Genomic DNA, 57,671 nt, shown 5'->3' on the forward strand with positions numbered 1-57,671 from the left:
TTTAATAAATAAAAATAAATGAGGCTTCATAACTAAACATTATGAAGCTTTTTTATATTTACAGCATGCTACAACTGAATATAAAAAACGAAACCTCTAGGTTAAGAGCTGTTATTTTAGGAACGGCAGAAAGTAACGGGCCAACACCAAGCGTGGAAAACTGTTACGACCCAAAAAGTATCGAGCATGTTTTGGCAGGAACATACCCTACTGAAGCTGACATGACAAAAGAACTGGATGCCGTAGCAGCTGTTTTTAAAAAATACAATGTTGAAGTTTTTAGACCAAAAGTTATTAAAAACTGCAATCAGATATTTTCTCGCGATATTGCTTTTGTGATTGAAGATAAAATAATTAGAGCCAATATTTTACCAAATAGAGAAGCCGAAATTGAAGCCATTCGTTATGTTTGGAACCAAGTGGATAAAAAAAATCGTATTGTTTTGCCTCCCGAATGCCATGTGGAAGGTGGCGATGTGATACCTTGGGGCGATTATATTTTTATTGGCACCTATTCAGGTGAAGATTATCCAGAATTAATTACAGCCCGTACTAACATGGATGCTGTTATTGCCATACAAGAATTATTTCCAGATAAAACCGTAAAGTCGTTTGAACTTAGAAAGTCGAATACCAATGCCAAAGAAAACGCATTGCATTTAGATTGCTGTTTTCAGCCTTTAGGAAGAGGAAAAGCCATTATCCATAAAAATGGATTTTTAATTGAACGTGAATATGATTGGTTGGTTAATTTCTTTGGAAAAGAGAATGTTTTTGAAATTACTAAAGACGAAATGTACAATATGAACAGTAATATTTTTTCAATTTCAGAAGATGTTATTGTATCTGAAAAAAACTTTAATCGATTAAATACCTGGTTGCGCCAACAAGGTTTTACGGTAGAAGAAGTGCCTTATGCTGAAATTTCCAAACAAGAAGGGTTGTTGCGTTGTAGTACGATGCCTTTGGTGCGGGATTAAATTACTGCGAAAGCAGGAATCTTTTAAATTATGTTTTGTGTAAAGTTATTTGTGTTTAGATAGCTAATTATAAAATATTTAAAGACCAATAAAATCCTTGTGTATTTTCGTAAGAATATTAAAATCAAGCAATTATTTTGAGATACTGTTTGATATTTGTAATTTATTGTAATTTATGCTTTTTTTTATTTCCTTAGCGATAACACTAGCTCCAATTGGAGACCAGTGTGTACTGCTATAGTAATAAACGTCTTTATTTTTTTCTATTTCCCTTGTTAAAATTTCTAAGGCGTTTATATGGATATAATCTTTTGACAAACTATTGTAGAATTTAAAAAATTTAGGCTCTTTAAAAATGTTCTTATACTTGATATGCGGGTAATATAAATCATATTTGTCAGGACTAATTAAGACAATAAGTTGAATGTTTTTTTTAGTTAGTAAAGAATTTATTTTGTTAAGATTATTGGTACATTCTATAATTTTTAACGAATCATTTTTAAATGCCATATAATCAATATCATCCTTAAAAAACAATAAGTGTTTTGGGTTACCAGTAAAAAGATTATCCCTACTTATGTCAACTTTGTAGGTTTGAGAGTAATTTGGTTTGTTATTAAATAAGTACTGAATATTAGTTAGCGGTATTTTTAGTGTAGCCTTAGAAAAGAAAGCTAAATTTTGTTTAGGAACTTTTTCTTCATAGTTGTTTATTTGACTTTTCATACTACTCAGTGTGAGTGATTTGGAAAAGTCAATTTTTTGAAATCTTTGAACAAATTCTCTTTCAACTGATTGTAAAACAACATATTTTATGCTTACAAAATCAAAAAAATCACTATTAATAAGTTCAATTAATTTTTGGATTGGATTCTCTGACAAGAACCGATCTATATGTAAAACAGAAATATCTTCTTTTGCTAGAAAATTTTTGTAACCAAGGCTGTCCTGCTCTGAAAATGAATCACCAATTGTTAACACATCAAAATTTGTTTTTGTATTAAGGTTTAATTCGGAAGTAAGAGTGTATTGTTTAGATAGAGAGAATTGCATTGATACTTTACTCATAGGAGAGGGGTTGTTATAGAAATAACCTATTCTGTTTAAATCACCTTCATTATTTAAATAAAAAAAAATATTTATAAAGTGCAAAAAAAGAAATGGGATAATAAAAAAACTGGTTTTTAGTATAATTTTTTTCATTTTTAAAATTGAAAATAAATAAATTGTTGTTCTTTTCCTCCAAACCAAAATAATGAAAAAATAATTGAAGCGTACATGAAGTATCTCAATAATGGTTTCCATTTTAAGCCTAAATTAGCAATTGCATATTGTTGAAATCTTCCTAACCACTCGATAATTATAAAAATGAATAATAGAATGAATATTGGTTTCACAAAAGCATCGTTTTCAAAATTTGGAGATGTAAATAGTGAGTTTGAAAAGATTTTAGAAATGTAGTTTAACGCATGTTCAACGTTATTGGCTCTAAAAAATATCCAAGCAAAAACAGTTAGACTAAAAGTGAATACTATTGAAAAAAAATCTTTTACATTAGGAAAGTGTTTTCTACTGGAAACTATACTTAGATTATTTCGATTATTATTAGTTAAAAATACAGGTAAAAAGTATAAGGCATTTAGAGCACCCCAAATAATAAATGTCCAATTAGCACCATGCCAAAAACCACTAACAATAAAAATAATAAAAACATTTCTAATTTTGTTCCAAGTACTTCCTCTACTACCTCCTAAAGGGATATAAAGATAATCTCTAAACCAGGTAGAAAGAGATATGTGCCAACGCCTCCAAAATTCCGCAATATCTCTTGAAAAGTATGGAAAATTAAAATTTTGTTTTAAGTTAAAGCCAAATAGGCGAGAAGTTCCAATAGCGATATCCGAATACCCTGAAAAATCGCCATAAATTTGGAACGTAAAGAATATTGCTCCCAGAACTAAAGTACTACCCGAGTATTCAGATGAATTATTAAAAATGATATTGGCATATTGAGCGCAATTATCAGCTATCACTATTTTCTTAAATAAACCCCAAAGTATTTGTCTCATTCCATCTACAGCTTTTTTGTAGTCAAAATTTCGTTTTTTATAGAATTGAGGAAGTAAATTTGTTGCTCGTTCAATTGGCCCAGCGACTAATTGAGGAAAGAAACTAACAAATGCAGAAAAACCAATAAAGTCTTTGGTTGGTTTTAATTTTCGTGTATATACATCTATTGTATAACTTAAGGTTTGGAACGTATAAAAACTAATTCCAACAGGTAAAATGATGTTTAGAGAATTTGCTTTTATTTCAGTTCCAAAAAATGAAAAAGCTAATACAAAGTTGTCGAGAAAGAAGTTATAATATTTAAAAAAAGAAAGTAATCCGAGATTTACTAAAATACTTATCCAAAGTAGAATTTTTCTTTTGTTTAAATTTTCTTGCTTTGATAGGCCAATTCCAATAGAGTAATCTACTATAGTACTAAATAGGATTAGAGATAAGAATCGCCAATCCCACCAACCGTAAAATATATAACTTGCTATTACTATTAAAAAGTTTTGAAGCTTTAAATTTTTGTTTGTAACAAACCAATATAGAATAAAAATGATTGGTAAAAAAAGAGCAAAGTCAATGGAGTTAAATAGCATTATTTTATTCTAAATATTTAATATTGATAAGTTTTTTGTCATGAATAACAAAGAATCAATTTTTTGATATAGTACTATTAAACGAATTTAGTTCAAATCTTTTATAAAGCCAAGATGTATACTCTAATTTAATAATATAAATAAAATTATATTTGTAATATAATACGGTACACCATGCAACAAACCACCAATACTATTTTAATGATTCGTCCTATAAATTTTAGAATGAACGAGCAAACCGCTGTAAACAATTACTACCAAAAAATACTGAATAATGTGTTACCACAAACAGTAAATGCCAAAGCACAAAAAGAGTTTGATGCTTATGTAGAAAAATTAAAAAGTGTTGGGGTTAACGTAATTGTGGTAAACGATACTAATGAATTTGATACACCAGATGCTGTTTTTCCAAATAACTGGGTGTCGTTTCATGAAAATGGTGATGTGGGTTTATACCCCATGTTTGCAGAAAACAGACGTTTAGAGCGTAGTGAAGATGTTCTGGAAGCGGTTGAACAAGCTGGTTTTGTAATTAATAATATAGTTGATTACACAGATGCTGAGGAAGAAGGTGTTTTTCTTGAAGGTACTGGAAGTGTTTTGTTGGACCGCGCTAACCGAAAAGCTTATTGTGCCTTATCACCCAGAGCGGATGAAGATTTGTTTATTGAGTTTTGTGAAGATTTTGAATATATGCCCGTTCTTTTTATAGCGAACCAAACTGTAAATGGTGAACGAAAAGCCATTTACCATACCAATGTTATGATGTGTTTGGGTGAAACTTTTGCGGTAATTTGCCTAAGTAGCATTGACGATAAAAAAGAACGCAAAAACGTCATGGACCATTTAAGAGAAAATGGCAAGGAAATTATAGATATTACCGAAGCACAGGTGAATAATTTTGCAGGTAATATGCTGCAAGTTAGAGGTGCTAATAACGAAACGTATTTAGTGATGAGTACATCGGCTTATAATTCCTTAACAAAAAATCAAATTGAGAAACTTGAAAAACACACTAAAATACTTTCAAGTTCTTTAGATACTATTGAGACTTGTGGTGGAGGTAGTGCCCGTTGTATGATGGCAGAAGTGTTTTTACCTAAAGCTTAAAGGAGTTTATAATTTTTGATTACAGCTAATGCCACTAATCTGTTCTGGATTTTGGCAATTGCACATAGAAAGTGCTACCAACATTTACAGTGCTTTCAACCCAAATTTTACCGTTATTTAACTCTACTAATTCTTTACAAATAGACAAGCCTAAGCCAGTACCTTTTTCGTTATTAGTGCCCACGGTGGTGAATGAGCTGTTTTTGAATAGTTTTTCGATGTTTTGTTTTGAAATGCCAATGCCAGTATCGGCTATACTAACAATGCAGCTACCGTTACTTATATGGTTTGAAATGGTAATGGTGTCGCCGTTTTTACAGAATTTTAAAGCGTTTGCAAGTAGGTTTTGTACAACAATTTCGAACATGCTTTTATCGGCATAGGCGAAATCGCGTAAGGAATGGTCAACCAATTCAATACCCTTGTTTTCCATGCGTTGTTCAATAAGTTTTATTTTATCTTCAAAAACTTCCTGAACATCAAACAAGCTTGGTTTGGGTTCTAAAGATTGCATTTGGGATTTAGACCAATTAAGTAAGTTGAATAAAAGCAATGATGCGTTGTTGGCGTTTTCGCTTAATTCTGGAATTAAATTATCGAACTCTTCCCTGCTTAACGAACCATCTTTTAATAAATCAATAAACCCATTAATTGATGATAGTGAATCTTTTAAGTCATGAGAAACAATTGAAAACAGTTTGTCTTTTACATTATTAACATTTTCAAGGTGCTTTGTTTGTTCTAAAAAGGCTTCGTTTTGCAATTCAATTTTTAGGTTTTTCTCCTCTAATTCTTGTGTGTATTTTATGTTGCTATTTCTTTTTAAATAAATTAATATTAAAAAGGTTGAAACAATGGCGAGTGCTGCTAGAAGACCATAAAAAATAAGTTGAGATTTATCTAAATCTGTATTTAAAATAGAGAGTGAACTTTTTGTAGGGGTTTCAACAAAGTTATTGTTGATTGTTACATCTTTTTCAAAATTAGGGTTAAAATCCAATGGAACAGAATCGGAATTCTTTAAGTTATTGTCATTAAGACTTCTTTGTAAATTGTAGTATTGGCGTTGCCATGTAAACGCACTATCAAATTTATTTTTGGTAGAGTCTAAAGCCATCATTAACTTATAATATTTAAGCAATTCTGGTTTGTTATTAATGTTTTTGGCAATTGTTCCCGCTTCGTAAAGTTGCTGTTCAGCCAAAACTAATTGATTATTTTGTAAATTTAATTCACCCAAACTGTTCAAGGCCAATAAAATGCCATCTTGGTTGTTGGATTTTCTATTGATACTTAAACCCTGAATTAAATATTTCGAGGCATTTTCAAAATCATTGAATTTTAAATATTCTGCTCCCAATTTCGGATAAATTAGACCTTGTAAAGAATCTAACTTAATATTACTTGCACTTAAAACTTTCTGGTAATACTCAATGGCTTTTCTGTTTTCGTTTTTGGATGAGTATAGCTCAGCTAATTGGCTGTAAGATTGAGTAAGTGATGTAGTATCATTTAACTTTTTTTGCACTTCCAGAGCTTTTAAATTGAACTGAATGGCTCTGTCTACAGCATTAATTTTTTGGTATGCTTTGGCCAAATTACTGTAAGCTAAACTAAGGTCTCTTTTAAGGTTTTGTTTTTCTAATTCTTTAATGGCTGCTAGCGAATATTGTAAACCTTTTGAGTAATTGCCACGTTTAATTTCAATTAAGCCAATACTGTTATTAACTTTTGCAATTCCTAGTGTGTCCTTTAAATTTTTAAATAATTCTTTAGATTTTTCATAACCACTTACGGCATTAATATAGTCGCCTTTTTGTGCATAAATAAGCGATTTAAAATAAGTTGTTTCTGCAATGCCTTTTGTGTATTTTAAGTTGGTTGAGAGTTTTTCACTTTCAATAATATATTTTAAAGCTCTATCATAATCATTAATTTCATAAAGCGATTTAATAAGTTTTAAAGAGGTCTTTATTTTTAGAGAATCTTGAGTTTCGAAAGCAAGTTGTATGGAAAGACTATCCAGTTCTTTGGTTTGAGAGAAACCTAAGAATGCAGACAAAAGAATAATTAAAATAATTACTTTCCTCATACTGTCATAATATTACAACAAGTAATAAAACTATAATAAGTATGACTTATTTGAGGGAAATAAGTATTACTTTTTAAGTTGTAATATTTTTGTTGGTTAAAAAAAATTCATCCCAATGGATGATAATAGCTTTACAAAACAAAAGTTATAAAAAGCATCATTAAAATCTAATTTCTGCGTTTTTCTACCAATAAATTAGTTGAAAGGAATATGCTTAAAACATCAAAAATCCGACGAATAGATTAACGGTAAAAATCACGGAAAAAAAGCATTTTTGAAGATAAAACTTACTAGTTATTACAATACTTTGAAAATAAATAGTTTAAGCTTTTTTCTTCAATAAATGAGTTAAAAACATTCCAACAATTAGGTACTGTTTTTATTAAAATAAGTTTTGCAATATTCCTTTAATAAAAGTTTTATCTTTGCACACTTAAAAATAGCACGATTAATGAGCCTTCAAGAGACTTTATCCACCCAAGTAAAACAAGCCGTTTCGACAGCTTTTAAAATTCAATTAGATTCTGTAGAGTTTCAAGCCACCAGAAAAGAGTTTGCTGGCGATATTACCGTAGTAATATTTCCAATGCTACGCTTTATTAAAGGCAACCCTGTTCAAATAGGAGAAACCATAGGTAATTATTTAGTTGAAAACGTAGAGGAAGTTAAAGCGTATAATGTTGTAAAAGGTTTTTTAAACGTTGAAATAAGCGACGCCTATTATTTAAACTTTTTTAATAACATTAAAGATGAAGATTCTTTTGGATTTGTACCTCCAAAGGCTGATGAAAAAGCTATTATGGTTGAATATTCTTCACCAAACACCAATAAACCACTTCATTTAGGGCATGTTAGAAATAACCTTTTGGGTTATAGTGTTGCTGAAATTTTAAAAGCATCTGGTAAAAAAGTTTACAAAACACAGATTATAAATGATAGAGGCATTCATATTTGTAAAAGTATGTTGGCTTGGAAACGTTTTGGCAACAATGAAACTCCAGAAAGTACAGGTTTAAAAGGCGATAAGCTCGTTGGTAATTATTATGTGAAGTTCGACCAAGAATATAAAAAAGAGATTGAAACACTTATAGCTTCTGGTAAAACTGAAGATGAGGCCAAAAAAGACGCGCCACTTTTATTGGAAGCACAAACCATGCTCCAAAAATGGGAAGCTGGTGACGAAGAAGTTGTATCTCTGTGGAAAACGATGAATAGTTGGGTTTATGAAGGTTTTAACGAAACCTATATAAACCTAGGTGTTGATTTTGATACTTTATATTATGAAAGTAACACCTATTTATTGGGAAAAGAATTTGTAGCCGAAGGTTTAAAATCAGGAGTTTTCGTTAAAGAGGCAGATGGTTCTGTTTGGTGCGATTTAACCGAAGATGGCTTAGATAAAAAAATAGTACAACGCTCCGATGGTACTGCGGTTTACATGACTCAAGATATTGGTACCGCCATTCAACGCATCAAAGATTTTCCAGATGTTGGCGGTATGGTTTACACCGTTGGAAACGAACAAGATTATCATTTTCAAGTTCTATTTTTAATTTTGAAAAAATTAGGATTTGTATGGGCTAAAAACTTATTCCATTTAAGTTATGGAATGGTCGATTTACCTAGCGGAAAAATGAAAAGTAGAGAAGGAACTGTGGTTGATGCCGATGATTTAATTGATGAAATGGCTTCTACTGCTGGTGAAATTTCAGAAGAATTAGGAAAACTTGATGGTTATTCCGAAGAAGAAAAACAATCGCTTTATAAAACCATAGGTTTAGGAGCTTTAAAATATTATATCTTAAAGGTAGATCCTAAAAAACGTATTTTATTCGATCCCAAAGAATCTATCGATTTTCAAGGAAACACAGGGCCATTTATTCAATATACTTACGCCAGAATTCAAGCTATTTTAAGAAAAGCAAATTTCAAACATAATGTCACCTTGAGCGCAGTCGAAAGGTCTTTACACGAAAAAGAAAAAGAATTAATAAAACAATTAGAGCTATTTCCAGAAGTTATTCAAAACGCCGCTTTACAACATAGTCCGGCTTTAGTAGCGAATTATACTTACGATTTGGTAAAGGAATTTAATTCATTCTATCAGAACGTCTCTATTTTAGGGGCTGAAACTGAAAATGAAAAGATTTTTAGAGTACAGCTGTCCGGTAAAGTTGCTCAAACTATCAAGAATGCGTTTCATGTTTTAGGCATTCAAGTTCCTGAGAGAATGTAATTTAAAGAGGGAAACTATTTTTATTTTCCGTATAAAAAGTATTTATTAACCAAATCAATGTACAAGCGTTTTGCTTCATTTGGAGTAATATCTTTCACTTGAAATAAAGCATTGGTTTTAAAAGCATTTATAATGGCTTTTTTACTGCTTGGGCGACTGTAATTATTGGTAGCTTTTTTGTAGTAAGCGTACAGGTTTAAAAGCACATCGGCAGGAAAAGGTTCCGTATAAGCGCTTACGCGCTCAACGGCATCTTGAAATTCTATTTCTAATGCTTCATCAGTCATTTGCTTCTGCAATAATACTTTCGCCTCCACGAACTTTTTGGTTCAATGTCACTTTTATTTTTGTGTCCAGTGGTAAAAATAAATCAACTCTAGAGCCAAATTTTATAAACCCAGACTCGCCACCTTGTACGGCTTTGTCGTTTATTTTAGCATAATTTACTATGCGTTTTGCTAAAGCGCCCGCTATTTGTCTATGTAAAACTTTACCATAAGTTTCATTTTCTACAACAACAGTAGTGCGTTCGTTTTCTTCGCTTGCTTTAGGGTGCCATGCAACTAAAAATTTACCTGGGTGGTATTTGCTAAAAATAACGTTCCCACTAATAGGGTAACGTGTAACATGAACATTTATTGGAGACATAAAGACGCTTACCTGCAAACGTTTTTCGTTAAAATATTCTTTTTCAAATACTTCCTCTATTACAACTACTTTTCCATCAACTGGAGATACAACTTGTTTATTGTTTAAAACCGTGTTACGTTTTGGGTTTCTAAAAAATTGAAGAATAAGTATTAAAAAAGCTAATAATACAATTAAAACAATGGTTCTTAGCCAAGTTATTGGTATAAAACTGTCGGCTAATAAAGAACAGCCTACAACAAATACAAATGTTAGAAATATAATTTTATGTCCTTCTTTATGAAACATAGTGTAAAATTCTTAAAAATAAATAAATAAAAGGTGCCGCAAAAATAATACTATCCAATCGATCCAACAAACCACCATGACCAGGCATAATAGCACCACTATCTTTTACGTTTGCCTGTCTTTTAAATTTAGATTCTATTAAGTCGCCTAAAGTTCCAAATACGGTTATTACAATACTTAAAATAAGCCAACTTGTAAAATCTAAAGTTTGTGTAAAGGTAGCAATAAAATAGCTTGCGATACAGGAAAAAAACAAGCCACCAAGAAATCCTTCTACTGTTTTTTTTGGTGAAATTTTTTCAAAAAGTTTTTGTTTACCAAAATTTTTGCCAATTAAATAAGCAAAAGAATCATTAACCCATACTAAAATAAACGATCCTAGCAAGATGTTAGAATTGTAAACGTCATGATGGTCTGCTATTAAAACTAAAAAAATAAAGGCACTTGATATATAGAATGTGGTTAATATAAATCGTTTTGAACTAAATAATGGGATTGTTTTTTCTGAAAACAAATCTTTAATTAAGAACAATTCAACAAATATAGTAACGACCATAAGTATTTGAATAGCTTCGTCAATTCCTTTATTTGTGTTTAAAATAAGATGCCAGTACACAAAAAAGGCATAAAGAAAAGCAAATATAAAATATGGAATTAAGCTTTTAAGCTGAATGAGTTTGTTAAATTCGATTAAGCAAATGATGCCAAACACAAAAAACAATGCAATTAATGATTGTGGGTGAGTGAAACACAAAATTAATAGCAAAACATAGAGTAACCCAGAAAGTGATCGAATAAGAGTTTCTTTCATGTGATATATTTAGTGCTTTTTTATGAACACACGCTGTTCGCTATTAATCTTTCTTTTGGATGATAAACTTTTAAACATGCTCGTTTTAACTTATAAGTCTTCTAAAAGAAGTAGGTATAAGTTTTTTGCACTACTACCATAACTTAAAAAATCTTTTTCATCATTAGATTTAAAATGCTTTATGGTTGTAATGTTAGTTGGTATTTTTTGTCTGTTTTTAGATTTGATACCCCTTAAACCTTCACCAATATTTTCAACAATTTGACTTGTAGTTGCAAAAACAATAAAGTTTGATGGTAATTCGGGTAATTTTTTTTCGAAAATTTGTTTTGAAGAAATAAGCAAAGAACCGTCGTTAGCTATTAAATTTTCGCAAGTTGTTAGGAAAATAGTGGAATCACTAATTTTGGTGGTCGTGTTTAAGTTGGAATTTTTAAACTTATCTTTAATGTTTGGGTCTAATATTAGTGTTTCTTTATCGTCCCAGTTATTTTCTTCAATAATGTTTTGTAAGTTGTGATAGACTTCATTTAAGTTTTCACAATACAAAAATTTTCCACCATTGCCTTTAAAGTTTATGGTGAATTTTTCGTCAATAGGCAGTTTTATTTCAGGCATGTACCTGCCTCTTTCAGTAGACTTTACTTCTTCATCTGATTGGTCTGGTTTCAAACCAAAAATTTTTCTAAAAAGGCTCATTCAGTAAGCTGCTATTAATGTAATTCTCTTAGAGGTTATCAAATATAAAAAATCTTAAATTAAACACGTGTTTAATTTAAGATTTTTACTGTTTATCTAATCAATATCATAGATAATGTGTTTTTTGTTAATTTTCAATGTCTTCTTTCTCAAAAGCACGTTTACCAAAAATTTTCTCTAAGTTATCTTTAAAAATCACTTCTTTTTCAAGAAGAACTTCTGCAAGTTCCGTCAATTTATCTCTATTGTCTTCAAGTAATTTGATGGCACGTAAATATTGTTTTTCAATGATGTCTGAAATTTCGCTATCAATTAATTCAGCCGTTTGTTCGCTATATGGTTTTGAAAAACCATATTCATTTTGTCCTGAAGAATCGTAATAGGTTAGGTTTCCAATTTTATCACTAAGTCCATAAACAGTAACCATGGCTCTAGCTTGTTTGGTCACTTTTTCCAAATCACTTAACGCTCCTGTAGATATTTTATTAAAAATAACTTTCTCTGCAGCACGACCACCTAAGGCAGCACACATTTCGTCAAGCATTTGTTCTGGGTGAACAATTAAACGCTCTTCCGGTAAATACCATGCAGCACCTAATGAACGGCCACGAGGTACAATAGTTACTTTTACCAATGGCGCAGCATGTTCTAACATCCAACTTACCACGGCATGACCAGCTTCATGAAATGCAACTGCGCGTTTTTCACTTGGGGTAATGATTTTATTTTTCTTTTCTAAACCACCAATAATTCTATCAACGGCATCAAGGAAATCTTGCTTATCTACCGATTTTTTACCATTTCTAGCAGCGATTAAAGCCGCTTCGTTACAAACATTGGCAATGTCAGCACCAGAAAATCCTGGAGTTTGTTTCGATAAGAAATCAAGATCTAAGTTTTCAGCCTTTTTAAGCGGTCTTAAATGCACTTCAAAAATTTCTTTACGCTCACGAACGTCTGGTAAATCAACATAAATTTGTCTATCAAAACGTCCAGCACGCATTAAGGCTGTATCCAAAATATCGGCTCTATTGGTTGCGGCAAGTACAATAACATTCGTGTTTGTGCCGAAACCATCCATTTCTGTAAGTAATTGATTTAAGGTGTTTTCACGTTCATCATTACTGCCAGACATGGCGTTTTTTCCTCTAGCACGTCCAATCGCATCAATTTCATCAATAAAAATAATTGAAGGTGATTTTTCTTTGGCTTGTTTGAATAAATCCCGAACACGAGACGCTCCAACACCCACAAACATTTCAACGAAATCTGAACCAGATAACGAGAAGAAAGGTACTTTAGCTTCACCTGCAACGGCTCTTGCCAATAATGTTTTCCCTGTTCCCGGAGGCCCTACAAGAAGTGCTCCTTTTGGTATTTTCCCTCCTAATGAAGTGTATTTTTCAGGGAATTTTAAGAAATCAACAATTTCTTGTACTTCTTCTTTTGCTCCTTCTAAACCGGCAACATCTTTAAAAGTGGTTTTTACTTCTGTATTTTGGTCAAAAAGTTTTGCTTTGGATTTTCCTATGTTGAAAATTTGCCCACCAGCACCTCCGCCAGCACCACCAGACATACGTCTCATAATGAAAATCCATACACCTATTAATAATATAAAAGGTAGAATACTCATTAAAAGGTTGCCCCAATTATCAGTTTCTGTGTCAAATTTGATAACAGGTTTGTTAGGTAATTCTTTGGCTACTTCATTTAATTGATTTTCAAAATTTTGAAGATCACCAAATTCGAATTTATAATTCGGCATTTTTGTTGCCGATGGAAGAAATGATGTAGGTTTTGATTTTTTATGAACTTCCTTGGCTTCTGCTTCAGTAGTTAAGTAAACCTTTGCAACACGTGTATTTTTAATAATATCAACTTTTGCAATATCGCCATCCTCCAAATATTTAAAAAATTGAGAAGGTGTCGTGTCAGTTCCATCTTGAGTGGTACTGCTGCTAAATATTTGAAACCCTAAAAACAGGGCAATTAAAATACCATAAATCCAGTACGGACTGAATTTTGGCTTGTTTTCATTTATGTTTTTTTTATCGTTTGCCATCCTAAATTTTTAGTAACTTGTTTGTATTACTGTTGTTTTTGCATCACCCCAAAGACTTTCAATATCGTAATATTGTCTTATTTGTTTTTGGAACACATGTACTACTACATTCACATAGTCTATAAGCACCCATTCAGCATTATCCATGCCTTCTGTGTGCCAAGGGTGATCTTTAAGTTCTTTGCTTACTTTTTTCTGAACAGAATTAACTATAGCGTTAACTTGCGTGTTTGAAGTTCCTTCGCAAATTATAAAATAATCGCAAACTGTATTTTCAATTTCTCTTAAATCAAGAATATTTATTTCTTTTCCTTTAACGTCTTCAATGCCACTAACTATAACCGATATTAATTGGTCTGCACTTATATTTTCTTTCGTCATTAAAATTTTTTAAATTTTTGCAAAGTTATTATTTTTTTAGTTCTTTATGGTTTAAAATTATCATAAGATTTCAGAGACTAATAATAACTATTTCATGAATATAATCAAACTTGATGCCACCGATTCTACAAATAGTTATTTAAGGAGACTTTCTGTAAATGAACCTATTGCCGATTATACCGTTGTTGTAACTAAGTTGCAAACTAGTGGTAGGGGGCAAATGGGAACTGTTTGGGATTCGGAAGCGTCTAAAAACCTTACGTTCAGTGTGTATAAGGATCTTTCGGAATATCATTTAGAAAGTCCTTTTTATATTAGTATGGCCATTGCTTTAGCTTTGTACAAGACGTTAAGTTCTTTATCAATACCTAAATTAAGTGTAAAATGGCCTAACGACATTTTGTCAGAAAACAAGAAGATTTGTGGCATTTTAATTGAAAACGTGTTTAAACAGCACAAATTTTCAAGTACTATTATAGGAATTGGTCTAAATGTAAATCAAGTTGAATTTGATAATTTACCCAAAGCATCTTCATTAAAACTTGTTTCGGGAAGTACTTTTGATTTAGATGACATAACAAAAGAGATCATTATCAATTTAAAATATTATTTCAATATTTTAAAAGAAAGGCGTTTAGTATCGCTTAAAGAAACCTATGAAGCTTCACTTTTTAGAAAAAATAAACCTTCAACATTTCAAGATGCTGAAGGTGTGTTGTTTTTTGGTATTATAAAAGGTGTTTCTGAATATGGAAACCTCCAAGTACTGCTTGAAGATGAAATGATAAAAGAATTCGATTTAAAAACAATTACGCTTTTATATTAAATAGCTTTAGGAATACTTGTAGCAAGGGTTTCAATAAATTTACTAATTGGGCCTTTAATCATCATAGCCATCATCGGGTTGAAGTCGCCCGAAAATTGTAATTGTACTTCGCTAGTAGCTTCATCTATTTTAGTAATATTTCCAACAAGAGAAAAATCTATTTTTCCTCCGGCTGCACCTAAAACTATTTTATTAGGTGGTATTACTTCTTTCTTTTTTAATATAATTTCAGGCATGCCTTTTAATGCAAATACAAAGGTATCCTCACTTAAAACTTCAAATTTGCTAATATTTTCAGGCATTAATGATTTGAAATTTTTAACATCAGCTAAAAAATCAAATACATCTTCAGGTGATTTGCTAACGTTTATTTTTGGAGATTCTAAATTCATTTTTATTGTTTGTTGCAAGTCGTTTAGGAGTTAGCCAATTAAAGGACTTAACAGTTAAACGCTTATATTTATATCAAATAGCGTTCCATTCACTAGGATTGGTATTCCATTCCTGTAATGTTATTAATTCTTTTTCAGAAATATAATTGGTTTTAAGCGCTTGTTCCAATAAGCTATTGTAATCACTTAGTGTTTGAAGCTTAATATTTTCATTTTCGAAATTTTTAATTGAAACATCAAAACCATAAGTAAAAATAGCAATCATGCCTTTTACATTTATGTGCGCTTCTTTTAAAGCTTTCACAGCATTTAAGCTACTACCACCTGTGCTTATTAAGTCTTCAACCACCACAACGTTTTGTCCAGATTCGATAAAACCTTCAATTTGGTTTTTTCTCCCATGGCCTTTAGCATCGGGTCTTACATAAATAAAAGGCAACCCCATATATTCGGCAACCAACATGCCAATACCTATTGCACCAGTGGCAACACCAGCAATAACATCGGGTTTGCCATATTGCTTTTCAATTTGTTTAGCCATGGTTTCACGAATGTAATTTCGAATAGGAGGGAATGACAATACAATGCGGTTATCGCAATAAATAGGCGATTTCCATCCAGAAGCCCAAGTAAAAGGCTCCTTAGGGCTAAGTTTTATGGCATTCACTTGCAATAAAACTTCAGCAGTTTTTCTAGCGGTGTCTTTGTTAAAAATCATAGGAACAAAAATAAACATAAATTTAGTTTTTCGTTATGGAGAGGCATTTATTAAAAATATTTTTTTCAACAATGCCAAGTTTGTGCGCAAAAATGATATTTTTACCAAAGTGTAATTATTAAAGTAAAGCATGTACAAAGTTTTTGTTGGCGATAAACCGATAGTTTTAACAACAGTTGTTGAGCAAGAAACAAATTTCAAGAATTATTTACTAGATACCGTAAATATTGGAAAAGTTATAAAAGAGCTTAATACAACGAAATTAGAAGAAGTGCGTCTTATCCATAAAAATGCCGAAAAGCTTCTTAAAAAGTTTTTAAAAAAGCTGCCAAATGTGGTTGCTGGTGGAGGTAAAGTGTATAATGATAAAAATGAAATTTTATTCATTTACCGAAATGATAAATGGGATTTGCCTAAAGGAAAAATAGAGGGTACTGAAAGTATTGAAAGAACCGCTTTAAGAGAAGTTACCGAGGAAACAGGCGTTGCCGGATTAGAAATAACAAAGCCTTTAGAAACTACTTACCATATTTTTAAACGTAACGGAAACCATAGAATTAAAGTGACCTATTGGTTTGAAATGAAAACAAGCTTTACAGGCGTTCTGTACGCCCAAGAGGAAGAAGGCATTACCAAGGTTGAATGGTTAAACCAAGAACAAATGTCTGAAGCCCTTGAAAACTCTTATGCAAATATTAGAATTCTTATTTAAAATATTAATATTTAAAGCTTTAAACCAGTAATTGAAACTCAAACGTTTTAGTGGCCATATAAAGTTAAATGCGCTTTTCTTTGGTGATACTTATTTATTAACCGTAAATTCGCACCCTCAAAAAAACAATTCATGACAGATTTTGTAAGGAAGATTATACCTAATGCTAAAGATGATGTTTTGGCAGGCATTACAACATCGTTAGCGATGATTCCTGAAGTAGTTGCTTTTGCTTTTGTGGCTCAAATTGATCCTCTAGTGGCGCTTTCAGGCGCTTTTATAATCGGTTTAATTACAGCCATTTTTGGTGGTAGACCAGGTTTGATTTCTGGCGCAGCTGGAGCCGTTGCTGTTATTTTTGTGCATTTAATATCTGAAGGACATGCTAAAGGTATGTTGTTCGATACTCCTATTGAAAATATGGGATATTTCTATTTGTTGGCAGCTGTAGTGTTAATGGGTGTATTTCAAATTGGAGCAGGTTTATTTAAATTAGGGCGTTTCGTAAGGCTCATTCCTCATTCAGTCATGCTTGGGTTTGTTAACGGTTTAGCTATCGTTATCTTTCTAGCGCAAGTGCGTATGTTTTCTCATAAAAAGTTAGAAATATCGGCGGAAGGTGTTAAAGAATATATTAGCATCCCCATGCAAGGATCCGAATTATACATCATGCTAGGGTTAGTGTTATTAACGATGGGAATTATGTGGGTTTTACCAAAAATAACCACTAAAATTCCAGCAGCTTTAACTGCCATTCTTATTACAACAGCTATTGTTGTATTCGGAAGTATGGATGTTAGCACGGTTGGTTCTTATATTATTGAAGGTGGTGGAACTGGATTAAAAGGCGAATTTCCAACTCCAAATTTAGAGTTATGGCAAAATTTACCGTTTAATTTAGATACGCTTAAGTTTATATTGCCTTATGCGTTTTTGGCCGCTTCGGTTGGGTTAATTGAATCGTTAATGACTATGAATTTAGTGGACGAATTAACTGAAACACGTGGTAACGGTAACAGGGAATGTGTTGCTCAAGGCGCAGGAAATATTGTAAGTGGTTTGTTTGGAGGCACTGGAGGTTGTGGTATGATTGGACAAACGGTTATCAATATTAATGCAGGTGGGCGAGGTAGGTTATCTGGAATTATGATGGCAGTCACTTTATTAACCTTTATTTTATTTACAGATAAATATATTGAACAAGTACCCATCGCTGCTTTAATAGGCGTGATGTTTATGATGGTAATTGAAACTTTTGCATGGTCTAGTTTTAGGATTCTTAAAAAAATACCAAAATCGGATGCGTTTGTTCTTGTAATTGTGTCTGCGGTAACGGTTATTTACGATTTAGCCATTGCGGTATTTGTTGGGGTTATTATTTCAGCGTTGGTTTTCGCTTGGGAAAATGCCAAAAAAATTAGAGCAAGAAAACGTTTTTCTGAAGATGGTAAAACAAAAACCTATGAAATTTGGGGTCCTTTATTTTTTGGTTCTATCCTCGCTTTTAACGACAAGTTCGATGTAAAAAATGATCCTCAAAACGTCATAATCGATTTTGTAGAATCGCGTATTAGCGACCATTCCGCACTTGAAGCTATTTTTAATTTAGTGAATAAATACGAAGCTGAGGGGAAAACAATAAAATTAAAACATTTAAGTGAAGACTGTAAAATTTTATTATACAAAGCTAATCCTAAATTTAGAGAAGTTATTGTGGAGGCTATAAACGATCCCCGCTATTATTTAGCCGAAAATCCAGAACAATTTCCAAAATCGTTATCGGAATATAAGTTTTAGATTCAGTTGAAAAGTTGAAAAGTTGAAAGTTAAAAAAAAAACTTTTACCAAATACCAAATACCAAATACCAAAAACCTATTTCACCCGCACACTATCTGGTACAAACTTGGTGTAGTCACCATCGTTTTTAATAACATCGCGCACTATGGAAGATGATATAAAGGATGTTCTCGATGATGTTAATAAAAATACAGTTTCAATGGTTGATAGACGCCTATTGGCATGTGCTATGGCTTTTTCGAACTCAAAATCGGCAGGATTACGCAAACCACGCAAAATAAATTCAACATTAATTTTATTACAAAAATCAACGGTTAGTCCTTCATAGGTAATCACTTTTACTTTCGGTTCATCTTCAAAAGCTTTTTCTATAAAAGCGGTTCGTTCTTCAAGTGAGAACATATATTTTTTATCAGAATTCACACCAATGGCCACAATGACTTCATCAAAAAGTGTGACACCACGTTTTATAATATCGTAGTGTCCTAAAGTTAAGGGGTCAAAAGACCCTGGGAATAGTGCTTTTTTCATTCCAATCTCTAACCCTTTCCAAATGAAAGGGATTTTTATTTAGATAAAATTAATCAATAAGTAAATATACAATTCTATTAGCAATCACAATAGCTGTTTCTCTCTTTTGGAGGGATTAAAGGAGGCTTGATTCAATGGCATTATCAAACAATTCACTCAAAGTAATACCTGCGGCGGCTGCTTGTTGAGGTAAAATACTCGCTAAAGTTAAACCCGGAACCGTATTTACTTCCAATAAATGAGGCTCACCATTTTTAAAAATATATTCGCTTCGGCTAAAACCTTTCATTTTTAATACTTCATACACTCTCTTTGCAACGGCAGTTACTTTATCTTCTTCATCTTTAGATAATCGCGCAGGAGTTATTTCTTGGGATTTTCCTAAATATTTAGCTTCATAATCAAAAAAATCATTCTCACTTACAATTTCGGTAATAGGTAAAACTTTGGTTTCCCCCTTAAAGTTTATAACACCTACCGATACTTCTTTGCCGTCTAAAAACGACTCAATAATAATTTCATCATCTTCTTTAAAAGCGACTTCAATAGCACTTTTTATATCTTCTTTTTTATGTACTTTGGTAATGCCAAAACTACTTCCGGCTTTATTCGCTTTAACAAAACAAGGCAACCCTACTTTGTTAACAATGCTTTCTTCATCAATAACGTCTCCTAAATTTATATAAAAAGATTCTGCGGTTTTAATGCCATATGGTTTTAAAGTGCTTAAACAATCACGTTTATTGTACGTTAATGCAGCTTGGTACATGTCGCAACTGGTTTGTGGAATGTTTAATAATTTGAAATAAGCTTGCATAAAACCATCTTCTCCAGGCGATCCATGGATGGCGTTAAAAACACAGTCAAAAGTGATTTTAGAGTTGTTTATGGTGACCGAAAAGTCGTTTTTATCAATAGTTAATTCGTTGTTGTCGCTATCAACATACACCCATTTTTCTTTGAAAATATGAATTCTGTAAGCGTTATATTTTGAAGCATCTAAGGTTTCATAAACTACTTGTCCGCTTTTTAATGAGATTTGATATTCACTTGAATAACCTCCCATAATGATAGCAATGTTTTTTTTCATCTGTAATGTGTCTATTTTTTTTATTAGTCAGATGTAATTCGCCATAAATCATCTTGTTTGGTATCAAGAATTATTGTTTGGCTCATTTCATATGTGTTGAAATAATTAAGGTGTCAATCTAAAAACTACAATAAAACGTACCTATTATTAGTTTAGCTAAAATATCATTTAAATTGCAAAAGAAAAAACAGTTCTGTTTTTATATATTTGCCTAATCGAAAATTTTATACATGAGCGTTGTTAAATTTCTAACTAGTAAAGTATTTTTTAAACAAGTATTATTAGCAATAGGTGCCATAGTGGTATTAAGTTTTATAATGTTAAGGTGGTTGAATTTTACAACAAACCATGGTGAATTTGAAACCGTGCCCGATTTAAAAGGTAAATCGTTAAGCGTTGCAACGATAGAGTTAGACGAGAATAATTTAGAAATGCAGGTTCAAGATTCTGCAAATTATAATCCAGATTACCCAAAGTTTTCGGTAATAGACCAAGCACCTGCCGCTGGTGCGAAAGTAAAGGAAGATCGCAAAATATACATTACTGTAAATCCTTCTGGATACCGAAAAATTACAGTACCCGATTTAAAAGAACGTACCTTTAGGCAAGCAAAGCCTACATTAGAGGCTTTAGGGTTTAAAGTTGGTAAAATTACGTATGTAGATAATATTGCTAAAGATTTAGTTTTGGAAGTGCAATATAAAGGTGCAGATATTAAAAAGGGAGAAAAGTTACCTAAAACAACTGCTATTGATTTGGTGCTTGGAAATGGAAACAGACCCGGAGGTGAATCAAATGATGAGGGTGATAGTTTGCCTGAAAACGAATCTGAAGATAGCAGTCCTGCTTCCGATTTAAACTTTTAATTAAAAAAATTACTGTAATTTACTACAGATAATGAATGTCCATGGAAGATTATACCCCAGAGTTTTTAGATGATGAAAGTGATTTGTATGAACATCATGCGTTTACGGTAGATAAAGGTCAGAACCCACTTCGAATTGATAAATATTTAATGAATTTTGTTGAAAACGCAACGCGTAACAAAATTCAAGCTGCAGCTAAAAACGGGAGTATTTTTGTTAATGGAACGCCTGTAAAATCGAATTACAAAGTAAAACCTCACGACAAAATTCGTGTCCTTTTCACACATCCGCCTCATGAGAATTTATTGGTTGGTGAAGATATTCCGCTCGATATTGTTTATGAAGATGATGAACTTTTGGTTGTAAACAAACCAGCAGGTATGGTAGTGCATCCCGGTCATGGAAATTATTCGGGTACTCTTATAAATGCATTAATTTATAGGTTTGAAAACTTGCCTAATAACTCTAGTGAACGTCCAGGATTGGTTCATAGAATAGATAAAGATACTAGCGGACTTCTAGTTATTGCTAAAACTGAACAAGCTATGACGCATTTATCTTTGCAATTTGCTGAAAAAACCAGTGAACGTGAATATGTAGCCATAGTTTGGGGAAATATTGAAGAGGAAGAAGGTACTGTGGAAGGTAATATTGGTCGCCACCCAAAAAATCGTTTACAAAACACGGTATTTCTAGATGATGATGCCGATAAAGGCAAGCCAGCAGTAACACATTACAAGGTCATAGAACGTTTGGGTTATGTAACATTGGTGTCTTGCAAACTTGAAACAGGACGTACACACCAAATACGTGTGCATATGAAACACATTGGGCATACCTTATTTAACGACGAGCGTTATGGTGGCGAAAAAGTTTTAAAGGGAACCACCTTTACTAAATACAAACAGTTTGTAGATAATTGCTTTAAAGTATTACCAAGGCAAGCATTACACGCCAAAACATTAGGGTTTGTACATCCTAAAACTGGAAAATTCATGAGTTTTAACACGCCAATTCCAGATGATATGGTTCAGTGTATTGAAAAATGGCGTACATATTCAAAACACCAAGGCGCTGAAGAATAGGTTTTTTCAAAATTAAAAATCAGTAAATTAAATGGGTTTTACGTCATAGCAAAAGCTTCACTTTCATTTGAAATACCTAACTTATTTTTGTATTTTGGAAAGAGTTTGCGTTTTGTTGCGAGACGTAGCGGCAGTTAATTTAATTCCATAAAGATACTTTATGTTTTAAAAAGTAGTTATAAAAAAACATAAAGAGTCTTTCTAAAAAGTGTTTTTGTATTTGCTTTGTCAGGTTGAGCTTGTCGAAACTGATATTGATTATCAATAACTTAAAATATTTCGACGATCCCGATAGTTATTGGGACAATATGACACAGAATTCCACTTTTTAGACAGCCTCTTTCATTATAGTTCTTTGGTTCAATGTTTATTCAATAATACCACCACAGCTTACGCGTCCACCAGCATCACCAGTTGGTTGGGTTGTAAAATCATCAACACCTGCATGTACAATGATGCCTTTGCCAATAATATCTTTAGTGTCATCGCCACAACCAATGCACCATTCATCTGTTGAAATAGAAATGCTTGCATCACCGTTTTCATCAGCAGTTAAGTTTCCAATATCTCCCTTGTGGTAACCTGTTTCAGCACCCCATTTTCCATGTGGTTCCTTTGTAGGATTCCAATGTCCGCCAGCAGATTTTCCATCAGGTGAAGAACAATCAGACGATTCATGGATGTGTATAGCATGAACACCTGGCTCTAATCCGCTTAAGGTTGCAACCATGTTTACAGTGCCATTTTCTTCGGTAAAAACAACCTTGCCAGTTACATTACTGTCACTTTTAGGTGTGAGTTCTACGGTAAGACCTTTGGTAGCTGCAACTTCTTTTTCAATAACTTCGGCATTTGTAGTTTCGGTATCTTTTTTTACATTTTTACATGAGCTTAGCCCCATTAATAAAATCATTGCTAGAAAGCTTATTTTTTTCATATTATTTGTATTTTTATTTTATCTAAAATTAATGTTTTAAAGAAACAATAGCAAATTTCATTATGACTTATATCATATTATTTTGAACTCATTTGCGTTAATTTTGATTTTAAATGTTAGGTATGCATAATTCATTAGTCAATAAATATAATATTGCGGGTCCACGGTACACCAGTTACCCAACGGTTCCGTATTGGGATGATGCTTCATTTTCACTAGAAGCATGGAAGTCATCATTGAAAAAATCTTTTGATGAAAGCAATTCAAAAGAAGGTATCAGTTTGTATATTCATTTGCCGTTTTGCGAGAGTTTATGCACTTTTTGTGGGTGCAATAAACGTATAACTAAACAGCATAGTGTAGAATCACCTTATATAAATGCGGTTTTAAAAGAGTGGGGTTTGTATTTAAATTTGCTAAATGATAAGCCTTTTATAAAAGAATTACATTTAGGAGGTGGTACCCCAACTTTCTTTAGTCCTGATAACTTGAAAAAACTTATTAATGGTATTTTAAATACCTCAGAACTTGCTGATAATTATGAGTTTAGCTTTGAGGGTCACCCAAATAATACCACGAGAGAACATTTACAAGCATTGTACGATGTAGGTTTTAGGCGTGTAAGCTACGGTGTGCAAGATTATAACGAAACCGTGCAGAAAGCTATTCATAGGATTCAACCTTTTGAAAACGTAAAACGTGCTACTGAATTGGCGCGCGAAATAGGATACACCTCTGTTGGGCATGATATTATTTTCGGCTTGCCGTTTCAAACACTGGAACATGTAGAGCAAACCATTTTAAACACAAAGGAATTATTGCCCGATAGATTGGCATTTTATAGTTATGCCCATGTACCTTGGATAAAAGGTAGTGGACAACGCGGGTTTAGTGATGCCGATTTGCCTTCACCTGAATTAAAAAGAAAACAATACGAGTTAGGTAAAAAACGACTTGCTGAAGTGGGTTATCATGAAATAGGTATGGACCATTTTGCATTACAAACCGATTCACTTTACAAATCGATGCAGAACGGTAATTTACATAGAAATTTTATGGGTTATACCGCATCAAAAACCCAGGCTATGATTGGGTTGGGCGTCTCTTCAATTAGCGATAGTTGGTATGGTTTCTCTCAAAATGTAAAAGGAATAGAGGAGTATTATAACTTGTTAAAAGACAATATTATACCTGTCTATAGAGGGCATATTTTGAATGAAGAAGATTTAATTATTAGGAAACATATTCTTAATTTAATGTGTCAGTTTAAAACAACTTGGTCTAGTACTTTAAATTATTTTGAAGAATTGCCAGAAGTCCTTGTTAAATTAGAGGAAATGGAAAGCGATAAATTACTCATTATTGAGGCAAATAAAATTGAGGTTACAAAAAAAGGACAGCCATTTGTTAGAAACATCTGTATGGCCTTCGATTTATTATTACAACGAAAACAACCCGACACACAGTTGTTTTCTATGACTGTTTAATTAAAAAATAGCATTCCGTATTATCGGGATTTAAAAATATCATATTATGAAGAAAATTATAGTTCCAGTAGATTTTTCAGAACATTCTGAATATGCACTTAAAACAGCTGCTAAATTTGCAACAAAATTTAATGCTGAAATTTTAGCTTTACACATGTTGGAGATGACCGATGTCATGTTAACAGCTTCTGATGGATTTCAAAACGAACAAGCTATATTCTTTTATAAATTGGCTGAGCAAAAGTTTGAAAAATTTCTTCAAAAAGAGTATTTGAAAAACGTGAAAGTAACACCAATTATCAAACATTTTAAAGTGTTTAGTGAAGTGAATGATGTTGCAGAAAAGCATGATGCCGATTTAATAATTATGGGTTCTCAGGGCGCTAGTGGTGTTAAGGAGTTTTTTATAGGCTCTAATACAGAACGTGTAGTTAGAAATGCCGAAATCCCTGTGTTGGTTGTAAAAAACCAATTAAAGGACATTAATTTTGAAACCGTAGTTTTTGCTTGCGATTTTAAAGAAGAGTCTATACAATCGTACAAGAATGCGGTTAAAATGTTCGATAAAATCAATTCTAAAATGTATATGGTTTACGTGAATTTACCTAGCGAACGCTTTAAAAGTTCTGTAGAAATTGAAAAAAACGTTGTTAACTTTTTCACAAAAGCAGAAAGCAATCTTGATAAAATGGATACTGTTCATTATGTGTCTGATTATACCGTTGAAACAGGTGTCGTAAATTTCGCTTTAAAAGTGGGTGCCGATATTATTGCTATGCCAACACATGGTAAAAAAGGGTTGGCACACTTTTTTGAAGGTAGCATAGGTGAAGACGTTGCAAACCACGCTAACTTACCTGTAATGACCTTTAAAATTAATTAGTATTAATATTTGAAATTACTAGCACATTAAACAAACTGGCCTTAGTATTGAAAAAGCTATTTTCCAATGCTATGGCTTTTAGTTTGGCGTCTATTAATTTGGATTCTCTAGAGTTTACCAAAAAAAGAGAGCTTTCGCCCAAAAAGAATTTACGTTCTTCAGCGGTTAGCATCTGTTCATAATCTCCAACAATAACAGTGGTGTAATTATTTTGTAATGTATAAGATTCTAGTTCTTGATTTATAGAAATTATTTTGTTTTTCAGACTTATTCTTGCTGTTTGTATTTCAAATTTGGTATCCTGAATTTTTAATTGGGCTAATTTTAAATCGGCACGTTCTTTTCTTAAAAAAAGAGGAATGCTAACATTTAATCCGCTTTTGTAAGCTGAAGTACTAAAAGACCTTGAAACTTCTGGTGTTTGCGATAAAAAATTATATTGCAAATCTACTTTTGGAAGCAAATTGTTGAGTGATAAACGTTTTTCAATAGTTAAGCCTTGAAGCTTGTAATCTAAAGATTGCATCTTCGGATGGTCGTTTATGTTGAGATTTTCAATTTCTAATCCAGAGGTGTTAAGAATGGTGTCAACACTTTCAAAAGTATTAATATCCGGGATTATATCGTCATTAATTTCAACAGGTGTATTCTCATCAAGCCATAAATAATTAGATAATTCCAATGACGATTTCATGAATTTCACTCGAGCTTTTTCAAGATTTAACCTTCTGTCATTTAATGTAATACGGGCTTCTAAGGTGTCGATGGCAGGCATTTCGCCTACCTCAAAACTCTTTTTCACACCATCAAAACGCATGATTGCATTATTTAAAAAATCTTCATAAACACGTTTTTCATTATATGTTTTTAACCAATTAAAATAAGTGGTTGTAGCATTGTATAAAATAGTGTTAACTAGTATTTGCCTATCTGCTTTAGCTTGTTTTATATACATTTTAGCTTGTTTAAGCATGGCCATGCGCTTGTTAATTAATAAACCTTGTGCTAATGAAACCGATACGCCTGCACTATACAATCCATCATCAGGAACAGTTGCTTCAGGGTTTAGATAATCGCCGGTATTTTCCTCAAAATTACCTTTAAGTTCAATGCCATACCAAGTAGGTATTTTAAAGGTGGCGTTTAATTTATTGTAATATTCGGTGTTTTTAAAGGTTTTCTGGTTGTAGTCTATTTCAAATTTCGGGTCGAAGGCACCACGTGCTTTCATAAGTTTAGCTTCACTCTCATTGATTAATAGGTTGGCTTGTTTTACTATGGGATGAAATGTTTTTACATAACCCAAATATTCAGATAAACTGATAATAGAAGTGCCCTCTTGGGCTGGAAGAATAGCGCTTAAGAGTAGTGAAATATATAATATTAAATACCTCATTTTTTTGAATCTTTATTTGATGCCTCTTTACTTGTTTCTGGTTGATAATAGTTAGGAGGGAAGCTATTAATTTGTCTCCAGAGTTCAAACCATATAGGAACGTCTTGTAAAAGCGCAATGGTGCTAGCACCAGAGCCAACTCTTATAGCTTCAGGCCAAGTGTTGTCTGTTTCATCAGGAGCTAAAAGAATTCTGTATTTTCCATTGTTACTAATAAAATTTTCAATAGCTACTACTTTTGCACCGTAAGTACCGTAGGATACATTGGGCCAGCCGCTAAAAACAATGGCGGGCCAGCCATCGAATTGAACACGTACTTGGTCTCCTATATGCATTAAAGGTAAATCGATGGGTCTAATAAAGGTTTCAACTGCCAAATCGTAATCAGCAGGCATGATGCCCACTAATTCTTCTCCTTCTTTAAAATTAACGCCTATGCCACCTCGTAGAGCTTTGTTTATATAGCCATTTATTGGTGCTGTTACATATAAAAGGCTATTACGTATTTTGTAATTGGTATACTGGTTTTCTAGTTTTGTTACCTGAGCCTCGGTATCAAATTGACCAGATTGTGCTGTAAACTTGTCACTTTCCGATTTTGATATTTTATCAGCATACTCTGCATTTATTCTCGATAATTCTATTTGGGTATTTATAAGTTCGTTTTGGGTCGCTAAGTATTTGTTTTCTTGCGAAATAAGTTTTGCTTGTGTTTCTTGTAACTTTAAACGTTTTTCTTCTACATCTTTCGTGGCTTTAAGTCCTTCGTTTTGTAATGTTTGTATTCGGTTAAATTGAGTTTCTGCAATACGGATATTGGTTTTTGCAGCTTCAAAATCGATACTATCGCTTTTAACTTTTAAACGGGCTTGTAATAGTTTGTTTTTGGTTTGCTCTAATTTTAATTTTTGTTCGTTTCTTAATGCGGAAGCTTGCCTATTTAGGGCTTCTACTTTTTCTTGATAGGCATTTACAGATGAAGATTTAGCTTGAATTTGTTGATTGGTTCTTTCTGATAGTTGACCATCAAAGTATTCGCTTTTTACTTCAGAAATTCTTAAAATAGTATCTCCTTTTTTCACAAAGTCTCCTTCTTGTACAAACCATTCCTCAATACGTCCTGGTATTTGGGATTGAATATTTTGTGGACGTTGATTGGGTTTTAACGTAGTTACAACTCCTTGCCCTGAAATATTTTGTGTCCATGGTAAAAAAAGAACAATTAATAATATAGCAGCAGCTACCACAAGAAACTTATTGAATTGTTTATAATATTCTTTGTTGAAAATTTCTTTTCCAGATTTATAATTGGTTAGTGATACTTTTTTATTTAACTGATTATGTGATATGTTGAGCATGTTTTTTAATTTTTAATATGTCCTTTTTCCAGTTGAATAATTTTATTGCATTTTGTTTTCCAGCTATCGCTTCCGCTCACCACTATTAAAGCCCAAGTTCTATCTTTATGGGTTAAATAATTAATTATTGAATTCGTTTCTACAGGGTTAAATCTATCCAAGGCATCTTCAAGTATCAATAATTTTGGTTTCTTTAATATCGCTCTAGCCAAAACCAGTTTTTTTGACACGGTATGAGACATTTGTTTTCCGTCTGGATACAATATGGTTTTTAACCCTTTATTCTGTTCTTTAATAAAACTTGTTAATCCTACTTTTTCGAATACTTCATAAATCTCATCATCTGTAATGTTTGGATTTCCAAAGGTAAGGTTGTCTCTTATCGAGCCTTCAAATGGTGTTTCTTCAGTTAGGGATAATCCTAATTGTGCTCTATAATGATTAAGGTTTAAACTATTGATTGATAAATTATTTATATAAATGTGTCCTGAGGTTGGTTCATTTATTCCTGAAATTAATTGAAGCAAAGTTGATTTTCCAGCACCACTTTCACCCAAAATAAGCACTCTGCTTTTTATATTTATTTTAAACGAAACAGAATCTATCATAGGTAGTTCTCTGTTAGGAACTACGTAAGATACTTGGTCAAACTCAATATCAAGATTGTCTTTAAAAAATGGTTTTTCGCCTTCTTGATCTTCTAATTCTTTATCAACTATCTGACCTATTTTTTCGATAGAAGTCAAAACATCATAAAATGATTCTAAACCAAGAATTAATTTTTCAACCGAAGCTATAACAAGAAGAATAATAATTTCTGCGGCTACAAATTGACCTATGTTCATTTCTTGATTTAAAACCAAGGCGCCTCCAATTAAAAGTAAACTTGCCGTAACAATTACCTTGAAGCCAATCATTTGTATAAATTGAACGATTAATACTTTAAAGTGTTTTTCTCTTGAAATTAAATAATCGCTTACTAAGGTGTCATTTTTTTCTAATGCTAAACTGGTGTTTCCCGATAGTTTAAAACTTACCATCGTTCGGGCAATTTCCTGTATCCAGTGTGCCACTCGGTATTTGTTTTTAGATTCGATTAAACTAGTTCGTAGTCCTTTTTTTGCAGTGAATTTAAAAACCACGAATATTAATACAAGTAACAAAATACCAAAAATTATAAAAAATGGATGGTAAAATGATAGTAGTAAAAGCGCAAAAAGTATTTGTAATAAGGCAGCAGGAACATCGATAAGAATTTTTGAAAGCCCTTTTTGAATGATTAAGGTGTCAAAAAAACGATTGGCTAATTCTGGAGGATAATAGTTTCGCAATTCACTAGTTTTTATCTTCGGAAAACGGTAACTTAACTCAAATGAAGCTCGGGTAAAAATACGTTGCTGTATGGTTTCAATAATGCGTAATTGCATAAGTTGTAATGCGCCAGAAAAGGCTACACCTAATGTTACCAAAGTAACTAATACGACCCACGAAGTTGAAATTTGAGCTCCTTGTATTAAATTAATTATAGCTTGAATACCTAATGGTAACGAAAGAGCTACAATACCCGAAAAAATAGCGTAATAAAAAACTTGAAATACATCTCTTTTATCTAATTGCAATAACCCTATAAAACGTTGCCAAGGAGTCATATTTTGTTCTGTCATAAACTAAAGCTTTAAAGTGTTAAGGGTTAGGTCTGTAATGAAGTTTGTGGGTGTAATGCCAGATTTACAATCTGTTATAGATAGAAAATGATCTTTTAAAAAGTGCTGGTGTAAGCTCCCTTCAATGATGGTGCTTGCTAAGCATGAAGCAAATTCGTAATCGGGTTTTACATCCTTTATCATGTCTCTTAAACGGTGTACTATACGTTTGTAGATTACAAAATAACCCTCTTTGTTTTCTTGGTCCACTTCTTTGGTAAGGAAAGATTTTGAGTTTTCGTTAATAATAATGTTGTTAAGTTTAATCTTATTAATATGAGTGTAATTTGAGTCTTCTACGGTTGTTCTGGTAACAATTTCAATTCCTTTTTTAAGTTTTTCTTTTTTATCAGAAATATTATGGGTTTCAAAAACAAATTGGTATTCAATCCACGACCAATACCAAGATGATAAATAGAGAAGTAGCTTGTGTTTGCTTTCAAAATAACGATATATAGAACTTTCGTTCGAACCAATAACAACTCCTAATTTTTTAAAAGTGAAGGCATCAAAGCCAATATCGTCAATTAAAGTGATGCTGTGTTCTACTATCCGTTTTCCAAGTGTTGAAGACTCAGGGTCTTTTACATAAATTTTTTCTGGAACGGCTATTTTTAAATTTGACAGTAAACTATTCATATTTGATATTTATATTCACAAATATAATAGTAATGCTATTATAAAAGAAAATAAAACTACTATTTTTGCTAAAAATTAACATTTCACAAAAAAATAATAAAAATTTTAAGGTTTTTGCAATTTAATGGCAGTCAATACCACTTGTAACCATATCGGTAACAGGAGCGGGAGAAATATACGGAATGCCCAAGCCTAAACCACGTAGAATGAATAAAACGCCAATAATAACCACAAAAACAGGAATTGCTTTTTGTATTTTTTGTCTGGCGCTGCCCTTTAAAAAATTAGATAAATAAATAGCAGTGGTCATTAGCGGGATGGTTCCTAGCCCAAAAACCGCCATATATATGCTACCGTTTAAAGCATTTCCACTTGCAATAGCGGCAAAAACTGCCACATAAACCAACCCACAAGGTAAAAAACCATTAAGAAAACCAATGGTTAAAAAAGTGTCGGCTGTTTTTTTTTTCAAGGCAGAACCTAAAGCCGATTTCACTTTACTAATTAATTTATAAATAGGTTTCGAAGCGTTATATTGGTTTAACTTGTGTTGTGGGATTATAACGAACAAAATCATCAACACTCCAATAACTATCGATAATTGTTGCTGAAATCCAAAAAGAAAAAGGCTTTTACCAATAAGTCCGAACACCAACCCAATTAAACTATAAGCTAAAAGCCTACCAACATGGTATAAAGCAATTTGAGTAGCCTTTTTATACACATTTGTTCTGTCCACAGGAAGCATAAAAGCTATAGGTCCACACATGCCAACACAGTGAAAACTACCTAGTAAGCCCAAAACAAATGCCGAAATTAGCATATTTAATAATTTATCGTTTCTTTGTACAAATACAATTCATCATTGTATTTCCAATCCACTTTTATGTTCCAACGACCATCTACCAAACGTTTGTCAGGTATGAGCAAATAAGGTTTAGACAATGAAATTTCAGTTTCAAAGTCCAGTTGTTTGTTAGATGGTCTATATAGGAACACTTTTCCAGTAATATTTTTTAAATCCAAATCGCTAGGAAATACAATAAGCAAACCTTCGTCGGTGCGTTTATAACTTATGTTTTCGTTTAATTTCTTAGCATTTTCAAGTTTGTTAATGTCCGTTTGGTAGGTGAGTTCCTCGGCATAATAATCCTCAGTAACCAAATCATGATCCAATTTTTTATCCACGTTCATAGAAATAACGAAGTACATAATAAAGCTTATAAAACCTATAAACGCCAATACAATACCGGTTCCCCAATTTATTTTCATCACTTTATATTTTTGTAATTCTAAATTAATTTCAGAATCTCGTTTTATTCAAAACTTTCACAAGCCAGAAACCTATCAACTTTTTAATTTTGGCATTTCCCTATCGGGTCGGGCTTTCACTACTCGCTCCTCCTGCGTCGGGAGCTCAAACATGCCGCTCAATCCCTAATGCACCTATCAGTCAAAGTCATTTTAGCACAGCAAGAGTAAGCACTGTTTACTGCAACTGCGACTGAAAACTATCTATAACTCCTCGGACCTAAAAAGTTAGCCGTTGTGGTTTCAATAAGTTCGTCACCTTTATAAATACCTATTTTAATTTTGTTTCTATCGCCCGATAAAGCCGCATTGTTAATTTCCACAAACAATGTGCCTTTGGCAATCCCTTGACTTGGTACCAAAAGACTTGTACTAGTTGAAACCAATTTTAAAGTCCCTTTGTGCGACAATAATTTAAAACTAACATCGTCAATATTTTTAGTTGTTTTATTTACCAGTTTAAAAGTATACACGTTGCTAATTATATTGTTTTCCTTATGCTCATATAGTTGCCCAGGCAATCTTAAAACAGTTGCCTCCACTTCATTTCTTAAAAAAAGCATTCCGGTTAATAAGCCAATTAAAATGGTTAAAACAGCTATATAACCTTTCATTCTAGCAGTAAGTTTAAAAGGAGTTTTGTTTTCAATATTTTCTTCGCTGGCATATCTAATAAGGCCTTTTGGTAAGTTAATACTTTCCATAATATGGTCACACTCATCAATACAAGCCGTACAGTTTACACACTCTAATTGTGTTCCGTTTCTAATATCAATACCCGTTGGGCACACGTGTACGCATTGTAAGCAATCAATACAATCGCCATAGCCCAACGCTTCTCTATCCTCACCTTTTCTAAATTTCTTTCTGCCATTTTCAGCTTCACCACGCTTATGGTCGTAAGCCACCACAATAGATTTTGTATCAAGTAAAGCACCTTGCAAGCGCCCGTATGGGCAAGCAATAATGCAAACTTGTTCTCTAAACCATGCAAAAATAAAATAAAACACAGCGGTAAAAATCAATAAAGAAACAAGATTGCTTATATGGTTAAGTGGTCCATCTAATATATATTGTATTAGTTTATCGCTTCCTATTAAATAGGCTAAAAACACATTGGCGATAATAAAGGAAATAATAATGAAAATGAGTGTTTTTAATCCTTTTTTTCTAATTTTTTCAGCATTCCAAGGTTGTTTTGATAAACGAATTTGTTTATTTCTGTCGCCTTCAATCCAAAATTCAATGCGTCTAAAAACCATTTCCATAAAAATAGTTTGCGGACAAATCCATCCACAGAAAATACGACCAAACGCAACAGTAAAGAGTGCTATAAAAACAACACCAATTATCATTGAAAGTACAAATAAATAAAAATCTTGAGGCCAAAAAGGAAAACCGAAAATATTAAATCGGCGTTCTAATACGTTGAACATTAAAAATTGGTTTCCATTTATTTTTATAAAAGGAGCCAAAATTAAAAAAGCCAACAAAAAATAGCTTACCAATTTTCTGTATTTGTAGAACTTGCCACTTGGTTTTTTTGGAAATACCCAAGCACGTTTACCATCTTTAGTAACTGTGCCTATGGAGTCTCTAAATATTTCGTTTTCTGGGGTTTCCATTTTTTTTATTTATTTAAACTTTACAGGTTTCTATAACCTGTAAAGTCTATTTTACTAATTAGTTTCAGCAGGTGCACTTGTTTCATCTACCCAAACATCGCCTTCAGCTTCTTTAGGGTTTGCTGGTGTAGTACCTTGTAAGGTTAGCACATAACTTGCCACTTGTGCCATTTGTGCTGGTTTTAATTGGGCTTTCCAAGCAATCATACCTTTACCTGAACGTCCACCCTCAGAAATAGTGTGGAATACATTTTTAATACCCCCACCTAAAATCCAATGGTCATCGGTTAAGTTTGGTCCAATACCACCACCACCATCAGCCATGTGGCACGCTACACAATTGGTTTCAAAAATAGATTTACCAGCACTTATATCGGAAGCATCGGTTAATAACTCTACGGTATTAAAATCTACTAAATCTTTAGCTGTTTTCTTGTATTCTTCAATAGCGATTTTTGCATCCGCTAATTCGGTGTTTAATTCATCTGCTTGCGTGTATCCATTAAATACATGAAATCTTAATAGATAAACGGCTGCAAATACAATTGATATGTAAAAACCCCAAATCCACCATGGCGGTAGGTTGTTGTCTAATTCTTTAATGCCATCATAATTATGGTCTAGAATAATTTCACTTTCTACCTCAATAGGTTTTTGTTTTCCTACAAGTTTTGTGTAAATGTTTTGTAGCCAAGACAAATTGAAAGCGCCTTCTTTTTCGGCTAAAAGGCGTGCTTTAGCTTCTTCATCTAACTTGTAGAGCATAACGTTTTCAAGAGCTCCAACAATGGCTTCAATGGCTATTAAGATAAGTAATACTAATAGTAGAAATAGTAAAACAGCAGGGTATTTTATAAATGCTGGTTGATCTCCTGAATCAATAACGAATTCTACTACTCCGAAAATGATAAAGAATATAACGGGCACTCTTACCCAAGATGGAATTAATTTTCTCATAATATATGGTCGTTTTGGTTGTCTAATGGCATGTTACTAACAGATTTTATATACTCTTTTTTTGCGGTAAATACCCAAATAAAAAGGATAACAAAAAATGTGAAAAATATAAGTAAAGAAATGATAGGGAAAATTTCTATCCCATCAATACTATCCATGTAACCTTTTACAAATTTTAACATAGTTCTTGATTTTAAAGGTTAGTTTTGAGCGGTTTCTACCTTAATATCGGTTCCCAATCGTTGCAAATAAGCTATAACAGCTACAATTTCACGATTTTTCATTTCTACAAAAGCATCCCCATTTTCGGCTGCATATTTTTTGTCTGCTTCATAAGCCGTTACAAAATCAGGATCCGCATACAAGTTTTTCTCAATTTGTGTTCCTTGCGCCAACATGTTTTCTTGGGCTTTTGCAATCTCTTCATCAGTATATGGAACGCCTAGTGTTACCATTGTTCTCATTTTGGCTTCTGTATCAGATTTATCCAATTCATTATTAATTAACCAAGGGTAACGAGGCATGATAGAGCCCGATGAGGTACTTTGCGGATCGTACATGTGATTAAAGTGCCAGTTGTCTGAATACTTACTACCAACTCTATGTAAATCCGGTCCGGTACGCTTACTGCCCCATAAGAATGGATGATCATAAACGTATTCACCAGCTTTTGAGTATTCACCGTAACGTTCCACTTCACTTCTAAACGGACGAATCATTTGTGAGTGACAGCCCACACAGCCTTCACGGATATAAATATCACGGCCTTCTAATTCTAAAGGTGTGTATGGTTTTACGCTTGCTATGGTTGGGATATTTGATTTTACCATGATGGTTGGAACAATTTGAACAATACCACCAATTAAAATAGCTATAGTTGCTAAAATGGTTAGTTGTACTGGTCTTCTTTCTAACCATGAATGCCATCCTTCACCAGAAGTACGTTTTTTGGTTACACGTTCCAAGGCTGGAGCTTCTGCTAATTCGTCTTCAACTTTACTTCCGTTTTTAATAGTTACAATAACATTGTAAACTAAAATAAACATTCCGGTAATATATAAGGTGCCACCAATAGCACGCATCCAGTACATAGGCATGATTTCGGTAACAGTTTCTAAAAAGTTACCGTATACTAATGTTCCGTCAGGATTGAATTGTTTCCACATACTTGCTTGGGTAAATCCAGCAACATATAATGGCAAGGCGTACATAATAATACCTAAAGTACCAATCCAGAAATGTAAATTTGCTAACCCAATGGAATGTAATTTAGTTTTGAATAATCGTGGCACTAGGTAATAAATCATACCAAAAGCCAAAAATCCGTTCCATGCTAATGCGCCAACGTGAACGTGTGCAATAATCCAATCGGTAAAATGGGCAATAGCATTTACGTTTTTAAGTGATAGCATTGGGCCTTCAAAAGTTGCCATACCATAACCGGTTATAGCGACTACCATGAACTTTAAAACAGGGTCTGTACGTACTTTGTCCCAAGCACCACGAAGCGTTAAAAGACCATTTATCATACCACCCCAAGATGGCATTAATAGCATAACGGAGAAGGCTACACCTAAATTTTGAGCCCATTCTGGTAAGGCGCTATAAAGTAAATGGTGAGGTCCTGCCCATATATATATGAAGATTAACGACCAAAAGTGAACAATAGAAAGTCTGTATGAGTAAACGGGTCTATTAGCCGCTTTGGGCACATAATAGTACATCAATCCTAAAAAAGGTGTGGTTAAAAAGAATGCTACGGCATTGTGACCATACCACCATTGTACTAGGGCATCTTGTACACCAGCATACACCGAATAACTTTTGAAAGCAGTTACAGGAAGCTCTAAACTATTAAATATGTGAAGTACGGCAACCGTAACAAATGTGGCAATGTAAAACCAAATGGCTACATATAAATGACGTTGTCTTCTTTTTAAAATCGTCCAGATCATGTTAACACCAAAAACTACCCAAATTAAAGCAATGGCAATATCAATTGGCCATTCTAATTCGGCATATTCTTTGGAAGTTGAAAACCCTAAAGGAAGTGTTATTGCAGCAGCAACAATAATTAATTGCCAGCCCCAAAAGTTAATATTGCTTAAAAGGTCGCTAGCCATACGTGTTTTAAGTAAACGCTGTAGCGAATAGTAAATACCCGCAAACATGGCATTTCCTACAAATGCAAAAATAACGGCATTGGTATGTAGGGGTCTTAAACGCCCAAAGCTAAGCCATGAAATACCATCGGTTAGGTTTGGAAATAAAAACATAAATGCCAATAGTAAACCTACCGACATTCCTACAACTCCAAAAACTATTGTAGCATAGATGAATTTTGTAACGATCTTATTATCGTAGTGAAATTGTTGCATCTCCATAGTTGTAATTGTTAATCTTTTAATTGGTTAGTATTTGTTTTTTTTGGTTTTTCTTTAACGAGTTCGTCCTCAAAAAGCATTCTTATGGATGGTGTATAACTGTCATCGTATTGTCCATTTTTTACAGCCAAAATAAAGGCAATAAAAAATACAATAGCAACAGTTACGCTTACAGCTAACAAAACATAAATAACACTCATACCTACTTGAAGTTACGGTTCAAAAATAGATTTCTCAAAATTTTTAAAATATGACATCCGTCATATTAATTTTTATAATAGATCACCTAAAATAATGATTATTTTAAATTTTTACCCACAATATTAGTGGTAAGCGTTGTAAATATTACAATACTTATAGAACTTAAGGGCATTAAAATAGCAGCAACTACAGGTGATAATTGTCCTGTTACCGCAAAATAAAGTCCAATGATATTATAAATAAACGACAATAAAAAACTCCACTTAATAATTTTTATGGCAGATTTAGATATACTTATGTAACTGTATAATTGATTAAATTTTGAAGCATCTAAAATAGCGTCGCAAGCGGGTGAAAATACATTAACATTTTCTGAAATGGCAATACCTACATTGCTTTGTGCCAAGGCACCGGCATCATTTAAGCCGTCACCAATCATTAAAATATTGGCGCCTTCTGTTTGATGATACTTTATATACTCTAGTTTATCTTCAGGTTTTTGATTGAAAAGTAATTTGGTTTTTGTTGGGAGCAATTTGGTTAAATTGTCTTTTTCACCTTCATTATCACCCGAAAGAATGACCAAATCATAGTCTTTTTTTAATTCATTAAACAAAAGAGATAACCCTTTTCTATACGCGTTATAAAAGGTGAATTTTCCTTTGTATTGATTGTTTGTGCTTACATGAACCGCTGTGTTAAGTAAGGCAGATTCTGTAGTGTGGCCTACAAAAGGTGCCGACCCTACTTTTATATGATTTTGGTTGTAAGTTGCCTCAATGCCTTTGCCTAAATGTTCTTCAAAAGCATCCAAAGTTACAATATCGTGCTCGTTTAATAAGCCATATAATGAACGGCTTAGCGGGTGGTTCGAACCTCGTAAGGTGCTTTTTAGTAAGGCTTCTTCTTCATTGGAAAGTGTAAGACCTTCATAATCAATAGTTGTTTCTTTATTGGCTGTAATAGTTCCTGTTTTATCAAAAATGATGGTGTTTATTTTTGCTAATTGCTCAATAACACTAGCGTTTTTTAAGTAGAATTTTTTCTTTCCTAAAATGTGCAATACATTCCCAAAAGTAAAAGGAGCTGCCAATGCCAAAGCACAAGGACATGCAATAATTAAAACCGATGTAAAAACATTCATCGCTTTACTGGAATCAAAAATCATCCAAAAAGTAGTGGCTAATACAGCAATTATTAAAATAGTTATAGTGAACCGTTTGCTTATTTGGTTGGTAATATTGGTAAAAGCTAATGATTTATCCTTTTTAAACACATCATTACTCCAAAGTTGGGTTAAGTAACTTTGTTCAACCGATTTTAATACATCTACTTCAATAGTGCCACTTACTTGTTTGCCACCTGCGAATAACTTATCGCCCGATTGTTTTGAAACCGTTTTAGATTCACCGGTAACAAAACTATAATCTATACGCGCATTTCCTTTTATTAAAATACAATCAACAGGAATTAATTCTTCATTTCTAATTAAAAGTCGGTCGCCTTTTTCAATATCATAAACTTGTATAGATTCTTCTTTTTCGTCTGAAGTTATTTTGGTAATTCCAATAGGGAAATACGATTTGTAATCGCGTTCAAACGATAAAAATGCATAGGTTTTCTGCTGAAAAAATCTACCAAGCAATAAAAAGAAGATAAGCCCAGTTAAACTATCAAAAAAACCGGAGCCTGAGTCTGTAATAATTTCAAAAGTACTTCTAATAAATAAAACGGAAGCTCCCAATGCAATGGGTACGTCTATATTTAAAATTTTAGAGCGAAGCCCTTTAAATGCCGATATAAAATAATCTTGTGCTGAATAAAACACAACGGGTACAGAAAATGCAAACATCATCCACCTGAACATGGGTTTAAACTGTTCCAGCCAAAATTCACCCACCTGAAAATATTCCGGAAACGATAAAAACATCACATTTCCAAAAGCAAAACCAGCGATACCAAGTTTGTAAATAAGCGATCGGTCTATATGTTTCTTCCCAACACTATAATCATCTAAACTTATAAAAGGTTCGTAACCAATACTACTTAATAAAACAACCAGATTTTTTAATGAAAGCGTTTCTGCGTTAAAGGTAACCCGAACGGTTTTTTTGCCAAAGTTTACTATGGATGCGCTTACCGACGGATTTAATTTATTCAGGTTTTCTAAAATCCAAATACAAGAACTGCAATGAATATGCGGAATGTAAAGCGTAATAATTTGGGTGTTGCCGTCATTAAATTCTAAAAGTTGTTCTGTGATTTTAGAATTTTCCAAGAAATTGTATTTGCCTTCAATGTCTTTAGGTGTCGCACCTGGAGCGTTTTGTAAATCGTAATAACAGGTTAAATCGTTTGCCGAAAAAATTTCGTAAACCGTTTTGCAACCATTACAACAAAACACTTTGTTATCAAATTCGATTTTTGAAGACGTCGCATCTAAGCCACAATGAAAACATGTTTCTTTGTCCATTTATTATTTGCTCAATTATACCTGTTAGCAAAATTATTATTTGATGTATTTTAAAACATGATATTTATCATATTTTCTCTATTTTTACAGCACTCTAATTTCAGGTATGAGTAAATATAAAAATTTTGTTTTTAAACCTTGTAAGATGCATGCATTTTTTTTAAAAGATGATGTGTGTCCTGTTTTTGTGTTTTTTAACAATTCAATAAAATTGTTAGTATAATGTTTCAAAAGGACCAAGATGTTTTTAATGTGCTATTTGAAGCAGTTTCAGAAGGTGTTATTGTAGTAGATAGTAATCAGAAAATTGTTGCAACTAATGCTTCGGCAGAGCGTATGTTCGGTTACAATAAAATGGAGCTTATTAACCAAGAACTTAATATTTTAATTCCTCAAAAATACCGTAGTAACCATGGAGCGCATGTTGATGGCTTTATGAAGCAAAAGGAAAGTAGGCGCATGGGGCATGGGCGCGATTTGTATGGCGCACGTAAAGATGGAAGCACATTTCCTGTGGAAGCAGGTTTGAATCCTTTGGAAATTAACGGTAAGTCTTTTGTTATGACTTTGGTTATAGATATTTCCATTCGTAAAGAACAAGAAATTCAATTACAGGGGCTCAATGTGCTTTTGGAGAAAAAAGTTAGCGAACGCACCCAAGAGTTGAGCAATACGGTTGAAACGTTAAAAACAGTAAATCTGGAACGTGATACCGAAATTAAAAAACGTATTGAAGCTCAAAACAAAACCAAGCACGCCCTTAAAAAGGAAAAGGAACTTAACGAGTTGAAAACAAAATTTTTATCATTAGTATCTCATGAGTTTAAAACACCTTTAAGTGGTATTTTAACTTCGGCGATGTTGTTGGGTAAATATAAGTTAACCGAGCAACAAGAAAAACGAGACAAACATGTGAAAATTATTTCAGACAAAGTACATTACCTTAACAATATTTTAAATGATTTTTTATCGATTGAAAAACTGGAAACAGGTAAAATTAACTATAAGTACAACACTTTTAAAGTAAGTAAAGTAGTAAATGAAGTGGTTTATAATGCTAACATGCTTTTAAAAGAAGGACAAATAATAAACTATCCTGAAAATATTGATGAATACTCCATGTATCAAGATGAGAAAATTGTAGAATTGGCACTATCCAACTTGGTACATAACGCCATTAAGTATTCTTCTGAAAACACTTTGGTGGATATAAAAATAAACCAAGACGATAAACAAACTACGTTTAAAATAAAAGATAATGGGATAGGAGTGCCCAAAAAAGATCAAAAAATGATATTCAACCGTTATTTCAGGGCTGAAAATGCGCTACTTACACAAGGTACAGGTATTGGATTGAATATTGTAAAAAGCCATTTAGAAAATTTAGGAGGCTTTATCACTTTTGAAAGTGAAGAAAATAAAGGAAGCATATTTACATTTGTAATACCTAATAAAGCAGAACAATGAAAAGAATATTATTGATAGAAGATGATGTTATTTTAAGAGAAAATACAGCTGAATTATTAGAACTGTCAGATTACCAAGTTACAACCGCACCTAACGGAAAAACAGGGTTGGAAATAGCTCAAATTATAATGCCGGATATCGTTATTTGCGATATTATGATGCCCGAATTGGATGGTTACGGTGTTTTGGAGGCCTTGGCAAAAAACGATGAAACGCAACACATTCCTTTTATATTTTTATCGGCAAAAACCGAGCGTAAAGATGTTAGGAAAGGCATGGATTTGGGTGCAGACGATTATATAACCAAGCCTTTTGAAGAAGAAGAACTAATAAGCGCTATTGAAAGTAGATTAGCAAAAGCAGCTATTCTGAAAGATAGAAATACAGCTTCAAACATAGTTGCTATTGATGAAAACGAAGAACTTAGAACACTTAACGATCTCAAGAATTTTTTTGATGACAATGGTGTTGAAGTTAAGTATACGAAAGGAGATGTGGTTTATGAAGAAGGGCAAAATTCAAACAATATATATTTAATTGCTAGTGGCTTAATAAAATGCCATAAATTAGATGAACAGGGTAAAGATTTAACAACGGCTCTTTATAAAGAAGATGATTTGTTTGGTTACACATCATTCACTCAAAACACCCCTTATCAAGAAACGGCCACTGTTATTCAAGATTCAAAATTGATTGCATTGTCTAAAAACGAACTTATAAATGTGCTTAATAGCAACCATAAAGTAACTTTAGAACTTATACAGTTATTAACCGAAGATCTTAGTACTGTAAAAGACCAATTACTAGAAATGGCATATAGTTCGGTTAAGAAAAAAACAGCCACCACCATATTAAAATTTGCCGAAAAACTCAACCGAAATCCAGAAGATGTAATCAGAATTTCCAGAAACGATTTAGCTAGTGTTGCAGGAATTGCATTAGAAAGTTTAATTAGAACCCTGTCTGGGTTTAAAGATTCAGGACTTATTGAAATTGAAGGCCGAAACATAAAAATTCTAGATATCCAACAACTTCAGCAAATTAATTGATTTTATTCAAATAAAAACGAATTATGATTTTGGTCATATTTCGTTAGTTGTCATGCTTTTACTTTTGTTTCTTGAAGACTCGAAGCATGAAGAATATTTTAATACCCATAGATTTCTCTGAAAATGCGTGGAATGCTATACAATATGCATTGCACTTTTTTGGCAAATCGTCATGTAATTTTTATTTGCTACATGTTAATACAAGTAGTAAATTAGTAACCCAAGAAAACCATTTTAGTCAAAATGAAACCCCTGTTTCAGAAACTTTAACAAAACCAGCAAAAAAATTATTGCAAGAAACTGTTAAGCGTATTCATGACAATTTTCCAAAAAATCAAAATCACAAATTCTTTACCATTTCAGATACTAATTATATTATCGATTCCATTAGGGAACAAGTTGTTTTAAATAAAATCAATTTTATAGTAATGGGTACCAAAGGTACTTCTGGCTTAAAAAAAATAGCCATAGGCAGTAATGCCGGTAATGTAATAACCAAAGTAAAATGTGCCACTTTGGTAGTACCCGAAAATGCTAAGTATACAGAACCCAAAACAATTGCGTTCCCAACCGATTTTTCAATTTTTTACCACCCACAAACCCTACAACCCATATTAGATATTCTCGAAGTTAATAAGGCAGCAGTTAACGTATTGCATGTTAATAAGAATGGTTTGGAACTTAATGAGGACCAACAAAGAAATAAAGAATATTTAACCGATTATTTCACTAATTACAAACATAGTTTTAATTTTGTAGTCAACAAGCACATCGAAAATGCTGTACAACAATTTGTTGATGATAAAGACATTCATTTAATAACCATGCTCGCTAAAAACCTAAATTATTTTCAGCGCATCTTATTTCATCCAGCGGTAAGTGAAATCAGTTATTACAAAAACGTGCCTTTTTTAGTATTACATTAAATTAGATAATCAATTATGAGTAAATGCGAACAATGTATCATTAAACAGTTTAATTCTCTAAAGTCTTTAACAAAAGAGGAGTTAGTGCGCATTTCTAGTTGTAAAATCTCCATGAATGTTAAAAAAGGGGAAATTATTTTTGATGAAGGTGAAGCCGTAAATGGTGTTTATTGTGTAAAAGAAGGTATTTGTAAATTATCAAAATTAAGTGCCAACGGTAAGGATCAAATAGTTAAAATTGTGTTGAAAGGCGATTTACTGGGGTATCGATCCATGGTTTCAGATGAGGTTTCAAATTTACAAGCCGTTGCTTTAATAGATATGAAAGTTTGCTTTATTCCTAAAAGTGAAATAATAAATGACTTGCAAACAAATCCAAAATTTTCATTTGATGTTTTAAAGGAAATGGCTCATAACTTAAAAGAAGCCGATGATATTATTGTGAATATGGCTCAAAAATCCGTTCGGCAACGTTTGGCTGAAACCTTAATTTATATTCATGATAGTTTTGGAGTAAATTCAGACAGAACCTTAAGTGTATTGCTGTCTCGCGAAGATTATGCAAACATTGTTGGTACCGCTACAGAGTCTGCCATTCGTGTATTATCACAATTTAAAAAGGATAAATTAATCTCCATGGTTGGTAAAAAAATCAGGATTGAAGATATTGAAGGTTTAAAACGGGTGGAGTAACACCTATAAACTATTCATGTTAAAGTATAGATAAATCTAATTGCCACAGCGTCATTCTTGCATAAAAAAATAGTATTTTTATGCAGCTATGACAAAATATACCACTTCACGAAAAGGTTTCGTTTTTAAAAAATATGAAGCACCAGAACTTTCACCGTTCGACAAACTTTTCGATATATTTAAAGAAATTATTACGCATACCTCTGGCGATTTTGATGAAGCCATCGATTGGTTGCGTGAATTGGACAAAGAATATAAATTAACAACTCCCGAATATACCGTCGATGATTTCATAGAAGATCTTAAAAAGAAAGGCTATATACGAGAAGAGATTGATCTCGATGGAAATAGTGGAGGTGTAACTATCACTGCAAAAACCGAACGAGCCATTCGGCAACAAGCTTTAGATCAAATTTTTGGGAATATAAAACGTAGTGGCCAAGGAAATCACAAAAGTAAAAGCCCTGGTATTGGTGATGAGCATACGGGCGATTTTAGAAGTTATCAATTTGGTGATGCTTTAGATAAAGTTTCGATGACCGAAAGTTTAAAAAACGCACAAATCAATCACGGTATTGGAGATTTTAGTATTTCTGAAGACGATTTAGTGGTTGAGGAAACACTTCATAAATCGCAAATGAGTACAGTACTCATGATTGATATTAGCCACAGTATGATACTTTATGGTGAAGATAGAATAACACCTGCCAAAAAAGTAGCGATGGCTTTAGCCGAATTAATCACGACGCGCTACCCAAAGGACACCCTTGATATTTTAGTGTTTGGTAATGATGCATGGCAAATTGAAATTAAAGATTTATCATATTTAAAAGTTGGACCTTACCACACCAATACCGTAGCAGGTTTACAATTGGCTATGGATGTACTCCGAAGAAAACGGAATACCAACAAGCAAATTTTTATGATTACCGATGGGAAACCAAGCTGTTTGCGTTTGCCAGATGGCGAATATTATAAAAACAGCAATGGTTTAGATAGGCATATTGTAAATAAATGCTACGCCATGGCACAACAAGCGCGCCGATTGCACATTCCCATTACCACGTTTATGATTGCTAAAGATTCTTATTTAATGCAATTTGTACGTGAGTTTACTTATGCCAATCAAGGGAAAGCATTTTACACAGGAATAAAAGGATTAGGTGAAATGATTTTTGAAGATTATGAAACGAATAGGAAAAAAAGAATTAGAGGGTAATTCCACCTAATCTCCCCAAAGGGAAAAAAGCCAGAACAGAGTTATAGCTATTAAAAAATATAAAAAAGAAAATTTATAATATGAGTAAGCACACTACAGTTCCCTCTCCTTTGGAGAGGGTTAGGGAGAGGCCTATAACACTAGGATCATTAAAAAAATCAGGTTACCAATCAAAATCTATTAAAGATGAATTGCGAGATAATTTGATTCAGAAAATAAAAAATAAAGAAACCACGTTTGAAGGCGTTCACGGGTATGAAAATACCGTAATTCCGGAATTGGAACGTGCCATTTTATCGCGCCATAACATCAATTTATTAGGTTTACGTGGTCAAGCAAAAACACGTTTAGCACGTTTAATGCTGAATTTGTTAGATGAATACATTCCGTATGTAGAAGGTTCAGAAATTAATGACGATCCTTTTCACCCCATTTCAAGATACGCCAAAGAATTAATTAACGATAAAGGAGACGATACGCCCATTTCATGGTTACATAGAAGTGAACGTTTTGCTGAAAAATTAGCAACCCCCGATGTGACGGTTGCCGATATTATTGGAGATGTAGACCCCATTAAAGCAGCAAATTTAAAACTAAGTTATGCAGATGATCGTGTGATTCATTATGGAATGATTCCACGAGCCAATCGATGCATTTTCGTGATTAATGAGTTGCCCGATTTACAAGCAAGAATACAAGTGGCATTATTCAATATTTTGCAGGAAGGTGATGTGCAAATTAGAGGTTTCAAGTTGAGGTTGCCATTGGATATTCAGTTTTTATTCACTGCAAATCCGGAAGATTATACAAACCGAGGAAGTATTGTAACACCACTGAAAGATAGAATTGGGTCACAAATTCTAACCCATTATCCAGTAGATATTGAAACGGCTCGTCTAATTACAGAACAGGAAGCTAGAGTAGTAGAAGAACAAAAAGATTCGGTTGCCGTGCCAGATTTAGCACGCGATTTATTGGAGCAAATTGTGTTTGAAGCACGAGAAAGTGAGTATATTGATGCTAAAAGTGGTGTGAGTGCCCGTTTAAGTATTACCGCCTTAGAGAATTTGTTAAGTACGGCAGAGCGTCGTGCTTTAAAATCAGGCGATGATAAAACAACGGTTCGTTTAAGTGATTTTGTCGGTATCATTCCTTCCATCACAGGAAAAGTAGAATTGGTTTATGAAGGGGAGCAAGAAGGCGCTGCTGTAGTGGCATATAATTTAATTGGTGAAGCGGTTAAAAGTTTGTTCGATGAGTTTTTTCCTAAAATTGAAAAATTAAAAAAGCAAGAAGATGAAAGCCCTTATGATGATATCGTTTCTTGGTTTTTCAATCAAAAAGATGGTTTTGAATTATTAGATGATATTAGAGATAAAGAATATAAAAATGTGTTAGATGCCATTTCTCCTTTAGATGATTTATTGGGTAAACATCAACCAAATCTAAGCAAAGAAGATAGCTATTTTATAAAGGAGTTTGTGCTTTGGGCATTAGTTGAGTTTAAGTTGCTTAGTAAATTTAGGTTTACTGAAGGTACTCAGTTTAAAGACCCTTATGGTAGTTTTATAAGTGGGATTTGAATAAATGATTTCAAAAAAATAAAGGTGTATTTTTAGATATTTAATATTTAAGACTTGTAAAAAAAATAATATGATATAATTGCACATTATCAAGGTTTTACATAGGAACTGCTTTTAGCAGTTCCTATTTTTTTTGTAACTTGGGGAATATAGTTCGAGTGTTCAAAGCGTCCTGCAGCAACACAAAATGTTTAATAAAATTTCTTAATCCCTAATATGGACAAAAAAAATAGCGATCAAAAGCACAATATAAAACTTCTTTCCTTCGATATTGATAATACCTTAATAGACTTTCATACACTAAAAAGTAACTTTACTAAAACTTGGAATAAATACAAGTATAAAACAGATGTATTGCTTACTTATAACACAGGTAGATTGATTGATGATACACTCAATTTAATTGAAAAAGGCATTTTGCCAAAACCAGATTATATCATATCGGGTGTTGGAACTCATATTTACGATTATAAAAACCAACAAGTTCTAAAAGAATTTAATGATGTGCTTGATGATGGTTGGGATTTAAAAGCTGTAGAAGATGTTATTCTAAATACAAGCCATTCCATTAGTGAACAACCATCAAAATTCCAGCATTCTTATAAGAGGAGTTATTTTTTTCATGATGCAACCTTAGACCTTATCGAAAGCATAGAACAAGATTTCGTTAAGGCAAACATGCACATCAATGTCGTTTATTCTGGAAATAAATTTTTAGATATTCTTCCTAAATGGGCAAATAAGGGAAATGCACTACAATGGTTACTAAATAAACTTGAATTAACAACAAATGATGTTTTGGTAGCTGGAGATAGTGGAAACGATTCCGCCATGTTTGATTTAAATGATATCAATGGTATTGTAGTAGCGAATGCGCATGAAGAACTTTATAAATTTACTAAATACAGAAAGGTGTATCATGCTGAAGGTGAAAACGGTGATGGTACTATTGAAGGTCTGGTTTATTACGGCATATTGCCAGAAGATGCACTCATAACATGTGAAAAAGACCATAAAGACGATTTTTTTATCAAGCAAGAATTAAGCAATATAGCAGAAGAAGATGAAGGGGAAAAAAAGGTCTTAATTCGTGAGGGATATGACAAAGCTGTTGAAGCATTAAAAAAGAACATAACCCCTCTGGGTTTTTCAGCTTGCTCCATTATAGATAATGTTCCAAATGGTACCGATGAAAATTACCATAGTGTTTGGGCAAGAGATGGAGCCATAACGGTTATTGGTTCCCTACCACTTATTCATGATGAGGAAATTCATAAATGTCAACGTCAAACCCTTGTTACTTTGTTCGAGCATATTTCAAGAAACGGACAAATTCCATCCAATGTACGCATCAAAGACAATGTGCCAGATTATTCGGGAGTGGGAGGTATTTGTTCCATAGATAGTGGTATTTGGGTGGTTATCGCCTTTTATGAATATGTTCATGTAACTAAAGATATTAAATTCCTTAGAAAATATATTTCAGATATTAAAGAAACCATGCGCTGGATTGGTGCGCATGATAGTAATAACGATGCATTATTGGAAATACCAGAGGCTGGTGATTGGACCGATTTATTTGGTGGTAGTTATAACATCCTTTATGATGAAATACTTTGGTATCGTGCCAATGTATGCTTCGGGCGTATGTTGGAAATGTTAGGTGATTACGAGCAAGCTGGAGAAAATATCAGATGGTCTCAGGTTATAAAGAAGGAAATATTACAGAATTTTTGGCCATCGACACAGCAAAAATTATTTTCTGGAGTTTCTTTCGCAGAACGTCAATTTACTTTAGGAGATACACCTTATTTAATAGCACAAACAACGCCTTTCGATTTTAGTTGGCGCTGTGATGTGTTTGGAAATGTATTGGCTTTTTTACAAGGGGCTATCGATTCTGAAAAAGCACATCAAACCCTTAAATTCATGTTAGGTGTTGGTGTTAATGAACCTTTTCCTGTTTCTAATGTATACCCTGTAGTGTCTCCAGGCGATCCAGATTGGAAACCGTATTACACAGTGAATTTGTTAAACTTACCTAATCATTACCATAATGGTGGTATTTGGCCTTTTGTTGGTGGTTTTTGGGTGAAGTACATCAATAAATTAGGACTAAAAGATATGGCTATATCAGAGCTGCATAAACTTGCACTAATAAATAAACAAGGTTTAACGGATGAATGGGAATTTACAGAATGGGCACATGGTACAACGGGCAGAGCCATGGGAAAAGCATATCAAGCTTGGTCGGCAGCACAATATATTTCTGCTTGTCATGATTTAAAAATAATTAAAAAATAACTAAAACTTAAAAATATGAAATCGATATTAATGATCTCTTTACATGGATATGTAGGTGCGAATGCTGAATTAGGAAAACCAGATACTGGAGGGCAAGTGGTTTATGTTTTAGAACTTGCAGAACGTTTTAGCCGATTAGGAAAAAAGGTAGATTTAGTGACGCGTCAATTTGAAGATCAACCAGAATACGATGTGGTAGATGAAAATTATAGTGTATGGCGTATTCCTTTCGGAGGAAAAAAGTTTATCCGTAAAGAAGATATGCACGATCATCTAAAGAAGTTTGTTACGAATACCTTAGCAGCTATAAAAAAAGAAAATAAGAAATACGATATTGTTTATACCCATTATTGGGATGCAGGTTGGGCAGGACAAAAAATTGCCGAAGAGCTTGGTATATCTCATGTGCATACGCCACATTCACTTGGTTGGTGGAAACGCCATAGTATGGGAAGTGATATGGATGAAGTGGAAATGGAAAAAACCTACAGGTTTAAAGAACGTATTCGAAAAGAATATTTCGTTTATCAAATGTGCAATTTCGTCATAGCTACAACCTTACCACAAGTAGATTTATTAACAAAGCAATATGATGTATTGCCACGAAATTGTGGTATGATTCCACCTGGTATTGATGAAAATCGTTTTTATCCGGTGCCTTCAAAAGAAAACGATAAGGTACGTTCAAAATATGACATTCACCCAAATGATATTCTTGCCCTGGGGCGTATGGCACACAATAAAGGGTACGATTTGCTTTTGCAAGCTTTACCTACCGTATTGGAATTATGCCCAGAAGCGCGTTTGGTAGCTGCTATAGGAGGCGATTCTGAACAGGATAATTTAGGTATTGAAAAACTTAAAACATTAGCAGGTGAATTAGGTGTGTTGGATAAAATAAAATGGAAAAATTATATTGCAGATGAAGATTTGGCAAACGTGTATCGTTCTGCTAATATTTTCGCCATGCCATCAAGGTACGAGCCTTTTGGAATGGTTGCTATTGAAGCCATGGCCTGTGGCACACCCAGTGTAGTAACTGTTCATGGTGGGTTGTATGATTTAATTGATTTTGGAAATCAGGCTTTGTTTGCCGATCCTCACCGTCCTATTGAATTTGGTACAATGATGTCTATGCCACTTTTATACCCGAAATTACGTAACGAGTTATCGGTAGAAGGTGCTCGTTTTGCACGCCGAAACTTTGGATGGACAGGTATCGCAAAACGTATACTTAAAATATTTGCAAGTTCTATCAATCAACAATCGATGGAATCGAATATTTATACAAATTAGATAAATAGTTTCAGTTTAACGACTGTCTCTGCCTTTAATATTATTAGCGCATAATTGAATAATTTCGGTTATGCGCTTTTTTCTGGTGTCTTCCCGTTTTGCTTGGTTTAACCAATATAAATAGCTTTTTCTATATGAAGGAGCAAAATTTTGATAATTATCAAAAGCTATGGAATTTTTGTTAAATTCCATTTGTAAATCTTCAGGGATAATACCTTTTTCAACAGCATCTAAAGCGGTCCAACTACCATTTTGTTTTCCTATTTCAATTTTTTTAAGACCACTTTCATGCATTAAATTTTCAGCAATTAATGCTTCAATGTATTGTTTATTCAAAGCACTCCAAACACTTTTTTCATTTCGTGGCGTAAAATATTGGCGTCTTTTACCATCGCCTAAACTTTTCACTGTAGAATCTATCCAGCCATAACATAAAGCCACTTTAACGGCTTCTTCCCAACGCATAGAATCATTTTCATGTTCTACTTTATAAAATATGAGATAAACACCATGATGTAGATGATGGTTTTTGTGCAACCAATCCCGCCATTCTTTATTTGTTTTAAAATATAATTCGAGGTGTTTCAAAAGAAATTAAAGTTTTTTAGATTCTATGTAAAAGTCTACATCTATTTCAAAAGAAGGATTTTTTGTTTCTAATACTTCAATTTTCCAATTGGTTGTAGGGTGTAGCCATACTTCTTTACCATCGATAGTGACTTGAATGGGCATATCAAAATTATCCACAACGTCTGTCCATCGATATTGTAATTCTTTGTTTTTTATAGAATATTCTAAAGTTGGAATTTTGGTAGTTCTTAAATATTGATTAAAAAATGCTTTTAAATCGATGCCAGATTCTTTGCTAACATAATCTTCTATTTGTTGTGTGGTTACTGTTTGATGATAAAAGGTTAGGTTCATTTTTCGAAGAAGTTGTCTCCATTTTTCATCATCTTTAATAAGTTGTCTCAGGGTATGTAGCATATTGGCTCCTTTGTAATACATATCGCCAGAGCCTTCACTATTTACATTATAATGTCCAATAATAGGTTTGTCGTTTTTAATGTTTTTCCTTAGTCCAATAACGTATTCTGAAGCAGCTTGTTTGCCATAGTAATAATCTAAAAATAAGCTTTCGGAATAGCATGTAAAGCTTTCATGAATCCACATATCGGCAACATCTTTATTGGTTATATTGTTTGCAAACCATTCGTGTCCAGATTCATGTATAATAATGAAATCGAATTTTAAACCCCAGCCAGTTCCAGATAAATCTCTGCCCAAATATCCATTCATGTATTCATTTCCGTAGGTTACAGAACTTTGGTGCTCCATGCCTAAATAAGGAACTTCAACTAGTTTATATCCATCTTTATAAAAGGGGTATTGCCCAAACCAATGCTCAAACGCTTTCATCATTTTTGGAGCATCTTTAAAGTGCTCTTTAGCAACATCAATATTATCTTTTAGTACATAATAATCCATGTCAAGGTTTCCTGCCATACCATCATAAACTTCAGAGAAATGGGCATAATCACCAATATTTATATTAACACCATAATTGTTTATGGGGTTTTTTACAACCCAATGGTACGTTTTTGTGTCTCCTATTTGTTCAACTAATTGTAATCTTCCATTAGATACATTCATTAATTTATCGGGAACATTTACACTTATTTTCATGCTATCAACTTCATCATACATATGGTCTTTACATGGCCACCAGACACTTGCACCTAAACCTTGGCAAGAAGAAGCTATAAAATGATTGTCATTTTTGTCTTTTTTCCAAGAGATGCCACCATCCCAAGGTGCATTAACGGCCTCTTTCGGGTTGCCTTCATAATAAACTTCAATACTGTTGATTTCGTTTATAATTTGAGGTTTTACTAGGGTTATGAAATGAGCATTGCCATCATCTTTGATTTCTAAATCTACACCGTCTTGTATCACTTTTGTGATTTTTAAAGGCGACTGTAAATCAATTTGCATCACAGAATTAGTTTCCAATACTTTATATTGAATGGTGTTTTTTCCAGAAATGAATTTTTCGTCTGGGTTCACCTTAATGTCTAGATGATAATAGGTTAAATCCCACCAAGCGCGTTCTGGCGTAATACTTCCTCTTAGAGTATCTTGTCTGCTGAAATTACCTTTTTCTGAAAGTAGTTGTGCCTGTACTGTAATTATCGAAAATAAAAAAAGAAAGATAGATATATAAAAACGATGTGTCATAAATTTATTTTGAAGTTAATTAAAACCTTATTTTAATATGCTGTTTGGGAAAGTTACAACACTTTCAAAGCCATTTTCTCCAACGGAAGCAATGCCAAAAAAGAAATTATCAATTACAATGCCATCAAGGGTGAATTCGGTTGTGTTTTCTATATAACGGCTGTAATCCCAAGTAGGAGAGGTGGTATCTCTCCAATAAATTTTGTAACCTTTTGCATTATCAACTTGATCCCATTTAAATTTAACCGAAGCTTCCACGATACCCCCAATTGCTACATTTTTTGGAGGAAGTGGTGCCCATGCTAAACTTGCTAAGTTAATAGCATTTACAGTTATTAATTTTTTAGCATAATTAAAATTGACGTGTTCAATAACATCGCCATATTTTATGCCATCTTCTTCACGAATATTTTGGTGTTGTTGGTTATAATTTTCATGAGCTTCCATAATTCTTATGCCTGCAAAACCCAAATCGTTAAACGGGCGGTGGTGTCCGCCACGACCAAATCGATCCAATCTATAAACCATCATTGGGTTCATTTCTGGCATATAAATTTTTGTGGTTTTATGAATGTATCGTGCCAATTGTCTTGAAATTCCATCCACTTCACCGCCATAAAAACGGCGTGCATTGCGTTCTTTTTCAGTTTCATTTGCGGGTACGGGTTCCGAAAAAATTCTAAAAGTTCTATTATCAATTACCCCATCAACGCCTTCAATATTGCCAATCATATCGTTATTAAAAATACCTATGATGTTCCAACCCTGTTTTTTTGCATAAGCAGCAAGACCTGCACCACCAAAAAGCCCTTGTTCTTCGCCAGAAAGACCGACATAAATAATGCTGTTTTCAAATTTGTAATTAGATAAAACTCGGGCAGCTTCTATTGTTCCTGCCATGCCAGAAGCATTGTCGTTAGCACCAGGCGCATCTGTGGTAAAATCCATGGTGTCACTGGCACGTGAATCTATGTCGCCACTCATTATTATATAGTTGTTTGGGTTTTTTGTTCCTTTTTGAATAGCAACAACATTAACCACCCAAGCATCATGAGGAACTCGATTATTCCCTTTTTTCGTTACAAAATCTTTTTGATAAAAGACATTTAAACAATTATCGCAGTTGTTGGAAATGGATTCAAATTCAGATTTAATCCAGCGTCTCGCAGCACCTATACCTCTGGTATTTGATAGGGTATCGCTAAAAGTATTTCTGGTGCCAAAATTAACGAGTGTTTGAACGTCGTTTTCTATGCGTTTCTCTGAAATAGAATCTATAATAGTATAAACAATTTCAGGGGTTTGAGCGAATAAAATGGTAGATGTTAATGATGAAATTATAAGGCTTAAAAATTTCATATTTACTTTTTATAATTGAATTTCACGGTTTCGATATTGCCCTTTTCGTCATGAATATCAACATAAATATTCATTTCATTTTCATTAATTTTTTCAAAAATCACACCTTCAAAAACAACTTTGGATGGCGTAATTTCTTTTAATGGAAAGTCGATAGTCTCATCTTTGGTTTCCCAACCTTTTAAATCATTATTAAAATGTTTTAGTTGAAGAATTAAAGTGTTTTCAACTTCGCGAATAATTTCAATTTCATAAAAAGCGACTTTATTATCTACAATTAATTTGAAGTTCGCCATCATCGAATCTCCAGAAGGTTCACTCCAATTTTCTTCGGTTACCCCGCCAAAAGCTTCACCTTTCCAGTTGCCAGAAATCCAAGAAATATTTTCTAATTTAGGTTCAATTATGTGTTCGTTTTGTGCAAAGTTGGAGGCAGAGCATAGGAGTAATAGAATACAAATTGTTTTTTTCATTTTATTATTTTTTACTAAAATACTTAAAATAAAAAAGCGCTTCAAAAAATATATTCTGAAACGCTTTAAGAATTGAGTTAGTCACTAGTTAATTTGCTTTAAAAACAATATTTATTTTCTTTAATAACTTTAGAAGCTATGATGTTTCTTAATTCAATAATATTTGGCATGTTTACGTATTTAATATAGCGTTTTAAGCCCATAAGCATCATACGTTGTTCGTCGCCCGTTGAGAATGAAATAATAGAGTGTTTTCCAGCGGTTTCAATAACATCGATCGCATGGAAAAGGTTTAATTTTGCCATAGCTATTTGTTCTTTAGCTTTGTCCTCACCATCTTTTTTGGCTATTTTTTCAGCTCGTAAAATGGCAGATTCTGCTATATATACTTGAATTAATATATCGGAAGCCGCTAACATAAGTTGTTGTTCTTCTTCTATTTTTTCGCCATATTTCTGTAATGCAGCACCTGCAACCATTAAGAATAATTTTTTAAGATTGGCTATGATGCTTTTTTCTTCTGAAAATAATTCTGAAAAATCTGGTGTATCAAATGAAGGAATTCCAGTTAATTCGTTGGCTACAGCAGTTGCAGGACCTAGTAAATCCACATGGCCTTTCATCGCTTTTTTAATAAGCATGCCAATACTTAGCATACGGTTTATTTCGTTAGTGCCTTCATAAATTCTGGCAATACGGGCATCTCTCCAAGCAGATTCAATAGGAGTTTCTTCAGAGAACCCCATGCCGCCAAAAATTTGAATACCTTCATCGGTACATTTTTGGGTATATTCTGAAACGGCTACTTTTAAAATAGAACATTCAATTGCATATTCTTCAACGCCTTTTAATTCAGCTTCTTGATGCGTGTCTTTTCCGTTTTGTTGACGAAGAATAATACGGTCTTCAATGTTTTTTGCGGCACGATAACTTGCAGCTTCCCCAACCCAACAGTTAGTAGCCATTTCAGCTATTTTTTGACGAATCGCACCAAAACTTGCAATAGGCGTGTTAAATTGAATACGCTCGTTAGCATATTTTACCGATTCGGTTATAACACGACGTTGGGCATCTAAACAAGCGGCTGCTAATTTTATTCTACCAACATTTAAGGCATTCATAGCGATTTTAAAACCATTACCTCTGGTAGAAAGCATATTTTCAACTGGAACTACAGTATCATTAAAAAATACTTGTCTGGTTGAAGAGGCTCGGATACCTAGTTTGTGTTCTTCTTCACCCATGGTAATGCCATTCGGGTTGTTTTTATCGTATTCAATAATAAAACCTGTAATGTTTTTATCATCTTCAATGCGGGCAAACACAATCATTAAACTACAAAAGCCTGCATTGGAAATCCACATTTTTTGTCCGGTAATACTATACGATTTTCCATCGGCAGATAAAACAGCTTTTGTTTTACCAGAATTGGCATCACTACCAGCACTTGGTTCTGTTAAACAATATGAGCCGAACCATTCACCTGTTGCTAATTTTGGAATGTATTTTTGTTTTTGTTCTTCTGTACCATATAATGTTATAGGCAATGTGCCAATACCCGTATGCGCACCAAAAGCAGTACTAAACGAACCTGTAGCACCCGAAATATAATCGCAAACTAACATAGTATCTACAAAGCCCATACCCATACCACCATATTCTGTTGGTACGGAAATGCTTAAAAATCCCATTTCACCAGCTTTTCGCATGCAAGATTCTGTTAAAGCATAATCTTTTGCTTCAAAACGTGGTTTATTTGGCCAAATTTCTCTGTCTACAAATTCTGTGACAGCTTCTTTCATCATTAATTGTTCCTCAGAAAAATCTTCAGGTGTGAATATATCTTCACAGTTTGTTTCTTTAACCAAGAATTTACCACCTCTTAAAATGTCTTTTTCTGTTGATTCCATATTTTTTGAATTTATAGATTCAAGAATCAGGATTCAAGACTGTTTAGTCTAGATTTAAAACTTGAAATCATTTTTTATTAGTTTAGTTTTATTGTTTTCAATCGTTCCTCTCCTTTGGGGAGGTTAGGAGGGGCTTTTAATTAAGAAATTCAAAAATTCCACAAGCGCCTTGGCCTGTTCCTACACACATGGTAACTGCACCATATTTTCCCTTCATATTGCGTTTACGCATTTCATCAAACAATTGTACCGAAAGTTTTGCACCCGTGCATCCAAGAGGATGTCCCAATGCAATAGCACCACCATTTACATTTACAATATCTGGGTTGAGATTTAATTCTCTTATTACTGCTAACGATTGTGATGCAAATGCCTCGTTCAATTCAATTAATTCTAAATCAGATTGTTTTAAACCTGCTAGTTTTAATGCTTTTGGAATGGCTTTTACGGGGCCGATTCCCATAATACGAGGTTCTACACCTGCAGCGGCATAATTTACCAAACGAGCTATAGGTTCTAGGTTTAACTCTTTAACCATGTCTTCACTCATAATCATTACAAACGCAGCACCATCACTCATTTGTGATGAATTTCCTGCTGTTACGCTTCCATTCGCAGCGAATACAGGCCTAAGTTTAGCTAAGGCTTCCAGACTTGTCCCAGCACGTGGACCTTCATCTTTTGTTACGGTATAAGATTTAATTGCTTTTTTTCCGTTGGCATCAATATAAACTTGTTCTACATTTATTGGCACAATTTGATCTTGAAACCTGTTTTCAGCTTGTGCTTTTAATGCTTTCATGTGTGAATTAAAAGCAAATTCATCTTGGTCTTCACGCGATACCTTAAATTGGTTAGCAACTGCTTCAGCTGTATTTCCCATGCCCCAATAATAATCTTCATGACCCGCTTTAACGGTGCTATAATTTAATTCTGGTTTAAACCCCGTCATAGGCACCGAACTCATACTTTCTGCACCACCAGCAATGATACAATCTGCCATTCCTGATTGGATTTTTGCAGTAGCAATAGCTATGGTTTCAATTCCTGAAGAACAAAAACGGTTTACGGTAACACCTGGAACATCCACACTATTTAAGCCAATTAATGAGATAAATCGTGCCATATTTAAACCTTGTGCACCTTCAGGCATGGCGTTACCAACCATAACATCGTCAATGCGTTTTACATCCAAATTCGGCAATTCTTTCATCATGTGTTGGATGGTTTCAGCACCCAACTCATCGGCACGTTTAAAACGAAAGACACCTTTTGGTGCTTTACCAACGGCTGTTCTGTATGCTTTTACTATATATGCTTGTTTCATAAGCCTCTCCCTAGCCCTCTCCAAAGGAGAGGGGACTATTACGGGTATATTTTTAGTTATACATTTATTTTTTAGTTTCCAAATTCCTCCCCAAAGGGGAGGTTAGGTGGGGCTATTAATTTCTTAACGGTTTCCCTGTTTTCAACATGTGTTGAATACGCTCTAAAGTTTTACGCTCTGTGCATAAACTTAAAAAAGCTTCTCGTTCTAGATCCAACAAATACTGTTCGCTTACAAGAGTTGGTTCCGATAAATCACCTCCAGCCATAACGTAAGCCAGTTTGTTTGCTATTTTATGGTCGTGTTCGCTAATAAATTTTGAAGCTTCCATAGAATCCGTACCCACTAAAAACATACCTAAGGCTTGCTTACCAAGTACTTTTACATCGGTACGTTTTACAGGTTGCGTGTAACCAGCTTCCGCCATTAATTTAGCATGCGCTTTTGCAGTAGCAATTTGTCTGTCCTTATTAACCACCACAATATCTTTGCCT

Annotated in this window: 51 protein-coding genes (1 of these 51 only partly in view); 18 read left to right on the forward strand and 33 right to left on the reverse strand. The window is 33.3% G+C overall.

From position 1 onward, the window contains the following. The first annotated feature begins 65 nt into the window (after positions 1–65). Positions 66–980 (forward strand): dimethylarginine dimethylaminohydrolase family protein, encoded by a 915-nt coding sequence (locus EV196_RS14215; protein ID WP_132218637.1) that lies wholly within the window; start codon positions 66–68, stop codon positions 978–980. Positions 981–1,112: 132 nt separating this feature from the next. On the opposite strand, the gene EV196_RS14220 is transcribed toward EV196_RS14215, so the two are convergent. Together EV196_RS14220 and EV196_RS14225 are read right to left on the reverse strand one after the other, a co-directional pair. Continuing rightward, a complete protein-coding gene (locus EV196_RS14220; RefSeq protein ID WP_165876174.1) occupies positions 1,113–2,183 on the reverse strand; it encodes an alginate O-acetyltransferase AlgX-related protein in 1,071 nt (356 codons plus the stop codon). A gap of 2 nt (positions 2,184–2,185) precedes the next feature. Continuing rightward, complete coding sequence (locus tag EV196_RS14225) at positions 2,186–3,634, reverse strand: MBOAT family O-acyltransferase (protein WP_132218441.1); 1,449 nt, start codon at positions 3,632–3,634, stop codon at positions 2,186–2,188. 174 nt (positions 3,635–3,808) lie between these two features. On the opposite strand from EV196_RS14225, the gene ctlX reads away from it, so the two are divergent. After that, a complete protein-coding gene (gene ctlX / locus EV196_RS14230; protein WP_132218442.1) occupies positions 3,809–4,744 on the forward strand; it encodes a citrulline utilization hydrolase CtlX in 936 nt (311 codons plus the stop codon). 34 nt (positions 4,745–4,778) lie between these two features. On the opposite strand, the gene EV196_RS14235 is transcribed toward ctlX, so the two are convergent. Beyond that, a complete protein-coding gene (locus tag EV196_RS14235) occupies positions 4,779–6,836 on the reverse strand; it encodes a tetratricopeptide repeat-containing sensor histidine kinase (RefSeq protein WP_132218443.1) in 2,058 nt (685 codons plus the stop codon). 451 nt (positions 6,837–7,287) lie between these two features. On the opposite strand from EV196_RS14235, the gene argS reads away from it, so the two are divergent. Beyond that, a complete protein-coding gene (argS, locus tag EV196_RS14240) occupies positions 7,288–9,072 on the forward strand; it encodes an arginine--tRNA ligase (protein WP_132218444.1) in 1,785 nt (594 codons plus the stop codon). 20 nt (positions 9,073–9,092) lie between these two features. Here the strand turns inward: argS and EV196_RS14245 are convergent, their stop codons facing one another. The 6 genes from EV196_RS14245 to rsfS form a co-directional block, all read right to left on the reverse strand. Then, on the reverse strand, positions 9,093–9,359 hold the full coding sequence (locus tag EV196_RS14245) for an acyl-CoA-binding protein (RefSeq protein ID WP_132218638.1): 267 nt from the start codon (positions 9,357–9,359) through the stop codon (positions 9,093–9,095). Continuing rightward, positions 9,352–10,008 carry a phosphatidylserine decarboxylase family protein gene (locus EV196_RS14250; protein ID WP_132218445.1) on the reverse strand — a complete coding sequence of 219 codons (657 nt, stop codon included), beginning with the start codon at positions 10,006–10,008 and terminating at the stop codon, positions 9,352–9,354. Before EV196_RS14250 ends, EV196_RS14245 begins: the two co-directional genes overlap by 8 nt. After that, a complete protein-coding gene (locus EV196_RS14255) occupies positions 9,998–10,819 on the reverse strand; it encodes a phosphatidate cytidylyltransferase (protein ID WP_132218446.1) in 822 nt (273 codons plus the stop codon). The genes EV196_RS14250 and EV196_RS14255 overlap by 11 nt, the downstream gene beginning before the upstream one ends. A 90-nt stretch (positions 10,820–10,909) precedes the next feature. Beyond that, on the reverse strand, positions 10,910–11,518 hold the full coding sequence (locus tag EV196_RS14260; RefSeq protein WP_132218447.1) for an LUD domain-containing protein: 609 nt from the start codon (positions 11,516–11,518) through the stop codon (positions 10,910–10,912). A gap of 127 nt (positions 11,519–11,645) precedes the next feature. Beyond that, complete coding sequence (ftsH, locus tag EV196_RS14265; RefSeq protein WP_132218448.1) at positions 11,646–13,580, reverse strand: ATP-dependent zinc metalloprotease FtsH; 1,935 nt, start codon at positions 13,578–13,580, stop codon at positions 11,646–11,648. A gap of 9 nt (positions 13,581–13,589) precedes the next feature. After that, entirely contained in the window at positions 13,590–13,961 is a 372-nt protein-coding gene (rsfS, locus tag EV196_RS14270; protein WP_132218449.1) for a ribosome silencing factor, read from the reverse strand. A gap of 94 nt (positions 13,962–14,055) precedes the next feature. Between rsfS and EV196_RS14275 the strand changes: the two genes are divergently transcribed. Further along, on the forward strand, positions 14,056–14,787 hold the full coding sequence (locus tag EV196_RS14275) for a biotin--[acetyl-CoA-carboxylase] ligase (RefSeq protein ID WP_132218450.1): 732 nt from the start codon (positions 14,056–14,058) through the stop codon (positions 14,785–14,787). Here EV196_RS14275 and EV196_RS14280 read toward each other — a convergent pair. Next, positions 14,784–15,179 carry an SRPBCC family protein gene (locus EV196_RS14280; protein ID WP_132218451.1) on the reverse strand — a complete coding sequence of 132 codons (396 nt, stop codon included), beginning with the start codon at positions 15,177–15,179 and terminating at the stop codon, positions 14,784–14,786. The two genes, EV196_RS14275 and EV196_RS14280, sit on opposite strands and share 4 nt — an antisense overlap. Positions 15,180–15,252: 73 nt before the next feature. After that, positions 15,253–15,897 carry an orotate phosphoribosyltransferase gene (pyrE, locus tag EV196_RS14285; RefSeq protein WP_132218639.1) on the reverse strand — a complete coding sequence of 215 codons (645 nt, stop codon included), beginning with the start codon at positions 15,895–15,897 and terminating at the stop codon, positions 15,253–15,255. Between the two features lie 130 nt (positions 15,898–16,027). On the opposite strand from pyrE, the gene EV196_RS14290 reads away from it, so the two are divergent. Together EV196_RS14290 and EV196_RS14295 are read left to right on the forward strand one after the other, a co-directional pair. Further along, positions 16,028–16,609, forward strand: a complete 582-nt coding sequence (locus EV196_RS14290) for an NUDIX hydrolase (protein WP_132218452.1) — start codon at positions 16,028–16,030, stop codon at positions 16,607–16,609. A gap of 132 nt (positions 16,610–16,741) precedes the next feature. Then, on the forward strand, positions 16,742–18,406 hold the full coding sequence (locus tag EV196_RS14295; RefSeq protein ID WP_132218453.1) for a SulP family inorganic anion transporter: 1,665 nt from the start codon (positions 16,742–16,744) through the stop codon (positions 18,404–18,406). Positions 18,407–18,482: 76 nt separating this feature from the next. On the opposite strand, the gene coaD is transcribed toward EV196_RS14295, so the two are convergent. Together coaD and EV196_RS14305 are read right to left on the reverse strand one after the other, a co-directional pair. Continuing rightward, positions 18,483–18,938: a pantetheine-phosphate adenylyltransferase gene (gene coaD, locus EV196_RS14300; RefSeq protein WP_132218454.1), complete on the reverse strand. Its 456-nt coding sequence runs from the start codon at positions 18,936–18,938 to the stop codon at positions 18,483–18,485. 115 nt (positions 18,939–19,053) lie between these two features. After that, entirely contained in the window at positions 19,054–20,028 is a 975-nt protein-coding gene (locus tag EV196_RS14305) for a D-alanine--D-alanine ligase (RefSeq protein ID WP_132218455.1), read from the reverse strand. A gap of 230 nt (positions 20,029–20,258) precedes the next feature. On the opposite strand from EV196_RS14305, the gene EV196_RS14310 reads away from it, so the two are divergent. Then, a complete protein-coding gene (locus EV196_RS14310) occupies positions 20,259–20,894 on the forward strand; it encodes a PASTA domain-containing protein (protein WP_132218456.1) in 636 nt (211 codons plus the stop codon). A 41-nt stretch (positions 20,895–20,935) separates the two neighbouring features. Then, complete coding sequence (locus EV196_RS14315; RefSeq protein ID WP_132218457.1) at positions 20,936–21,979, forward strand: RluA family pseudouridine synthase; 1,044 nt, start codon at positions 20,936–20,938, stop codon at positions 21,977–21,979. A 367-nt stretch (positions 21,980–22,346) separates the two neighbouring features. Here EV196_RS14315 and EV196_RS14320 read toward each other — a convergent pair whose 3' ends face one another. Beyond that, the gene (locus EV196_RS14320; RefSeq protein ID WP_132218458.1) at positions 22,347–22,916 is read right to left on the reverse strand and encodes a superoxide dismutase family protein; all 570 of its coding nucleotides are present in this window, start codon (positions 22,914–22,916) and stop codon (positions 22,347–22,349) included. A gap of 122 nt (positions 22,917–23,038) precedes the next feature. On the opposite strand from EV196_RS14320, the gene hemN reads away from it, so the two are divergent. Further along, on the forward strand, positions 23,039–24,403 hold the full coding sequence (gene hemN, locus EV196_RS14325) for an oxygen-independent coproporphyrinogen III oxidase (RefSeq protein WP_132218459.1): 1,365 nt from the start codon (positions 23,039–23,041) through the stop codon (positions 24,401–24,403). 46 nt (positions 24,404–24,449) lie between these two features. Further along, the gene (locus tag EV196_RS14330; RefSeq protein ID WP_132218460.1) at positions 24,450–25,286 is read left to right on the forward strand and encodes a universal stress protein; all 837 of its coding nucleotides are present in this window, start codon (positions 24,450–24,452) and stop codon (positions 25,284–25,286) included. Here the strand turns inward: EV196_RS14330 and EV196_RS14335 are convergent. The 12 genes from EV196_RS14335 to EV196_RS14390 form a co-directional block, all read right to left on the reverse strand. Further along, positions 25,279–26,682 (reverse strand): TolC family protein, encoded by a 1,404-nt coding sequence (locus tag EV196_RS14335; protein ID WP_132218461.1) that lies wholly within the window; start codon positions 26,680–26,682, stop codon positions 25,279–25,281. The genes EV196_RS14330 and EV196_RS14335 overlap by 8 nt on opposite strands. Then, positions 26,679–28,040, reverse strand: coding sequence for an HlyD family secretion protein (locus tag EV196_RS14340; protein ID WP_132218462.1), 1,362 nt, complete (start codon positions 28,038–28,040; stop codon positions 26,679–26,681). Before EV196_RS14340 ends, EV196_RS14335 begins: the two co-directional genes overlap by 4 nt. A gap of 5 nt (positions 28,041–28,045) precedes the next feature. Continuing rightward, a complete protein-coding gene (locus EV196_RS14345; RefSeq protein ID WP_132218463.1) occupies positions 28,046–29,704 on the reverse strand; it encodes a peptidase domain-containing ABC transporter in 1,659 nt (552 codons plus the stop codon). A gap of 3 nt (positions 29,705–29,707) precedes the next feature. Beyond that, positions 29,708–30,382 (reverse strand): TetR/AcrR family transcriptional regulator, encoded by a 675-nt coding sequence (locus EV196_RS14350; RefSeq protein WP_132218464.1) that lies wholly within the window; start codon positions 30,380–30,382, stop codon positions 29,708–29,710. A gap of 121 nt (positions 30,383–30,503) precedes the next feature. Continuing rightward, positions 30,504–31,205, reverse strand: a complete 702-nt coding sequence (locus tag EV196_RS14355; RefSeq protein ID WP_132218465.1) for a sulfite exporter TauE/SafE family protein — start codon at positions 31,203–31,205, stop codon at positions 30,504–30,506. A gap of 2 nt (positions 31,206–31,207) precedes the next feature. Then, positions 31,208–31,654: a FixH family protein gene (locus EV196_RS14360; RefSeq protein WP_132218466.1), complete on the reverse strand. Its 447-nt coding sequence runs from the start codon at positions 31,652–31,654 to the stop codon at positions 31,208–31,210. Between the two features lie 239 nt (positions 31,655–31,893). After that, a complete protein-coding gene (ccoG, locus tag EV196_RS14365) occupies positions 31,894–33,318 on the reverse strand; it encodes a cytochrome c oxidase accessory protein CcoG (RefSeq protein ID WP_132218467.1) in 1,425 nt (474 codons plus the stop codon). Positions 33,319–33,372: 54 nt separating this feature from the next. Further along, positions 33,373–34,275 (reverse strand): cbb3-type cytochrome c oxidase N-terminal domain-containing protein, encoded by a 903-nt coding sequence (locus EV196_RS14370; RefSeq protein WP_132218468.1) that lies wholly within the window; start codon positions 34,273–34,275, stop codon positions 33,373–33,375. Next, positions 34,272–34,457: a CcoQ/FixQ family Cbb3-type cytochrome c oxidase assembly chaperone gene (locus EV196_RS14375; protein ID WP_132218469.1), complete on the reverse strand. Its 186-nt coding sequence runs from the start codon at positions 34,455–34,457 to the stop codon at positions 34,272–34,274. The genes EV196_RS14370 and EV196_RS14375 overlap by 4 nt, the downstream gene beginning before the upstream one ends. Before the next feature lie 18 nt (positions 34,458–34,475). Continuing rightward, the gene (ccoN, locus tag EV196_RS14380; RefSeq protein ID WP_132218470.1) at positions 34,476–36,659 is read right to left on the reverse strand and encodes a cytochrome-c oxidase, cbb3-type subunit I; all 2,184 of its coding nucleotides are present in this window, start codon (positions 36,657–36,659) and stop codon (positions 34,476–34,478) included. A gap of 11 nt (positions 36,660–36,670) precedes the next feature. Next, positions 36,671–36,859: a cbb3-type cytochrome oxidase assembly protein CcoS gene (ccoS, locus tag EV196_RS14385; protein ID WP_132218471.1), complete on the reverse strand. Its 189-nt coding sequence runs from the start codon at positions 36,857–36,859 to the stop codon at positions 36,671–36,673. A gap of 98 nt (positions 36,860–36,957) precedes the next feature. Beyond that, positions 36,958–39,333: a heavy metal translocating P-type ATPase gene (locus tag EV196_RS14390; protein WP_132218472.1), complete on the reverse strand. Its 2,376-nt coding sequence runs from the start codon at positions 39,331–39,333 to the stop codon at positions 36,958–36,960. Positions 39,334–39,555: 222 nt separating this feature from the next. Here EV196_RS14390 and EV196_RS14395 point away from each other — a divergent pair, with 222 nt between their 5' ends. From EV196_RS14395 to EV196_RS14430, 8 genes are all read left to right on the forward strand, one after another. Further along, positions 39,556–40,800, forward strand: a complete 1,245-nt coding sequence (locus tag EV196_RS14395; RefSeq protein WP_132218473.1) for a PAS domain-containing sensor histidine kinase — start codon at positions 39,556–39,558, stop codon at positions 40,798–40,800. Further along, positions 40,797–41,849, forward strand: a complete 1,053-nt coding sequence (locus tag EV196_RS14400) for a response regulator (protein ID WP_132218474.1) — start codon at positions 40,797–40,799, stop codon at positions 41,847–41,849. Before EV196_RS14395 ends, EV196_RS14400 begins: the two co-directional genes overlap by 4 nt. Before the next feature lie 86 nt (positions 41,850–41,935). Further along, a complete protein-coding gene (locus EV196_RS14405) occupies positions 41,936–42,775 on the forward strand; it encodes a universal stress protein (RefSeq protein ID WP_132218475.1) in 840 nt (279 codons plus the stop codon). 15 nt (positions 42,776–42,790) lie between these two features. Continuing rightward, positions 42,791–43,468 (forward strand): Crp/Fnr family transcriptional regulator, encoded by a 678-nt coding sequence (locus EV196_RS14410; RefSeq protein WP_132218476.1) that lies wholly within the window; start codon positions 42,791–42,793, stop codon positions 43,466–43,468. 88 nt (positions 43,469–43,556) lie between these two features. Next, the gene (locus tag EV196_RS14415; protein WP_132218477.1) at positions 43,557–44,687 is read left to right on the forward strand and encodes a vWA domain-containing protein; all 1,131 of its coding nucleotides are present in this window, start codon (positions 43,557–43,559) and stop codon (positions 44,685–44,687) included. Between the two features lie 80 nt (positions 44,688–44,767). Beyond that, positions 44,768–46,270, forward strand: coding sequence for a MoxR family ATPase (locus EV196_RS14420; RefSeq protein ID WP_132218478.1), 1,503 nt, complete (start codon positions 44,768–44,770; stop codon positions 46,268–46,270). A gap of 216 nt (positions 46,271–46,486) precedes the next feature. After that, positions 46,487–48,574 (forward strand): HAD-IIB family hydrolase, encoded by a 2,088-nt coding sequence (locus EV196_RS14425; protein ID WP_132218479.1) that lies wholly within the window; start codon positions 46,487–46,489, stop codon positions 48,572–48,574. A 15-nt stretch (positions 48,575–48,589) separates the two neighbouring features. After that, complete coding sequence (locus EV196_RS14430; protein ID WP_132218480.1) at positions 48,590–49,870, forward strand: glycosyltransferase; 1,281 nt, start codon at positions 48,590–48,592, stop codon at positions 49,868–49,870. 15 nt (positions 49,871–49,885) lie between these two features. Here EV196_RS14430 and EV196_RS14435 read toward each other — a convergent pair whose 3' ends face one another. The 7 genes from EV196_RS14435 to EV196_RS14465 form a co-directional block, all read right to left on the reverse strand. Beyond that, positions 49,886–50,458, reverse strand: a complete 573-nt coding sequence (locus EV196_RS14435) for a YdeI/OmpD-associated family protein (protein WP_132218481.1) — start codon at positions 50,456–50,458, stop codon at positions 49,886–49,888. 6 nt (positions 50,459–50,464) lie between these two features. Beyond that, complete coding sequence (locus tag EV196_RS14440; RefSeq protein WP_132218482.1) at positions 50,465–52,108, reverse strand: M1 family metallopeptidase; 1,644 nt, start codon at positions 52,106–52,108, stop codon at positions 50,465–50,467. A 27-nt stretch (positions 52,109–52,135) separates the two neighbouring features. Continuing rightward, on the reverse strand, positions 52,136–53,467 hold the full coding sequence (locus EV196_RS14445; protein WP_132218483.1) for a M28 family peptidase: 1,332 nt from the start codon (positions 53,465–53,467) through the stop codon (positions 52,136–52,138). 2 nt (positions 53,468–53,469) lie between these two features. Next, a complete protein-coding gene (locus EV196_RS14450; RefSeq protein ID WP_132218484.1) occupies positions 53,470–53,940 on the reverse strand; it encodes a DUF6265 family protein in 471 nt (156 codons plus the stop codon). Between the two features lie 98 nt (positions 53,941–54,038). After that, a complete protein-coding gene (locus EV196_RS14455) occupies positions 54,039–55,850 on the reverse strand; it encodes an acyl-CoA dehydrogenase family protein (protein ID WP_132218485.1) in 1,812 nt (603 codons plus the stop codon). Positions 55,851–55,986: 136 nt separating this feature from the next. Continuing rightward, positions 55,987–57,177, reverse strand: coding sequence for an acetyl-CoA C-acyltransferase (locus EV196_RS14460; protein ID WP_132218486.1), 1,191 nt, complete (start codon positions 57,175–57,177; stop codon positions 55,987–55,989). 115 nt (positions 57,178–57,292) lie between these two features. Then, on the reverse strand, positions 57,293–57,671 hold the end of the coding sequence (locus EV196_RS14465; RefSeq protein ID WP_132218487.1) for a 3-hydroxyacyl-CoA dehydrogenase/enoyl-CoA hydratase family protein. 2,015 nt of this gene lie beyond the right edge of the window; the window shows 379 of its 2,394 coding nt (coding positions 2,016–2,394); its start codon lies beyond the right edge, outside the window; its stop codon occupies positions 57,293–57,295.

This window comes from Mariniflexile fucanivorans, from assembly GCF_004341235.1.
Taxonomy (GTDB): Bacteria; Bacteroidota; Bacteroidia; order Flavobacteriales; family Flavobacteriaceae; genus Mariniflexile; species Mariniflexile fucanivorans.

What these genes read in the sequence shown, in the direction of transcription:
- EV196_RS14245 (WP_132218638.1), bottom strand. Translation starts at nt 9,359, where the DNA reads ATGACTGATGAAGCATTAGAAATAGAATTTCAAGATGCCGTTGAGCGC.
- EV196_RS14255 (WP_132218446.1), bottom strand. Translation starts at nt 10,819, where the DNA reads ATGAAAGAAACTCTTATTCGATCACTTTCTGGGTTACTCTATGTTTTG.
- EV196_RS14420 (WP_132218478.1), top strand. Translation starts at nt 44,768, where the DNA reads ATGAGTAAGCACACTACAGTTCCCTCTCCTTTGGAGAGGGTTAGGGAG.
- EV196_RS14290 (WP_132218452.1), top strand. Translation starts at nt 16,028, where the DNA reads ATGTACAAAGTTTTTGTTGGCGATAAACCGATAGTTTTAACAACAGTT.
- EV196_RS14445 (WP_132218483.1), bottom strand. Translation starts at nt 53,467, where the DNA reads ATGAAATTTTTAAGCCTTATAATTTCATCATTAACATCTACCATTTTA.
- ftsH (WP_132218448.1), bottom strand. Translation starts at nt 13,580, where the DNA reads ATGGCAAACGATAAAAAAAACATAAATGAAAACAAGCCAAAATTCAGT.
- EV196_RS14340 (WP_132218462.1), bottom strand. Translation starts at nt 28,040, where the DNA reads ATGCTCAACATATCACATAATCAGTTAAATAAAAAAGTATCACTAACC.
- argS (WP_132218444.1), top strand. Translation starts at nt 7,288, where the DNA reads ATGAGCCTTCAAGAGACTTTATCCACCCAAGTAAAACAAGCCGTTTCG.
- EV196_RS14370 (WP_132218468.1), bottom strand. Translation starts at nt 34,275, where the DNA reads ATGAGAAAATTAATTCCATCTTGGGTAAGAGTGCCCGTTATATTCTTT.
- EV196_RS14360 (WP_132218466.1), bottom strand. Translation starts at nt 31,654, where the DNA reads ATGAAAATAAATTGGGGAACCGGTATTGTATTGGCGTTTATAGGTTTT.
- hemN (WP_132218459.1), top strand. Translation starts at nt 23,039, where the DNA reads ATGCATAATTCATTAGTCAATAAATATAATATTGCGGGTCCACGGTAC.
- EV196_RS14315 (WP_132218457.1), top strand. Translation starts at nt 20,936, where the DNA reads ATGGAAGATTATACCCCAGAGTTTTTAGATGATGAAAGTGATTTGTAT.
- EV196_RS14305 (WP_132218455.1), bottom strand. Translation starts at nt 20,028, where the DNA reads ATGAAAAAAAACATTGCTATCATTATGGGAGGTTATTCAAGTGAATAT.
- EV196_RS14235 (WP_132218443.1), bottom strand. Translation starts at nt 6,836, where the DNA reads ATGAGGAAAGTAATTATTTTAATTATTCTTTTGTCTGCATTCTTAGGT.
- EV196_RS14410 (WP_132218476.1), top strand. Translation starts at nt 42,791, where the DNA reads ATGAGTAAATGCGAACAATGTATCATTAAACAGTTTAATTCTCTAAAG.
- EV196_RS14450 (WP_132218484.1), bottom strand. Translation starts at nt 53,940, where the DNA reads ATGAAAAAAACAATTTGTATTCTATTACTCCTATGCTCTGCCTCCAAC.
- ccoG (WP_132218467.1), bottom strand. Translation starts at nt 33,318, where the DNA reads ATGGAAACCCCAGAAAACGAAATATTTAGAGACTCCATAGGCACAGTT.
- EV196_RS14350 (WP_132218464.1), bottom strand. Translation starts at nt 30,382, where the DNA reads ATGAATAGTTTACTGTCAAATTTAAAAATAGCCGTTCCAGAAAAAATT.
- coaD (WP_132218454.1), bottom strand. Translation starts at nt 18,938, where the DNA reads ATGAAAAAAGCACTATTCCCAGGGTCTTTTGACCCCTTAACTTTAGGA.
- EV196_RS14425 (WP_132218479.1), top strand. Translation starts at nt 46,487, where the DNA reads ATGGACAAAAAAAATAGCGATCAAAAGCACAATATAAAACTTCTTTCC.
- EV196_RS14455 (WP_132218485.1), bottom strand. Translation starts at nt 55,850, where the DNA reads ATGGAATCAACAGAAAAAGACATTTTAAGAGGTGGTAAATTCTTGGTT.
- EV196_RS14345 (WP_132218463.1), bottom strand. Translation starts at nt 29,704, where the DNA reads ATGACAGAACAAAATATGACTCCTTGGCAACGTTTTATAGGGTTATTG.
- EV196_RS14400 (WP_132218474.1), top strand. Translation starts at nt 40,797, where the DNA reads ATGAAAAGAATATTATTGATAGAAGATGATGTTATTTTAAGAGAAAAT.
- ctlX (WP_132218442.1), top strand. Translation starts at nt 3,809, where the DNA reads ATGCAACAAACCACCAATACTATTTTAATGATTCGTCCTATAAATTTT.
- EV196_RS14295 (WP_132218453.1), top strand. Translation starts at nt 16,742, where the DNA reads ATGACAGATTTTGTAAGGAAGATTATACCTAATGCTAAAGATGATGTT.
- EV196_RS14275 (WP_132218450.1), top strand. Translation starts at nt 14,056, where the DNA reads ATGAATATAATCAAACTTGATGCCACCGATTCTACAAATAGTTATTTA.
- EV196_RS14335 (WP_132218461.1), bottom strand. Translation starts at nt 26,682, where the DNA reads ATGAGGTATTTAATATTATATATTTCACTACTCTTAAGCGCTATTCTT.
- EV196_RS14250 (WP_132218445.1), bottom strand. Translation starts at nt 10,008, where the DNA reads ATGTTTCATAAAGAAGGACATAAAATTATATTTCTAACATTTGTATTT.
- rsfS (WP_132218449.1), bottom strand. Translation starts at nt 13,961, where the DNA reads ATGACGAAAGAAAATATAAGTGCAGACCAATTAATATCGGTTATAGTT.
- EV196_RS14415 (WP_132218477.1), top strand. Translation starts at nt 43,557, where the DNA reads ATGACAAAATATACCACTTCACGAAAAGGTTTCGTTTTTAAAAAATAT.
- pyrE (WP_132218639.1), bottom strand. Translation starts at nt 15,897, where the DNA reads ATGATTTTTAACAAAGACACCGCTAGAAAAACTGCTGAAGTTTTATTG.
- ccoN (WP_132218470.1), bottom strand. Translation starts at nt 36,659, where the DNA reads ATGGAGATGCAACAATTTCACTACGATAATAAGATCGTTACAAAATTC.
- EV196_RS14405 (WP_132218475.1), top strand. Translation starts at nt 41,936, where the DNA reads ATGAAGAATATTTTAATACCCATAGATTTCTCTGAAAATGCGTGGAAT.
- EV196_RS14225 (WP_132218441.1), bottom strand. Translation starts at nt 3,634, where the DNA reads ATGCTATTTAACTCCATTGACTTTGCTCTTTTTTTACCAATCATTTTT.
- EV196_RS14355 (WP_132218465.1), bottom strand. Translation starts at nt 31,205, where the DNA reads ATGCTAATTTCGGCATTTGTTTTGGGCTTACTAGGTAGTTTTCACTGT.
- EV196_RS14430 (WP_132218480.1), top strand. Translation starts at nt 48,590, where the DNA reads ATGAAATCGATATTAATGATCTCTTTACATGGATATGTAGGTGCGAAT.
- EV196_RS14310 (WP_132218456.1), top strand. Translation starts at nt 20,259, where the DNA reads ATGAGCGTTGTTAAATTTCTAACTAGTAAAGTATTTTTTAAACAAGTA.
- EV196_RS14375 (WP_132218469.1), bottom strand. Translation starts at nt 34,457, where the DNA reads ATGTTAAAATTTGTAAAAGGTTACATGGATAGTATTGATGGGATAGAA.
- EV196_RS14220 (WP_165876174.1), bottom strand. Translation starts at nt 2,183, where the DNA reads ATGAAAAAAATTATACTAAAAACCAGTTTTTTTATTATCCCATTTCTT.
- EV196_RS14390 (WP_132218472.1), bottom strand. Translation starts at nt 39,333, where the DNA reads ATGGACAAAGAAACATGTTTTCATTGTGGCTTAGATGCGACGTCTTCA.
- EV196_RS14395 (WP_132218473.1), top strand. Translation starts at nt 39,556, where the DNA reads ATGTTTCAAAAGGACCAAGATGTTTTTAATGTGCTATTTGAAGCAGTT.
- EV196_RS14320 (WP_132218458.1), bottom strand. Translation starts at nt 22,916, where the DNA reads ATGAAAAAAATAAGCTTTCTAGCAATGATTTTATTAATGGGGCTAAGC.
- ccoS (WP_132218471.1), bottom strand. Translation starts at nt 36,859, where the DNA reads ATGAGTGTTATTTATGTTTTGTTAGCTGTAAGCGTAACTGTTGCTATT.
- EV196_RS14460 (WP_132218486.1), bottom strand. Translation starts at nt 57,177, where the DNA reads ATGAAACAAGCATATATAGTAAAAGCATACAGAACAGCCGTTGGTAAA.
- EV196_RS14215 (WP_132218637.1), top strand. Translation starts at nt 66, where the DNA reads ATGCTACAACTGAATATAAAAAACGAAACCTCTAGGTTAAGAGCTGTT.
- EV196_RS14440 (WP_132218482.1), bottom strand. Translation starts at nt 52,108, where the DNA reads ATGACACATCGTTTTTATATATCTATCTTTCTTTTTTTATTTTCGATA.
- EV196_RS14260 (WP_132218447.1), bottom strand. Translation starts at nt 11,518, where the DNA reads ATGAGCCTTTTTAGAAAAATTTTTGGTTTGAAACCAGACCAATCAGAT.
- EV196_RS14330 (WP_132218460.1), top strand. Translation starts at nt 24,450, where the DNA reads ATGAAGAAAATTATAGTTCCAGTAGATTTTTCAGAACATTCTGAATAT.
- EV196_RS14280 (WP_132218451.1), bottom strand. Translation starts at nt 15,179, where the DNA reads ATGAATTTAGAATCTCCAAAAATAAACGTTAGCAAATCACCTGAAGAT.